At 42.3% G+C, this 57671-nt stretch carries 53 protein-coding genes (2 of these 53 only partly in view); 30 read left to right on the top strand and 23 right to left on the bottom strand.

What is annotated here, in order from left to right:
• Both ACE2AL_RS01275 and abgT read left to right on the top strand, forming a co-directional pair.
• A protein-coding gene (locus ACE2AL_RS01275; protein ID WP_375083865.1) for a M20 family metallopeptidase crosses the window boundary here: on the top strand, window positions 1-838 show its 3' portion. Its footprint begins 611 nt before the window's first position; only the last 838 of its 1449 coding nucleotides appear in the window; its start codon lies beyond the left edge, outside the window; its stop codon occupies window positions 836-838.
• A gap of 78 nt (window positions 839-916) precedes the next feature.
• Window positions 917-2443 carry a p-aminobenzoyl-glutamate transporter gene (abgT, locus tag ACE2AL_RS01270; RefSeq protein WP_375083864.1) on the top strand — a complete coding sequence of 509 codons (1527 nt, stop codon included), beginning with the start codon at window positions 917-919 and terminating at the stop codon, window positions 2441-2443.
• A 48-nt stretch (window positions 2444-2491) separates the two neighbouring features.
• Here the strand turns inward: abgT and typA are convergent, their stop codons facing one another.
• Entirely contained in the window at window positions 2492-4315 is a 1824-nt protein-coding gene (gene typA, locus ACE2AL_RS01265; protein WP_206084923.1) for a ribosome-dependent GTPase TypA, read from the bottom strand.
• Between the two features lie 432 nt (window positions 4316-4747).
• Here typA and ACE2AL_RS01260 point away from each other — a divergent pair, with 432 nt between their 5' ends.
• The 14 genes from ACE2AL_RS01260 to ACE2AL_RS01195 all read left to right on the top strand — a co-directional run bounded on the left by ACE2AL_RS01260 (window position 4748) and on the right by ACE2AL_RS01195 (window position 18887).
• On the top strand, window positions 4748-5446 hold the full coding sequence (locus ACE2AL_RS01260; protein WP_375083863.1) for a PadR family transcriptional regulator: 699 nt from the start codon (window positions 4748-4750) through the stop codon (window positions 5444-5446).
• A 354-nt stretch (window positions 5447-5800) separates the two neighbouring features.
• Window positions 5801-7210, top strand: a complete 1410-nt coding sequence (gene glnA, locus ACE2AL_RS01255) for a glutamate--ammonia ligase (protein WP_206084925.1) — start codon at window positions 5801-5803, stop codon at window positions 7208-7210.
• A gap of 159 nt (window positions 7211-7369) precedes the next feature.
• On the top strand, window positions 7370-8419 hold the full coding sequence (glnL, locus tag ACE2AL_RS01250) for a nitrogen regulation protein NR(II) (RefSeq protein ID WP_206084927.1): 1050 nt from the start codon (window positions 7370-7372) through the stop codon (window positions 8417-8419).
• A gap of 9 nt (window positions 8420-8428) precedes the next feature.
• Window positions 8429-9901, top strand: coding sequence for a nitrogen regulation protein NR(I) (glnG, locus tag ACE2AL_RS01245; protein ID WP_375083861.1), 1473 nt, complete (start codon window positions 8429-8431; stop codon window positions 9899-9901).
• Between the two features lie 990 nt (window positions 9902-10891).
• Window positions 10892-11416: a fimbrial protein gene (locus ACE2AL_RS01240; protein WP_206084931.1), complete on the top strand. Its 525-nt coding sequence runs from the start codon at window positions 10892-10894 to the stop codon at window positions 11414-11416.
• Window positions 11417-11473: 57 nt separating this feature from the next.
• The gene (locus ACE2AL_RS01235) at window positions 11474-12142 is read left to right on the top strand and encodes a molecular chaperone (protein ID WP_375083859.1); all 669 of its coding nucleotides are present in this window, start codon (window positions 11474-11476) and stop codon (window positions 12140-12142) included.
• Window positions 12143-12167: 25 nt separating this feature from the next.
• Window positions 12168-14690, top strand: a complete 2523-nt coding sequence (locus ACE2AL_RS01230; RefSeq protein WP_375083857.1) for a fimbria/pilus outer membrane usher protein — start codon at window positions 12168-12170, stop codon at window positions 14688-14690.
• A gap of 14 nt (window positions 14691-14704) precedes the next feature.
• Complete coding sequence (locus tag ACE2AL_RS01225) at window positions 14705-15688, top strand: fimbrial protein (protein ID WP_375083856.1); 984 nt, start codon at window positions 14705-14707, stop codon at window positions 15686-15688.
• Window positions 15689-15698: 10 nt separating this feature from the next.
• Complete coding sequence (locus ACE2AL_RS01220) at window positions 15699-16217, top strand: fimbrial protein (protein ID WP_206084943.1); 519 nt, start codon at window positions 15699-15701, stop codon at window positions 16215-16217.
• A 16-nt stretch (window positions 16218-16233) separates the two neighbouring features.
• Window positions 16234-16731: a fimbrial protein gene (locus ACE2AL_RS01215; RefSeq protein WP_206084945.1), complete on the top strand. Its 498-nt coding sequence runs from the start codon at window positions 16234-16236 to the stop codon at window positions 16729-16731.
• Window positions 16732-16771: 40 nt separating this feature from the next.
• Window positions 16772-17050, top strand: coding sequence for a helix-turn-helix domain-containing protein (locus ACE2AL_RS01210; protein WP_206084947.1), 279 nt, complete (start codon window positions 16772-16774; stop codon window positions 17048-17050).
• Window positions 17047-18006 carry a fimbrial protein gene (locus ACE2AL_RS01205; RefSeq protein WP_375083855.1) on the top strand — a complete coding sequence of 320 codons (960 nt, stop codon included), beginning with the start codon at window positions 17047-17049 and terminating at the stop codon, window positions 18004-18006. The genes ACE2AL_RS01210 and ACE2AL_RS01205 overlap by 4 nt, the downstream gene beginning before the upstream one ends.
• 297 nt (window positions 18007-18303) lie before the next feature.
• Window positions 18304-18552 carry a helix-turn-helix domain-containing protein gene (locus ACE2AL_RS01200; RefSeq protein WP_272538919.1) on the top strand — a complete coding sequence of 83 codons (249 nt, stop codon included), beginning with the start codon at window positions 18304-18306 and terminating at the stop codon, window positions 18550-18552.
• A 47-nt stretch (window positions 18553-18599) separates the two neighbouring features.
• A complete protein-coding gene (locus ACE2AL_RS01195; RefSeq protein WP_272538918.1) occupies window positions 18600-18887 on the top strand; it encodes a helix-turn-helix domain-containing protein in 288 nt (95 codons plus the stop codon).
• A 63-nt stretch (window positions 18888-18950) separates the two neighbouring features.
• Here ACE2AL_RS01195 and ACE2AL_RS01190 read toward each other — a convergent pair whose 3' ends face one another.
• Window positions 18951-19832, bottom strand: coding sequence for a LysR substrate-binding domain-containing protein (locus tag ACE2AL_RS01190; RefSeq protein WP_375083853.1), 882 nt, complete (start codon window positions 19830-19832; stop codon window positions 18951-18953).
• A gap of 183 nt (window positions 19833-20015) precedes the next feature.
• Here ACE2AL_RS01190 and ampC point away from each other — a divergent pair, with 183 nt between their 5' ends.
• The gene (gene ampC, locus ACE2AL_RS01185; protein WP_206084956.1) at window positions 20016-21158 is read left to right on the top strand and encodes a class C beta-lactamase; all 1143 of its coding nucleotides are present in this window, start codon (window positions 20016-20018) and stop codon (window positions 21156-21158) included.
• Between the two features lie 534 nt (window positions 21159-21692).
• Here the strand turns inward: ampC and hemN are convergent.
• From hemN to greB, 15 genes are all read right to left on the bottom strand, one after another.
• The gene (hemN, locus tag ACE2AL_RS01180) at window positions 21693-23066 is read right to left on the bottom strand and encodes an oxygen-independent coproporphyrinogen III oxidase (RefSeq protein WP_206084958.1); all 1374 of its coding nucleotides are present in this window, start codon (window positions 23064-23066) and stop codon (window positions 21693-21695) included.
• A 333-nt stretch (window positions 23067-23399) separates the two neighbouring features.
• On the bottom strand, window positions 23400-23918 hold the full coding sequence (yihI, locus tag ACE2AL_RS01175) for a Der GTPase-activating protein YihI (RefSeq protein WP_272538917.1): 519 nt from the start codon (window positions 23916-23918) through the stop codon (window positions 23400-23402).
• A 369-nt stretch (window positions 23919-24287) separates the two neighbouring features.
• Complete coding sequence (locus ACE2AL_RS01170) at window positions 24288-25622, bottom strand: NCS2 family permease (protein WP_206084961.1); 1335 nt, start codon at window positions 25620-25622, stop codon at window positions 24288-24290.
• A 181-nt stretch (window positions 25623-25803) separates the two neighbouring features.
• Window positions 25804-26556 (bottom strand): amino acid ABC transporter permease, encoded by a 753-nt coding sequence (locus ACE2AL_RS01165; protein WP_206084963.1) that lies wholly within the window; start codon window positions 26554-26556, stop codon window positions 25804-25806.
• A 1-nt stretch (window position 26557) separates the two neighbouring features.
• Window positions 26558-27310 (bottom strand): amino acid ABC transporter permease, encoded by a 753-nt coding sequence (locus tag ACE2AL_RS01160; RefSeq protein ID WP_206084964.1) that lies wholly within the window; start codon window positions 27308-27310, stop codon window positions 26558-26560.
• Between the two features lie 111 nt (window positions 27311-27421).
• Complete coding sequence (locus ACE2AL_RS01155) at window positions 27422-28261, bottom strand: ABC transporter substrate-binding protein (RefSeq protein WP_206084966.1); 840 nt, start codon at window positions 28259-28261, stop codon at window positions 27422-27424.
• A 736-nt stretch (window positions 28262-28997) separates the two neighbouring features.
• Complete coding sequence (gene phoU / locus ACE2AL_RS01150) at window positions 28998-29708, bottom strand: phosphate signaling complex protein PhoU (protein ID WP_206084968.1); 711 nt, start codon at window positions 29706-29708, stop codon at window positions 28998-29000.
• Between the two features lie 13 nt (window positions 29709-29721).
• The gene (gene pstB / locus ACE2AL_RS01145) at window positions 29722-30498 is read right to left on the bottom strand and encodes a phosphate ABC transporter ATP-binding protein PstB (protein WP_206084970.1); all 777 of its coding nucleotides are present in this window, start codon (window positions 30496-30498) and stop codon (window positions 29722-29724) included.
• Window positions 30499-30535: 37 nt separating this feature from the next.
• Window positions 30536-31417 (bottom strand): phosphate ABC transporter permease PstA, encoded by an 882-nt coding sequence (gene pstA, locus ACE2AL_RS01140; protein ID WP_206084971.1) that lies wholly within the window; start codon window positions 31415-31417, stop codon window positions 30536-30538.
• A 1-nt stretch (window position 31418) separates the two neighbouring features.
• Window positions 31419-32375: a phosphate ABC transporter permease PstC gene (pstC, locus tag ACE2AL_RS01135; protein WP_206084973.1), complete on the bottom strand. Its 957-nt coding sequence runs from the start codon at window positions 32373-32375 to the stop codon at window positions 31419-31421.
• Between the two features lie 109 nt (window positions 32376-32484).
• Entirely contained in the window at window positions 32485-33528 is a 1044-nt protein-coding gene (gene pstS, locus ACE2AL_RS01130) for a phosphate ABC transporter substrate-binding protein PstS (RefSeq protein WP_206084975.1), read from the bottom strand.
• 314 nt (window positions 33529-33842) lie between these two features.
• Complete coding sequence (locus ACE2AL_RS01125) at window positions 33843-34667, bottom strand: hypothetical protein (protein ID WP_375083852.1); 825 nt, start codon at window positions 34665-34667, stop codon at window positions 33843-33845.
• Window positions 34668-34927: 260 nt separating this feature from the next.
• Entirely contained in the window at window positions 34928-36259 is a 1332-nt protein-coding gene (gene envZ / locus ACE2AL_RS01120) for a two-component system sensor histidine kinase EnvZ (protein WP_206084984.1), read from the bottom strand.
• A complete protein-coding gene (gene ompR / locus ACE2AL_RS01115; protein WP_042847751.1) occupies window positions 36256-36975 on the bottom strand; it encodes a two-component system response regulator OmpR in 720 nt (239 codons plus the stop codon). The genes envZ and ompR overlap by 4 nt, the downstream gene beginning before the upstream one ends.
• Before the next feature lie 114 nt (window positions 36976-37089).
• Window positions 37090-37575 carry a transcription elongation factor GreB gene (gene greB, locus ACE2AL_RS01110; RefSeq protein ID WP_206084992.1) on the bottom strand — a complete coding sequence of 162 codons (486 nt, stop codon included), beginning with the start codon at window positions 37573-37575 and terminating at the stop codon, window positions 37090-37092.
• A gap of 169 nt (window positions 37576-37744) precedes the next feature.
• Between greB and ACE2AL_RS01105 the strand changes: the two genes are divergently transcribed.
• The 4 genes from ACE2AL_RS01105 (at window position 37745) to ACE2AL_RS01090 (ending at window position 43262) form a co-directional block, all read left to right on the top strand.
• Window positions 37745-40075 carry a Tex family protein gene (locus ACE2AL_RS01105; RefSeq protein ID WP_272681282.1) on the top strand — a complete coding sequence of 777 codons (2331 nt, stop codon included), beginning with the start codon at window positions 37745-37747 and terminating at the stop codon, window positions 40073-40075.
• A gap of 364 nt (window positions 40076-40439) precedes the next feature.
• Complete coding sequence (feoA, locus tag ACE2AL_RS01100; RefSeq protein WP_047756225.1) at window positions 40440-40670, top strand: ferrous iron transporter A; 231 nt, start codon at window positions 40440-40442, stop codon at window positions 40668-40670.
• Between the two features lie 29 nt (window positions 40671-40699).
• The gene (gene feoB, locus ACE2AL_RS01095; RefSeq protein ID WP_206085001.1) at window positions 40700-43018 is read left to right on the top strand and encodes a Fe(2+) transporter permease subunit FeoB; all 2319 of its coding nucleotides are present in this window, start codon (window positions 40700-40702) and stop codon (window positions 43016-43018) included.
• Between the two features lie 10 nt (window positions 43019-43028).
• Window positions 43029-43262: a FeoC-like transcriptional regulator gene (locus ACE2AL_RS01090; protein ID WP_206085003.1), complete on the top strand. Its 234-nt coding sequence runs from the start codon at window positions 43029-43031 to the stop codon at window positions 43260-43262.
• 26 nt (window positions 43263-43288) lie between these two features.
• Here ACE2AL_RS01090 and bioH read toward each other — a convergent pair whose 3' ends face one another.
• Window positions 43289-44065, bottom strand: a complete 777-nt coding sequence (gene bioH, locus ACE2AL_RS01085; protein WP_375083851.1) for a pimeloyl-ACP methyl ester esterase BioH — start codon at window positions 44063-44065, stop codon at window positions 43289-43291.
• Between the two features lie 47 nt (window positions 44066-44112).
• On the opposite strand from bioH, the gene ACE2AL_RS01080 reads away from it, so the two are divergent.
• From ACE2AL_RS01080 to ACE2AL_RS01050, 7 genes are all read left to right on the top strand, one after another.
• Window positions 44113-44796: a DNA utilization protein GntX gene (locus ACE2AL_RS01080; RefSeq protein WP_206085011.1), complete on the top strand. Its 684-nt coding sequence runs from the start codon at window positions 44113-44115 to the stop codon at window positions 44794-44796.
• Window positions 44797-44859: 63 nt separating this feature from the next.
• Window positions 44860-45438, top strand: a complete 579-nt coding sequence (gene nfuA, locus ACE2AL_RS01075; RefSeq protein ID WP_047756247.1) for a Fe-S biogenesis protein NfuA — start codon at window positions 44860-44862, stop codon at window positions 45436-45438.
• 87 nt (window positions 45439-45525) lie between these two features.
• Window positions 45526-45849, top strand: coding sequence for a thiosulfate sulfurtransferase GlpE (gene glpE / locus ACE2AL_RS01070; RefSeq protein WP_047756248.1), 324 nt, complete (start codon window positions 45526-45528; stop codon window positions 45847-45849).
• A gap of 16 nt (window positions 45850-45865) precedes the next feature.
• The gene (gene glpG, locus ACE2AL_RS01065; protein WP_375083850.1) at window positions 45866-46714 is read left to right on the top strand and encodes a rhomboid family intramembrane serine protease GlpG; all 849 of its coding nucleotides are present in this window, start codon (window positions 45866-45868) and stop codon (window positions 46712-46714) included.
• A 28-nt stretch (window positions 46715-46742) separates the two neighbouring features.
• Entirely contained in the window at window positions 46743-47501 is a 759-nt protein-coding gene (locus tag ACE2AL_RS01060; RefSeq protein WP_225820094.1) for a DeoR/GlpR family transcriptional regulator, read from the top strand.
• A 291-nt stretch (window positions 47502-47792) separates the two neighbouring features.
• Window positions 47793-49283, top strand: a complete 1491-nt coding sequence (gene glpD, locus ACE2AL_RS01055; protein ID WP_272538912.1) for a glycerol-3-phosphate dehydrogenase — start codon at window positions 47793-47795, stop codon at window positions 49281-49283.
• A 291-nt stretch (window positions 49284-49574) separates the two neighbouring features.
• A complete protein-coding gene (locus ACE2AL_RS01050; protein ID WP_375083849.1) occupies window positions 49575-51146 on the top strand; it encodes an ATP-binding cassette domain-containing protein in 1572 nt (523 codons plus the stop codon).
• 35 nt (window positions 51147-51181) lie between these two features.
• On the opposite strand, the gene ACE2AL_RS01045 is transcribed toward ACE2AL_RS01050, so the two are convergent.
• From ACE2AL_RS01045 to ACE2AL_RS01035, 3 genes are read right to left on the bottom strand one after another with little or no spacing between them, the layout of a single operon-like run.
• Window positions 51182-51703, bottom strand: coding sequence for a DUF2569 family protein (locus ACE2AL_RS01045; protein WP_206085023.1), 522 nt, complete (start codon window positions 51701-51703; stop codon window positions 51182-51184).
• Window positions 51704-52066 carry a DUF488 domain-containing protein gene (locus ACE2AL_RS01040; protein ID WP_206085024.1) on the bottom strand — a complete coding sequence of 121 codons (363 nt, stop codon included), beginning with the start codon at window positions 52064-52066 and terminating at the stop codon, window positions 51704-51706. It abuts the gene before it with no gap.
• Window positions 52067-52088: 22 nt separating this feature from the next.
• Window positions 52089-52592 (bottom strand): DUF2569 domain-containing protein, encoded by a 504-nt coding sequence (locus ACE2AL_RS01035; RefSeq protein ID WP_206085026.1) that lies wholly within the window; start codon window positions 52590-52592, stop codon window positions 52089-52091.
• Window positions 52593-52741: 149 nt separating this feature from the next.
• Here ACE2AL_RS01035 and ACE2AL_RS01030 point away from each other — a divergent pair, with 149 nt between their 5' ends.
• Window positions 52742-53641: a DNA-3-methyladenine glycosylase family protein gene (locus ACE2AL_RS01030; protein ID WP_375083848.1), complete on the top strand. Its 900-nt coding sequence runs from the start codon at window positions 52742-52744 to the stop codon at window positions 53639-53641.
• Between the two features lie 65 nt (window positions 53642-53706).
• Here the strand turns inward: ACE2AL_RS01030 and poxB are convergent, their stop codons facing one another.
• Both poxB and ACE2AL_RS01020 read right to left on the bottom strand, forming a co-directional pair.
• Window positions 53707-55431, bottom strand: a complete 1725-nt coding sequence (gene poxB, locus ACE2AL_RS01025; RefSeq protein ID WP_272681288.1) for a ubiquinone-dependent pyruvate dehydrogenase — start codon at window positions 55429-55431, stop codon at window positions 53707-53709.
• Between the two features lie 328 nt (window positions 55432-55759).
• Window positions 55760-56794 (bottom strand): 3-oxoacyl-[acyl-carrier-protein] synthase III C-terminal domain-containing protein, encoded by a 1035-nt coding sequence (locus ACE2AL_RS01020; RefSeq protein WP_272573837.1) that lies wholly within the window; start codon window positions 56792-56794, stop codon window positions 55760-55762.
• 420 nt (window positions 56795-57214) lie between these two features.
• Between ACE2AL_RS01020 and proP the strand changes: the two genes are divergently transcribed.
• A protein-coding gene (gene proP, locus ACE2AL_RS01015) for a glycine betaine/L-proline transporter ProP (RefSeq protein ID WP_206085039.1) crosses the window boundary here: on the top strand, window positions 57215-57671 show its start. Its footprint extends 1046 nt past the window's final position; the window shows 457 of its 1503 coding nt (coding positions 1-457); it begins with the start codon at window positions 57215-57217; the stop codon falls past the right edge of the window.

Raw genomic sequence — 57671 nt, 5'->3', positions numbered from 1 at the left:
CCCACACCTAGGCAGAAGTGCACTTGATGCCGTCACCTTGATGAATGTTGGCGTGCAATTTTTACGCGAGCACATTATTCAAGACGCTCGGATACACTATGCCGTCACCAACACGGGGGGCGCATCCCCAAATGTCGTGCAACCTGATGCAGAAGCCCTCTACCTTGTCCGCGCCCCGCAACTTGATGAAGCACAAGATATTTACCAGCGTGTGATTAATATTGCACAAGGAGCTGCCCTGATGACAGGGACGCAACTAGAAGTCCGTTTTGATAAAGCATGCTCAAACTATGTGCCTAATCGGACGCTAGAACACGCCATGTTTAACCACATTACTGAATTTGGCATCCCTGAATATACCGATAAAGAACGTCAATTCGCTGAGCAAATTCACAATACATTGACGAAAGATGATTTACGCAATGCCAAGCTAAATGCTGCCCGCAGTGGAGGAGAAGAAGGCGAACGTTGGTGTGAAAGGCAGGGCAATAAAGTACTCACGAATGAAGTACTGCCTTACGTTGAGTCCAAAGAGTTGATGTACGGCTCAACCGATGTTGGTGATGTCAGCTGGGTTGCCCCTACCGTTCAATGTTTTAGCCCATGCTTTGCCTTTGGTACCGCACTGCATACTTGGCAATTAGTAGCACAAGGGCGCACCTCTATTGCCCATAAAGGGATGCTGCTCGCAGGGAAAATCATGGCCTCTAGCGCCATTGAGTTGTTCTTGAAGCCCGATTTATTAGCACAAGCAAAAGCTGAATTTACGCAGAAAAGGCAAGTTACCCCTTATCAGTGCCCTATTCCCAAAGATATTAAGCCTTCAAAATTAAAATAAGTAGTTCCTTAATACTGGCGGGGTTTACCCGCCCATAAGTCATAACAATAACAATGAAGATAGACACAAGGAAACCCTATGAGCGACTCAACAACTGTGCACAAAAGCCCCGGGGCAATTTTTCGCTGGATAGAACGAGTGGGAAACAAAATCCCAAACCCATTCATTTTGTTCGTTTATTTAATTGCCGTGCTGATGATTGCGACGGCTGTATTATCTTGGTTTGATTTATCTGTTAAAAACCCCGCCAATGATGAGATGGTCAGCGTTAAAAATTTATTAAGCGTGGAAGGGTTACAGTGGATTTTACCTAATATCGTTAAGAATTTTAGCAGCTTTGCCCCCCTAGGCGCCATTCTCGCGTTAGTCATTGGGGCGGGTTTAGCTGAGAAAGTAGGCTTACTTCAAGCTTTAATGTACAAAATGGCATCGGGTATTAATAAGCGCTATGCCAGTTATATGGTACTGTTTATCGCCTTTTTCAGCCATATTTCTTCAGATGCGGCGTTAGTTGTCATGCCACCACTAGGTGCCTTGATCTTTATCGCGGTAGGTCGCCATCCTGTCGCTGGCCTATTAGCTGCAATTGCTGGGGTCGCTTCGGGTTTTACCGCAAACTTATTGATTGTCACCACCGATGTATTGTTATCGGGAATCAGTACAGAAGCAGCAATGATGATTGACCCAAATCTACATGTCAGCGTTATCGATAACTGGTACTTTATGGCCACATCGGTGATTGTGTTAACCATCGCAGGTGCACTACTGACAGACAAATTTATTGAACCCCGTCTACCCGTGTGGGAAGGTACGTCACATGACCGACTCGAAGAGTTAACGCCAATTCAAAACCGTGGTTTATTGATGAGTGGCTTGTCTGCACTAATCTTTATCGGTTTAGTTGCGCTCATGGTTGCCCCAGAAGGCGCACCACTGCGTGATCCAGTAACTGATACAGTGATCCCTTCGCCGTTTATCAAGGGTATCGTTCCTGTCATTATTATTTTCTTTTTCGTCGTTTCCATTACCTATGGTGTATCAACCAAACAAATCAAAAAGCCGAATGATATCCCAGACTTATTGGTTGACCCAATGAAAAGCATGGCAGGTTTCATTGTGATGGTTTTCCCACTTTCTCAGTTCGTTGCATTCTTTAACTGGAGCAATATGGGGAAATTCATGGCGATTGGTTTAACTGACTTGCTAGAAAACTTAGGGATGACGGGCGTGCCCGCGTTTATTGGGTTAATGTTTTTATCTGCGTTTCTGTGTATGTTTATCGCCAGTGGTTCTGCTATTTGGTCAATACTGGCACCGATATTTGTGCCGATGTTTGTGTTACTTGGCTTTCACCCTGCTTTCGCACAGATTGTGTTTCGTATCGCTGACTCCGCTGTGTTACCCCTTGCGCCGATGTCACCGTTCCTTCCGCTCTTTTTAGGCTTTTTACAACGCTACTATAAAAATGCGCAGCTAGGGACCTACTATACCTTAATATTGCCGTATCCAATTGTATTCTTTATTGTTTGGATGTTATTGCTAGTAGGCTGGTACTTTGCAGACTTACCTATCGGGCCCGGAGTTTACCCACAACTTACCCCATAAAAAAAGGCGCCTAAATGGCGCCTTTTTACTACTTATTTTAACTAAAAATTAGTCTTCTTTAGAACGGTTTGCACGACGGCGATCGTTCTCAGTCAGATGACGTTTACGCAGACGGATAGACTGCGGAGTCACTTCAACTAATTCGTCATCATCAATAAACTCAAGCGCTTGTTCCAAAGTCATTTTAATTGGTGGTGACAGAGTTGTTGCTTCATCGGTACCTGACGCACGCATGTTAGTCAGTTTTTTACCAGTTAAGCAGTTAACTGTTAAGTCATTAGAACGTGAGTGAATACCAATGATTTGGCCTTCATACACTTCAGCACCGTGACCTAAGAATAATTTACCGCGATCTTGCAGGCTGTACAGCGCGTAAGCAACCGCTTTACCTTGACCGTTAGAGATCAGCACGCCGTTTTGACGACCACCGATTTCACCTGGGCGAACATCATCGTAATGGCTGAATGTTGAGTACAGTAAGCCAGTACCTGAAGTCATTGTCATGAACTCGGTACGGAAGCCAATCAGGCCACGGCTTGGGATGATGTAGTCAAGACGCACACGGCCTTTACCATCTGGCATCATGTCACGCAGGTCGCCTTTACGCTCACCTAACGCTTTCATGACATCACCTTGGTTTTGTTCTTCAACGTCTAAAGTGACTTGTTCGAATGGTTCTTGTTTACGACCATCGATTTCGCGAATGATAACTTTTGGACGAGATACCGCTAACTCGAAGCCTTCACGACGCATGTTTTCGATCAGAACAGATAAATGCAGCTCACCACGACCAGATACACGGAATGCATCAGGGTCTTGAGTTTCTTCAACACGCAGTGCAACGTTGTGAACCAGTTCTTTATTCAGGCGGTCAAGGATCTGACGTGAAGTCACGAATTTACCTTCTTTACCGCAGAAAGGTGAGGTGTTAACACAGTAGAACATGCTAACTGTTGGCTCATCAACCGCTAACGCAGGCAGTGCTTCAACGCTACCCACTTGGCAGATAGTGTCAGAGATATTCAGTTCGCCTAAACCTGTCAGCGCAACGATATCGCCCGCTTCAGCTTGTTGTGAATCGATACGCTCTAAACCTAAGTGAGTCAGAACTTTACCAATTTTACCGTTGCGAGTGTTACCTTCGCTGTCGATAACAGTCACTTGTTGGTTAGGTTTAACCACACCACGTTTGATACGACCGATACCGATAACACCTAAGTAGCTGTTGTAATCCAACTGCGAAACTTGCATTTGGAAAGGACCATCGACATCGACTGCAGGTGGCGCAACATGCTCTACGATAGCTTCGTACAGCGGAGTCATGTCTTCAGCCATGTTTTCGTGCTCAAGACCAGCAATACCGTTTAATGCAGATGCGTAAACGATAGGGAAATCGAGTTGCTCATCCGTTGCACCTAAGTTCACGAATAAGTCGAATACTTGGTCAACAACCCAATCAGGACGTGCGCCTGGGCGGTCAACTTTATTGATAACAACAATAGGACGTAAACCGTGGTCGAACGCTTTTTGCGTTACAAAGCGAGTTTGTGGCATTGGGCCATCCATCGCATCAACAACCAGCAGCACACAGTCAACCATAGACATAACGCGCTCAACCTCACCACCGAAATCGGCGTGACCTGGGGTGTCTACGATATTGATATGATAACCATTCCATTGGATAGCGGTATTTTTAGCAAGGATAGTAATACCACGCTCTTTCTCCAAGTCATTGGAGTCCATAACACGCTCATCAACCGTTTCACGTTCACCGAACGTGCCTGATTGTTGCAATAATTTACCCACCAGTGTGGTCTTGCCATGGTCAACGTGAGCGATGATGGCGATGTTTCTTAAGTTTTGAATTGACAAGGATTTTTACCGTTTAATTGACAGGAAAGGAATATGCTTTTTGCGGTATTCTAATTACCCAAACATACTTTCTACGTTAATTTGCTGTTATTTTACACGTTTTTCCGCACAAGTGGAATAAATGTGAAACCCATCACTGTATAAAAAGTTTTTAACGAAAAAACATTCAGTTGCGTAACAGTACCAGATTCCCTCATAAAATAATGAGCATCATCTCTGCGAAACCACGAAGTGGCAGAATAATACGCTAAAAACTTAATATTAGCAGCCCAAAAAAAGAACAAAAAATAGACTTTCTTTCTTAATCGCTATTTTTAATGTCTTTTTGTGTTATTTAGATATATCTAAATTGACTAATTAGATATATCTAAATATAGTAAAGCCATAAAATGAATTCGATATATCTAAAGTTACAAACTAAGGAGTAACTATATGCTAATTAAATCTTGTCGTCATGTATATTATGCGCGCCATGACGAAAATCAGCGCGGCCACCACGATGGCTGTTGCCATGGCGAAGGTCGTCACGGGCACGGTGAAGGCCGTCATGGGCACGGACACGGCGAATGTTGCCACGGTGAAGGCCGTCATGGTCACAGTGATGAGCGCCAAAGAGGCCGCGGAAGAGGCAAAGGCCTGCGCCGTTTATTCGACCACGGTGATCTTCATATCATGGTGCTTTCATTAGTGGCGAAAAAACCGAGCTACGGTTATGAAATTATCAAAGATATTCAAGAAGCTTCGAACGGTCTTTATGTGCCAAGCCCAGGTGTTATTTATCCAACATTAACACTGTTAGAAGAACAAGGCTTTTTAGAGTCTCAAATTGTTGAGCGCAATCGCAAAAGTTTTACTATTACGCCAGAAGGCGCTGCGCACTTAGCACAGAATAAAGAAACAGAAGCGGTTATTGCTCGTAAGCTGGCGAAAGCACGTGATATGCAACAAGGCAGCAATTTAGCAGAAGACATTGAAATGGCAGTCAGCCGCTTTAAAGCCCTACTGCGCCACAAAATGGTTCTGAAACAATTGAATGAAGAACAAACGCGTCAAATTGCTTCCATTATCAATGATGCCGTAAAACAGATTGAAGAAGTGAATACCTTATTAACGAACAGTGATGATGAATAACACCTCCTCACTCATTAAATAATGTTTGCCAATTCAGCTTTGGGCTTATTATTAAGCACAAAGCTGGCTTTTTTCTCTACCCTTTTCTTTTTGCACCGAAACAGTGCAGCTCATCATCAAAAATGCACCAACTAAGTGCAAACTGTGACTATTTTTAACTCAATCGATTGACATTCTCTCGTAACAATCCGTATTTACTCTTCTTTTAAAAGTTGGCACGATTTTCGCTTATAGTATTTATAGTGAGCGAGCAACGTGCATTAATGTGATTAATCACCGCCGCCATGCCAGACAAACCAACAAACGCAAAATATGATGCGGTTTGTTGATTAGACCCGACCAGGAGAGCCGAGAATGTCCGCTGAACATGTTTTATCGTTAATTAAAGAGCACAATGTAAGATTTATTGATCTGCGTTTTACCGACACAAAAGGTAAAGAGCAACATATCACTATCCCTGCTCACCAAGTTGACGAAGACTTCTTTGAAGAAGGCCAGATGTTCGACGGTTCATCAATTGGTGGCTGGAAAGGCATCAACGAATCTGACATGGTACTGATGCCAGATGCATCTACTGCAATGTTAGACCCATTCTTTGCTGATGTGACCTTAATTATCCGTTGCGATATTTTAGAGCCGGGTACCATGCAAGGTTACGACAGAGACCCACGCTCCATTTCTAAACGTGCGGAAGATTTCCTGCGTTCAAGCGGTATCGCTGACATCGTGTTATTTGGTCCAGAACCTGAATTCTTCGTTTTTGACGATATTCGTTTCGGCAACAACATGCACGGCAGCTACTACCATATCGATGATATCGAAGCGGCATGGAACACTGGCACAAAATACGAAGGCGGCAATAAAGGCCACCGTCCAGCCGTTAAAGGTGGTTACTTCCCAGTACCACCTGTAGACTCATCACAAGACCTGCGTTCTGCAATGTGTACCACAATGGAAGAGATGGGCTTAGTTGTTGAAGCTCACCACCATGAAGTGGCAACTGCAGGCCAAAACGAAGTCGCCACCCGCTTTAATACGATGACCAAAAAAGCGGATGAAACTCAGATTTATAAATATGTTGTGCACAATGTTGCCCATGCATACGGCAAAACAGCTACCTTTATGCCTAAGCCATTAGTCGGTGATAACGGTTCAGGTATGCACTGCCACATGTCTTTATCAAAAGACGGCGTGAACCTGTTTGCGGGTGACAAATACGGCGGTTTATCTGAAATGGCGCTGTACTACATCGGCGGTATCATTAAACATGCTCGTGCGCTGAACGCATTTACAAACCCAACAACAAACTCATACAAACGTTTAGTTCCAGGCTTTGAAGCCCCTGTAATGCTAGCTTACTCTGCACGTAACCGTTCTGCATCTATCCGTATTCCTGTGGTTGCAAGTACCAAAGCACGTCGTATTGAAGTGCGTTTCCCAGACCCAGCAGCTAACCCATACTTAGCGTTTGCAGCGCAGTTAATGGCGGGTCTTGATGGCATTATCAATAAGATCCACCCAGGTGATGCAATGGATAAAAATCTGTATGACTTACCACCAGAAGAAGCAAAAGAAATCCCAACTGTTTCAGGTTCTTTAGATGAAGCACTAGCGGAACTGGATAAAGATCGCGAGTTCTTAACTCGTGGTGGTGTATTCACAAATGACGCTATCGATGCATATATTGAATTAACCCGTGCTGACATTCAACGTGTCCGTATGGCACCACACCCGCTCGAATTTGAAATGTACTACAGTGTGTAACACGCCGTTCCACTGATAGTCTTTGTTGCCGTGAAGCACTTGCCCCATCTTTTGATGGGGCCTTTTCTCTCTAAAACTGCACCAAAGAAACAAAAATCAAATATCGGTTGTTTGGTCTATCAGGTATAATGCACCAAAATAGTGCAGGAGTGACATGACATGAAAACCGAACATTTGCCAGCACCCGAACAAATCCTCGACTCCCTTATTAATAGCGTGCTTATTTTGGATTACGATTTGGTTATCCATTACGCCAATCATGCCGCATTGCAAATCCTAACCCAAAGTCAGCGCAAACTCTATGGGACTCCCCTTCCACTCTTATTTAGCTATTGCTCACTCAATGATGAATTAATGCTCAATAGTTTAAAAGAAGGCCACAGTTTTACTGAAAATGAGGTCACTTTGGTGTTTAATAACCATTCCCACGTAATGTCATTCAGCGCACAACCTTTTTCAGAACAATTTATTTTAGTTGAGCTGTCACAACTCGATAGCCAGCGACGCCTTAGCCAAGAATTGGCGCAAAATGCACAGCAACTTGCCGCGCGTGAACTGATCCGCGGTCTGGCTCACGAAATAAAAAACCCACTGGGTGGGTTGCGGGGGGCTGCGCAGTTGTTATCTAAGGCGCTGCCCTCCCCACAATTAAATGAATATACTCAAGTCATTATCGAACAAGCCGACCGCTTAAGAGCCTTGGTCGATAGATTGCTTGGGCCACAGTATCCAGGACCAAAAACTCAGCAAAGTATTCACCATATTATGGAAAACGTGGTGCGCTTAGTTTCCCTCGAAAAACCTGCTAATGTCACATTAACTCGCGACTATGATCCAAGTTTGCCCGATTTAGACTATTACCCCGATCAAATCGAACAAGTTTTACTGAACGTCACCCGCAACGCTCTACAAGCCGTCGCTGATACGGGCGGTCATATCACACTACGCACGCGCACTGCATTTCAAGTCATGCTACAAGGTGAGCGTTATCGGTTAGCTGCGAGGATTGATATCGAAGACAACGGCCCTGGCATTCCATTGGCCATCCAAGATACGCTTTTCTACCCAATGGTGAGTGGCCGACCTGATGGGACAGGGCTTGGGCTGTCAATTGCGCGAAGTTTAGTGGATCAACATGCAGGGAAAATCGAGTTTACCAGTTGGCCAGGGCACACTGAGTTTTCTATTTATCTACCCATCAAAAAATAGGGGATAACCATGTCGCAGGGAAAAATTTGGGTCGTGGATGACGACAGTTCCATTCGCTGGGTTTTAGAGCGAGCACTCAACAGTGCAGAATTTGTCTGCACCTGCTTTGACAGTGCTGATGCGGTACTTGCTGCATTGGAAAACGCACTCCCTGATGTTTTGTTATCCGATATTCGCATGCCTGGAACCAATGGTATTGAGCTACTCAATACCATTAAACAATCACACCCCCTTTTGCCGATCATCATTATGACAGCTCACTCAGACCTCGATGCTGCCGTTAATGCCTATCAATCTGGTGCCTTTGATTATCTGCCTAAACCGTTTGATATCGATGAAACTGTGGCATTGGTTGAACGTGCGTTAAATCATAGCCGTGAACAGAACCACACGGGGCGTGAAACAAAACAAAAAGCGCCGATTGTTTCATCCACCATGATCGGTGAAGCGCCTGCAATGCAGGAGGTGTACCGCATTATCGGCCGCTTATCGCGCTCATCAATTAGCGTACTGATTAACGGTGAGTCAGGGACAGGGAAAGAGCTTGTTGCCCACGCGTTGCACCAACATAGTCCACGAGTCAGTGAGCCATTTATTGCCCTGAATATGGCCGCTATTCCAAAAGATCTCATCGAGTCGGAGCTTTTTGGTCATGAAAAAGGCGCATTCACAGGAGCAACCCAAGTTCGTCAAGGGCGTTTTGAACAAGCCAACCGCGGTTCATTATTTTTAGATGAAATTGGGGATATGCCCCTTGATGTACAAACACGGTTATTACGTGTTCTTGCTGAAGGGCAATTTTACCGTATTGGTGGCTATACTCCTGTGAAAGTGGATGTGCGAATTATTGCCGCCACCCACCAAGATCTTGAAAAACGGGTTAAGGAAGGTTTATTCCGTGAAGATTTATTTCACCGATTAAATGTGATTCGAGTACAACTTCCTCCTTTGCGAGAACGAACGGAAGATATTCCACGCCTTGCACACTATTTTTTACAAAATACCGCAAAGGAGTTAGGTGTAGAAAGTAAAGTACTGCACCCTAACAGTGAAAAAATTCTGCAGCGCTATTATTGGTCAGGAAATGTTCGCCAATTGGAAAATGTCTGTCGCTGGCTGACCGTTATGGCGGCAAGCCAAGAAATTTTACCGCAAGATTTGCCAGATGATTTACTGGAAGAGCACTCAATACAAAACGCTGAAACCAATAAACCAAAGGCCAATGAACCTGCAAAGGCTCCTTTACCTGTGCATCAATTCACCTCAGATGCACAATGGTTTGAATTATTGGAAAAGTGGGCTGACCATGCGTTATCCGCTGGAAAAGATGATTTATTAGCACAAACAGTGCCACTATTAGAACGCACTCTACTTAACTGCGCACTGAAACACACCGATGGACATAAACAGGAAGCTGCTCGCTTATTAGGCTGGGGGCGCAATACCCTAACCCGTAAATTAAAAGAATTAGGCATTGAATAAACCACAATAAAATTAAATAACTTCATTTAATTTTGGCAATTATTCAAAAAGGAGTAGAGGAAAACTCTACTCCTTTATATTAATTATAAAATAGTTTTATTAACGTTTCATATTAAAACAAATAAGCACTCTCTATTTTAGACAAACTAACCCCTAGCCCACCCCTTATAATGACCATTAAAATACGACATTCTATTTAATGCAGTACATTAATGATTCTTTTTTAAGAAAATCACATATCTTATTTAGCCCAGTGAAATTATTAAACACCCTATGAACACATTATACGTGAAATATAAAATACAAATATTAATTTAAAGTTAGTTTAAATTAATATTATTTTATTACGACCTAAAAAATCAAAAAAACGACAGGAAACATGCCAATTGTGAAAGACAATATTTAAACCCACTCAGTAACATAAAATTTTCACTTTATGATTAAAACCTAAAAAATAACGACTAAAATAAACATCTTCTATATCGTAAATTTTTTATTCTATAACTGTAAGCATTTTTAGTAATAACGAAGATGTTTTTTATAAAAACAATGAAATTCGAGTATACTATTTTGAGCAACCTTTTCAGATATTACGATATCAATCATTGTTTTTCGTTATTTCGCTCTCTTTTCAAACAAAAATAAAATTTGACTTAAGATTAAAAACCCAAAAATCACATTATGCGAGAGGAATAAAATTTAAAAATCACGCTAAAATTATTACTAGGTTTTTATTTTTATTTAACTTTAGTGATTCATGAATAAAAAATGAAAATTCTTTTATTTTAAAACATAAGCCCATTCTCTAACACATAATGTGTTTTCTATTTTAAAACAACCAAAAATAAAATTAAATTATTATTTAATGCTATTTTTTAGTTGACTTGTTTATTTGAAAAAATAACCACAAAATACTCTCCAATTGAGTAAGCGAATATTTAGCTCGCTCTCAATACCATCAAATAAAATATCTTCCTTGGAGAGTCATAAATGAAAAAGAATATCATCGCAACGTTAATTGCGACGTCGTCTATTTTTGCTATTAATAATGCATTCGCTGCTGACGGGACTATCGATTTCACGGGTGAAATTACCGACCAAGCCTGTGAATTAGCGGCAGGCTCTGATGCATTAAAAGTGAACTTAGGGAAAGTTTCTAAAACCGCATTACCTAGCGCTGGAAGCACTGCCGCTGCCACTAAATTCACCATCAAATTAATTAACTGCCCTGCCACCGTCACCACGGCATCCGTAAAATTCGATGCTGACTCGTATTTAGGAGATGACACGGTTATCAAGCTAAAAGAAGAAGCGGGTGTGGCTACAGGTGTAGGGATCCAAATTACTGATGATATAAATACCGTTGTTCCGCTGTTTACGGCATCTAAAAACTACCCATTACAGCAAAATGTGGAAAATAACTTAGATTTTAGAGCGCGTTATATTGCGAAGTCTGACACGGTAACAACTGGTCCAGCTAACGGCACCGCAACGTTCACAATCAATTATAACTAATTGGACTTTAAGGTTTAAACGGACTTAAACCTTATTCCTGTATTACTAGGTGATAATATGAAACGCTTAATTTGTTTTTTTATATCTTTATTCTTATTTATGCAAACCGCCAATGCTGGCGTCATTATTGGCGGCACCCGCGTGATTTATAATGAAGTGAATAAAGATGTCAGTATCAGTGTCGAAAACCCCGATAAAATCCCTTACTTAATTCAATCGTGGATTGATGGCATCGACGAAAAAAAACAATCGGATTTTACTATTACACCACCATTATTCCGATTAAATGCCGATAAAACCAATGCACTGCGTATCTTTTTAACGGCGAACACCTTACCCAAAGATAAAGAATCGTTATTTTGGCTCAATATTAAAACCATTCCTGCCACCGAGCGCACGGAAAATTCGTTGCAAATTGCCTTTAAAACACAAATGAAATTGATTTACCGCCCTTCAGCGATTAAAGACGTGAACTTTGAAGAACAACAAAAAAAACTGACATGGTCGAAATCGGGTAATCAATTAACCGTAAAAAACCCGACACCCTATTTTATGAATTTCCAAAGCATTACCTTTAATGGCAAAAAAGTGAGTGATGTCTCCTATGCAGCACCCTTTTCTAGCGCCACCTTTGACGTCAATGACAACGCAGCCCACGGCACCGTGAAATGGGAAGTGATTAATGATTATGGCTCTGCCGCTGAGGCGTCTGAAGCAAAAATATAGCCCAATATCTTTGTAGGTTGTGAACATGAAAATAAATAAAATATGCCTTAGCCTATTCATTTATTTAGGCTATACGGCACCTTTATACGCCGAAAACCCGACCAACAATAATACGGCTGAGGGAAAAACGTATTTTGACCCTGACTTTTTAGAATTGCCAAATAAAGAAGCGGTGGACTTAAGCCAATTTGAAAATAACCAACAATTAGCTGGCAGCTATTATGTCGATATTTATGTGAATACCAATTTAATTGGCGCGAAAAGTTTAAAGTTTGATAAAAATAGTGATAATAAATTAGCACCATGTTTAACACTCGATGATTTAAAAAGCTTTGATATTAAAATTGCGGATTACCCTGAATTAAATAATAGCCAAAATAACTGTGTCAATTTGTCCGCTATTCCTGATGCCAAAAGTGACTTTGATTTTGATTCTCAACGTTTATATTTGAGCATTCCACAAATCGCACTGGCGAAAAACCCGCGGGGTTACGTGGACTTAGCGGATATCGATAATGGCATCACCGCCCTGCTGCTCAATTACAGCTACAGTGGGTCGAAAAATACTGACCGTAAAGGCGGCGAAGATACCACGTCAAACTACGTGAACCTGCGCCCAGGGATTAATATCGGGGCATGGCGCCTGCGTAACTACACCACATGGTCAAATAGCAGCGGGCAATCCAATAAATGGGATACCATTTACACCTATGCATCCCGTGGTATCAACAGCCTAAAAAGCCAGTTAATACTGGGAGATAGCACATCGCCATCTCAAGTGTTTGACAGCGTGCCGTTTCGTGGGGCGCAACTCGCTACCGATGACGATATGTACCCCGAAAGCTTACGCGGTTATGCCCCTGTGGTACGTGGAATAGCACGCAGCAATGCACAAATCACCATTCGCCAAAATGGCTATACCATTTACCAAACGGACGTGGCCGCAGGCCCGTTTGAGATCAGCGATCTTTACCCGACAGGGAGCAGCGGTGACTTACATGTGACGATAAAAGAGTCGAATGGCAGCGAACAAGTACAAATTGTGCCGTTTGCGTCACTCCCTGTATTACAACGCGAAGGGTATTTAGCCTATAGCGCCACTGCGGGTGAATATCGCTCTTACGATAGCAACGTAGATAAAACCAAATTTGGCCAGTTTACCTTGATTTATGGCTTACCCCATGGCGTGACCGCCTACGGTGGTAGCCAGTTAAGTGAAGATTATCAATCTTATTCAGTGGGTGCGGGGCAAAACTTAGGTCGATTTGGGGCGGTATCTATTGACGTCACCCAGTCCTACGCTAAGTTGCGTAGCGACATCAAAGAGCGCGGGCAATCCTACCGTTTTCGCTATAACAAAAACCTGAATGATATCGGCACCAATATCGCCTTAGCGGGTTATCGTTATTCCACAGAAGGATTTTACAGCTTATCGGAAGTGTTCGATACCTTCCGTGATACCAACTATGTGCCTGAAATTGAACGCCGCCGTAATCGCGGGGAAATTACCTTGAGTCAAAATCTGGGGGATACTTACGGTTCGATTTCAGCGGGTTACGTCAACGAAGATTATTGGAACAGCGACCGCAAAACACAGTCTGCTACGCTGGGTTATAACAATAGCTGGCAAGGGATCAGCTATGGGCTGAATTATACCTATAACAAGAACACCAGCAGCTATTCATACACTACGGGAACGAAAAACCAGAGTGATGAAGACCACTTATTCACGTTCTCGGTCAATATTCCGTTTAGCTTGTTTGATGACACGGCGTACATCAACTTTGTTAGCAACCATAGCAGCCGTGACTCCAGCACAGGTAGCATGGGGGTGTCTGCATCCCAGCTTAATAACCGTTTAAATTGGAGCATGCAACAAGGCTTTACCAATCAAGAAACGGGAACAACAGGTAACTTAAATGCCTCCTATAAAGGGCAATATGGTGAAGTGTCTGGTGGTTCGGGTTACAGCAAAGACAACTATAACCTCTATTACGGGGTGAACGGCAGCTTAGTCGCACACTCAAACGGGCTAGTGTTAGGGCAACAGTTGGGTGAGACCGCCGCCCTTGTGGAAATCCCGAATGCAGGGGATGTACCGATTATGAATCAAGCTGGCGTGGTAACCAATAACCAAGGTTATGCGTTAGTGCCGTACATGACGGCTTACCGTAAAAATACCGTGGATATCGATACTTCCGCGTTACCCGACAATACCGAAATGGAGTTAACCAGCCAAACCGTCGCACCAAGCCGTGGCGCCTTAGTGAAAGCCAGCTTTGCGGCAAACGTTGGTTACCGTGCGATTATGGCGCTGACCTTTGTTGACGGTAAACCAGTACCATTTGGGGCACAGGCCATCTTTAACGATAACAACCAATTAAATAGCCTTGTCGGTAATGACGGTGAAGTGTATTTATCCGGCTTAGCAGAAAGTGGGCAGTTTATTATTCAATATAACGAGAAACAACAATGCCAAGTAAATTATAACTTAGCAGGTATTTCGGATTATATGGGCTTATATAAAACCACTGCGGTTTGCCGATAATAAGGAAATAGAAAATGAGAAAATTAATTTTTCAATCAATATTAGCGGCTAGTTGTGTATATTTATATTCAGGATATGCGACTGCGGCTTGTACGCAAAATCCTAATCTCAATAATATAAGAGCGAATGTAGCCACACAAACTCCTATCAATGTCATGTTTGATAATTTGAGTACAAATGAAACCTTACGCACTATTACGATCCCCTTTTCTACTCCAGGAGTAAACACTTTTGCACCTAATGCTACTGGTTGTGGTACATCATACCTGAGAGGAACCTACCTTGCAGGCTGGTCTCCTAATGCTAATAAAATAGCGCCAACAAATATTGATGGTATTGGAATTAGAGTCGCAACCGTTGCCATTGGGGATTTAAATACTGTATTTGGCCCAACTACGACTGGTGGCTGGGCCCTTATGACAAACAATTGGTATATAAGCGTTGTGAAAACAAAGCAAGTTACCCAGTCGGGTTATATTAAATCAGGTAATGTTGCAAATCTAACTCAGACAAATACAGCACCAAGCAATAGTACATGGTATTTATCAACATTAGTTATACCTGCTAATTCCATTTATATAAACGTATTAAGCTGCTCATTAAAAAGCCCCGTACCAACGATTAATTTAGGTGATTGGTATGATACTCAATTCCCTTCAGTTGGTAGTACCAGTACAGAAGTCGATATCCCCATTACATTAACCTGTATGGCTGGCACCAATATTAAAGCAACCGTCACAGCAACCAGTGGCACTGTTAATGCAGCACAAGGCCAATTAGCCTTGTCAGGGGGAGCCGATAAAGCTACTGGGGTTGCGATACAAATTATTGATGCTAATAAAAACCATATCCCTTTAAACAGTAAACGAACCATAAAAGATAATGTCGCCGCAGGCGATTATATTTTCGGTTGGAAAGCGCGCTATATTAAAACTGCCGATAAAATTACCCCAGGCCCTGCAAATGGCACTGCCACTATTAATATTCGCTATGAGTAGGAATAATTGTATGAAAAAAATATTACTCGCTATTTTGTCGATAAATTTATTCGCTGTGCATTTATCCTCTTTTGCAGGTACAAATATTACTGTTAATTTCACCGGTAATATTAAAGCCGCCACCTGTAATATTTCTGGCGGTAATAATATCGATATTGATTTGAAACGTTTGCCAATTGATATTTTTAATGGCGCACAAACAGGTTCTACTTGGAATACGTTTAATATTAACTTAAATAACTGCTCGTCATTTGTGAACCAAATCAAATTGACCTTTACAGGTACCGCTGAAACAGGGGATACCACCAATAGCTTATATAAAAACTTAGGCACCGCAAAAAATGTCGCCGTGCAATTACAAAGTGATGACGGAGCTACTCCCCTAGGTAATTTAAAAGTCTTACAGGTGCCATTGAATGGACAGTCAGATATTGCCATTCCATTACGTACCCGTGCTTACAGTGCCGTGGGTAATGTGGTACCAGGGTCTATTTCTGCCAATATTACCGCCACCATTACCTATTTATAAGAAAAGGAATGAAATAATGAAAAAATTTGCACTTTCATTATTGCTGGTATCTGGCTCACTGTTTGCCGCCGACCAGCAAATTAATATCAATGTTCATGGCTATGTTACGGCTATGCCGTGTGAATTAGATACCACAAACTATGTGATTGACCTGAAAAAAATCAATATTTGGAATATTAAAGATACTCAAAAATCCCCTTGGGTGGATTTTTCAGTAAAATTGAAAAATTGCCCAGTGGCGACTCAAGAAGCCATTATGACCTTATCTGGTACACCTGATACCATCACTCCCGACTATTTTATTAATAACGGTACGGCAAAAAATGTCGCCTTAAATTTAGCGGATGGCACCAGCAAAACTACCCTTAAAAATGGTGCAAAAATCACTATTCCCGTGAACAGCCAAACACGCAGTGTGGAGTTTCCATTTTCTGCTCGCGTAGCCGGTTATGGCAGTGGTATGGAGCCAGGTTCATTTCGTAGCCATCTAGAATTCAATTTTGTTTATCATTAATAAATAGTGTCTTGTTCTATTTCTAATTAGAGGTGGTTAAATGCCTGAGTATTATCCAGTATCTAGAATTATTGGAAATAAAATAACTTATTATCGAAAAATGAAGGGCATGTCCCTTCATGAACTTGCAATTATCGTTGGTGTTAGCGAACAACAACAATCTCGATATGAGCGGGGGATCAATAGAATTAATTTAGACAGGTTAAATGAGTATGCTAATATATTTGGCGTTGAGCTAGCACATTTTTTTATTTTAAATGAAAAAGAGAATCAAGAAATTTTAAATAAGTTAAAATTAATCATAAAGGAAAATGAGTGAAGGTTTATCATTTATTTATTATTGGATTTTTATCATCCATTTCTGCTTATACAAATGCAGCTTGCTATCAAAACCCAAATTTTAATAATTTACAACGTACATTACAAAATCAAACTATCACACTACAATATGATGATATGCGAACCAATGTTGTGCTTGCAACAATCAATACCTCAATGTTTAGTGGGTGGCGTAGTTCGCACTCGGGGACAAATAGTGATTGTGGTGCATGGCAAGTTGGGCGTTTTTTAAACGGCTGGAGTTCAACCAATAATATTGCCCCAACTAATATCCCTGGGATTGGTGTTCGCGTGGGAATTAACAGCAGCAATATCTGGTTTCCCTTCCGAATTGCCTATACGGATCAGTCATGGGGATTTGAAAACCTAGGATGGAAAACTGAAATCGTGAAAACAGGTCGAATTACTACAAGTAATTATATCCGAGGGGGTCAGCTCGCCCAATTTTCACAAGAAAATACCAAGACAAATTCAACGTTTATTTTATCCACGCTCTATATGCCCACAAATGGTATCAGAATAAATGTTGTAAAGTGTACAGCAACTTCAGCTAACTATTCCGTACAGCTTGGAGATTGGTTTGATACTCAGTTTAAGAATATCGGTGATACCAGTGAGATGGTTAATATCCCCGTGATATTAACCTGTGATAAGGGCACCAATATTAAAGCTACTGTCACCAGCAGTGCTGGGTATGTTGATGAGACAACAGGAAAAATAAAACTAACGGGGGCAAATTCTGCGACAGGTATCGCAATCCAGTTACTGGACAAAAACAATACACCCATTAAGCTAAAGGTCAAAACCAGCCTACAAAATAATATCCAAACCAATGAATACCTGTTTAATTGGAAAGCTCGTTACGTTAAAACAGCCAATAACATCACAGCTGGCGCAGCAAATAGCACTGTCATAATAAATATTTCATATGAATAACAACAAATAATATTAACAATTTATATATTGTACATCAGTTTAGATATAATAGATTAGAAACAGTTCATTTAAATATCTTCATAATAAGAAGCTCATGTTTCAATATGAAATAAATTCAGTATTTATAATTTAACTTTCTTTAAAATTTTTTATTTTAATGATCAATATCTATTTTTATATTAATTACACTCTGCTAGAGTAGTCATTCAATATAAAAAACTAATTTTAATTTAAAATTCTTTTTTATGTCAAAGTAGTCATTTTTAAATAGTTGTTCCGATATAAAAGGAGTTTACTATGCAGAAAAATTATCCTGCATCAAAATTAGTCGGTCGTAAAATAACTTATTATCGAAAAATGAAAGGTATTCCATTATCTAAAATGGCTAATGATTTTGGAATTAGTGAGCAACAGCAATCAAGGTACGAACGAGGGATAAACCGTATTAATTTAGACCGTTTAGCCCAATATGTTAATTACTTTGAAGTTAACTTTTATGATTTATTATCGGATAAAGATATAAAAGAGTTAGCTAAATTAAAATAAATAACAACATCCGAAGTAATATTAATAAACATTCATTAAGGAATATTATGAACAAAAAAGTATCCATATCTGTTGGTGTGAAAATTAGGTCATTAAGAGAAAGCTACGGAATGAGTGGCAAGGAACTCAGTGCCTTGTTAGGAATTAGCCAACAACATCAATCTCGCTATGAAAATGGAGAGGTAAATATCCATGTTGATACGTTATTCCAACTTTGCCAAATATTCGATATCGACCCCGCCTATTTTTTCACCGACTATAATCCATTAAATCATGCAAATAACTTTATTCATGACAAAAAAAGTTTATATGAGGCCGAAACGCTTGTGTTTTAAAGCATGGCCCTCAGATAAACTGCAAATTAACGTTACCTAAGCCAGTCACATTGTTGTGCTGGCTTAACTTAATTGTGCCTCTTCTAATATCCACTGCTGAAAAATCATCATTGCCGATGTCATCGGCTTCGACTTTAAACGACTTAGCCAGTATCCCCCTAATGTCACACCAATATCGAAAGGCTGAACGAGTGCTCCAGCGCTAATTTCGTGCTCAAACATACAGCTTGGCACTAATGCAACACTATCCGTTAATATTGCGGCCTCAACCATTAAGCGAGAGGAGTCAAACACAGGCCCTTTCACTCGCCATGGCTCGACTTGTGCAGCAAAAAACCACTTTTCCCACTCATCTTTACGATAAGAGCGCAGTAAATTGTGATCTTTTAAATCCACTGGTGATATTAAATTAGCAGCGACTTTTTCTGTGCATAGCACTGTATGGGAAGTCGAAAATAAAGGTGTATTTTCCACTAATGGCCATAAGCCCTCCCCAAAGCGAATAGCAAAATCAACCCCTTCCGCCGCTAAATTGACCACGTTATTGTGGGTCATAATACGTAAATCAATATAGGGGTATAAATCAGAAAATTTGCTTAAACGCGGTAATAGCCAACCTACTGCAAAGGTTCCCACGACTGAGATACTTAACACTTCATGATAATGACCATCTTCAAATTGCAACAATAACGATTCGATTTGATCAAAAGAACGACTCAACACAGGTAACAGAGCCAAGCCTTCATCTGTTAATGCTAACCCTCTTGATAACCGAATGAATAATTCCAAGCCTAGCTGTTCTTCCAGCAACCGAACTTGCTGGCTTACTGCAGCCTGAGTGACATTCAATTCAAGCCCCGCTCGCGTAAAACTTAAATGCCGGGCAGATGCCTCAAATGCACGAAGTGCATTAAGTGGGAGGCGATGACGGTAATTTCCTGACATAAGATTTTCTTTTGGCTCATCGAATTTTATATCGTTTTAAAAAATAGCTTAAAACACGCATACTCTTGCTCAACGGCTACTTTAACCGAATAAATGCTATATTACGGCACTTATTTGTCGTACTGAAGTACTTTTCAAAATCAGCTATCAATAACTTAAACTTTTATTTAATTGGACAACTCTATGAGAAATCTTTTTCGTCAGGGGCGGATTTTTGTCGCTCTTAGTTTGGCTTTTACGACCCTTTCAGCCAACGCGTTAAGCCAACAGGATGTTGATAACATCATTAAACCGTTGATGAAAAAGCAAGGTATTCCAGGGATGTCTGTCGCCATTTCCATGGAAGGTAAACGCTATATTTACCACTATGGCGTGCAATCCAAACAAACCCAAGAGCCTGTCAATAACAATACGCTGTTTGAAATTGGATCGCTGTCTAAAACTTTCACAGCAACTTTGGCTGCCTATGCACAAGTGCAGGGAAAATTAGATTTTTCACAAACAGTGAGTCATTATCTGCCTGAATTAAAAGGTTCTGCCTTTGACCACATTAGCGTTATGAATCTTGCAACCCATACATCGGGCTTACCTTTGTTTGTACCTGAAACAATAACAAATTCAATGGAATTAACGCGTTATTACCAAAACTGGATCCCTGAAAAAGCGATTGGTCAGTTTCGTTCATACTCTAATTTAGGGGTGGGATTATTAGGTATTGTGGCAGCAAAACAGTTAAAAATGCCTTTTGAACAAGCCATGGAAAAATTGATGCTGCCTTCCCTTGGCCTCAAGCATACTTATATTCATGTGCCTAAGAATCAACAAAAAAATTATGCACAGGGCTACAATAAAAAAGACCAACCTGTACGAGTCACTCCGCAAATTCTAGATGCTGAGGCTTATGGTTTAAAATCGAACGCGAAAGATTTAATTCGTTTTCTTGAAATTAATATGCAAACGGTAAAAGTCGCAAAATCGTGGCAAGAAGCCGTTGAAGATACCCACACGGGGTTATATCTAACCGATTCATTTGTGCAAGATATGATGTGGGAAAGTTACCCGTGGCCAGTTTCTTTATCACAATTACAACAAGGTAACCGTGATGAAATGGCATTACAGCCACAAAAAGTCGAAGCAATTAAACCCGCAATGCCACCAGAAACCCGTGCATTTTATAATAAAACAGGGTCAACCAATGGCTTTGCCACTTATGCCGTGTTTCTTCCAGAAGAACAAGTCGCCGTGGTGATCCTTGCCAATAAATGGTATCCGATCCCCGACCGCATTAATGCCGCTTATCAGCTAATTGAAAAAATTGATAACTAGAATTGATATCACAATGTAATACTCAAAATAGTTCGTGCTAGAGCAAGGCGGCAAAATTCGGATATCACGGGGAGCATACAAAAGTATGTGACCCGAGTAGCCGAATAAAGCCAACGCCGCTATTGCGCGAAATATGACGAATATTCAATACTCAAAATAGTTCGTTCTGCCGCTAGGCAGCAAGGGAAGCTAAGCCCTAGGAGCATACATAAAGTATGTGACTAGGGTTAGCGAACGCAGCCAACAACGTGACAGGGCGAAATATGACAAATATTCAATACTCAAAATAGTTCGTTCTGCCGCTAGGCGGCAAGAGAAGCTAAGCCCTAGGAGCATACATAAAGTATGTGACTAGGGTTAGCGAACGCAGCCAACAACGCGACAGGGCGAAATATGACGAATATTCAATACTCAAAATAGTTCGTTCTGCCGCTAGGCGGCAAGAGAAGCTAAGCCCTAGGAGCATACATAAAGTATGTGACTAGGGTTAGCGAACGCAGCCAACAACGCGACAGGGCGAAATATGAAGAGTATTTAGATGACACGGGAAAACTGCCGTTGCCTCATCTGCCCCCGCAAATACACATCAAAACACATGCAAACATTGCGGATCAGCAAGCGCCCTTGCGGTGTCACCTTAATACCTGTTTCGGTTATTTCCACCAGCCCATCTTCTGCCATTGGCTTTAGCAATTCCAAATCTTCTTTAAAATAAGATTTAAAATCAATCGGGTACAGAGCTTCTATTTGTGCAAAATCTAGTTGGAAGTTACAAATTAACGTTTTAATCACATCACGGCGCAAGCAATCATCATCAGTTAGGACTAAACCTCGCCACAGGGCATGTCCCTGCTCTTCAACTTGTGCATAATAAGTTTTTAAGTCTTTCTGATTCTGCGCGTAGTTATCCCCTAACATACTGATCGCCGAAACGCCTAACCCTAAGAGATCGCAATCACCTTGGGTAGTATAGCCTTGGAAGTTACGGTGCAATATCCCCTCACGCTGCGCTACAGCAAGTTCATCTTCAGGGCGGGCAAAGTGATCCATCCCAATAAACTGATAGCCGCCTTTGGTTAACGTCGCAATCGTGTCTTGTAGAATATCGAGTTTTTGTTCTGCACTTGGTAAATCCGCATCCTTAATTTTGCGCTGCGCGGCAAATAAATTTGGCAAGTGAGCATAATTAAACACGCTTAAACGGTCGGGTGATAACTCAGCGACTTTTTTCAGTGTAAAAGCAAAGCTTTCTGGCGTCTGTTTTGGTAAACCATAAATTAGGTCAATACTGGTTGATGTAAAGCCTGTCTCTTTAGCGCGTTTAATCAAGGCAAAGATGAAGTCTTCGTCTTGTTCTCGATTTACCAACACCTGAACTTCTTTATTGAAGTCTTGTACCCCCATGCTTAGGCGATTAAATCCTTCATGGCGTAGGTGATCAATCATATCAAGCTCGATTTCACGCGGGTCAACTTCAATGGACATTTCCACATCATCTGCAAAATGAAAATGTTTTTTCAATAAACCGACCAAATGACTAACTTGGGCTTTATCAAGATAAGTTGGTGTACCTCCGCCCCAATGCATTTGTGTGACAGTGCGATTTTTTAGTAAAGATGCACGTTGAATAATTTCTTTTTCAATAACTTTTAAATATTCATCCGCCTTATGCTTTTGGCGTGTCACTAATTTATTGCAACCACAGAAGTAACACAGCTTATGGCAAAAAGGAATATGGACATAGAGTGATAACGGACGGTCTGGAAAACGCGTTGTCGCACTAATAAACGCTTTTTCATCATAGTCTTGATTAAATTCCAAAGCGGTGGGATACGACGTATAACGTGGCCCTGAATAATTGTATTTTTGAATGAGAGAAAGATCCCAAACAATATTTTGCTCTGACATAACATTCCTCAATTGACCAAAAGCTCAAACCATGACAACGGGTTGCACCTTATTTAATTTGTTATTCGGTGGTATAAAAATTTTATAGCATACATAACGTTATAGACTCTGAATATTTCAAGTTGCAGCTAGGCGGCAAGTGAATGAGTCGCTAGGAGTATACATAAGTATGAGACTCGTGCGAATGAACGTAGCCAACAACGCTGCAGCTTTAAATATGACGAGTATTATAAAGATGTTAGAAAAAAGAGACTTGATGCAACATCAAAGAAAAGTGTGTTTGTAGAAAAAACAGACGCATCCCCCGCTAGCGCGAGGGATGATTAAACGAAGTTATTTGCTTTTTAAGATGCGCATGATGTCATCGAGTTTATCTTCGTCTTCTTCCTCTTCTTCTTCGTCAGCATATTCAATGCCTAAAATACTCATTAGTTCATCAATACGGTCTAAACAAGTATTGATGTATTTTTGCTCTTCAGCGTTAACCGTTTCGCCATCTTCTAGGCGCGCAAGTAAGCTATCTAAGCGATCATCGCTTTCTAACAGTTCTAACTCTTTTTCAGGCGTCAGTTTTTCTTTAACGACTGGCTGTTTTTTCTCAACAACAGGTTTGGTAATGTGTTTTTCATCCACAATTAAAGGGACTGGTTTTTTGCTGCCTAAACGCGGGTCAGCAGAGGCGTTTTGCCCACCATTTTGCTTGTTGGATGCTTGTTCTTCATAACGGCTGCCAGCTTTATGACCACGATGTTTTTTCTCGCGTTTACGTTCACGGCCTTCCGCGTTCAATTCTTCTTTGGTTTTACGGTATTTTTTCTTTGGCTTAGCTGTCGGTTTTTTTGGTGCATTCATGGTCTGATACCTTGATAAAGTCAGTTTCTGCTGCGAAATCTAGCAGGATCCCATTAAGGGGGAAAGCACTAGTTTGCAATTTCAGCGGATTTTTTATTCCACCCTGCCTTCGCAATAGTACTTTATTGATTATACCTTAAATAATTTGTGTTGCATGTAGAGGGATTCGAATAGAAGAAAGAGAAATGATGAGCTCATTAAATAATGTTAAAAAATTTGTGCCACTAAACAAATTAGACTGAATAATATTCTAAACAATTCAAGTTGTGGCTAGGCGTCAATCGAGGTTATCTCGGGGAGCATACATAAGTATGTGACCCGAGTAACCGAGAAAAGACAACAACACCACAGCTTGAAGTATGACGAGTATTAGGCGTCGACTAAAACCATTTTAAGCAGAAACATAACCGCGACTAAAATCACACACAGACCCAAGTCACGCCAGCGCCCTGTCCCAATTTTCATCGCACAGTATGCGATAAACCCTAGCGCGATCCCTTCTGTGATCGAGAAGCTAAACGGCATCATAACTGCGGTAATAAACGCAGGTACTGATTCAGTTAAGTCATCCCATTTCACGCGAGTCAGACTTGAAGTCATCAACACACCCACGTAAATCAATGCACCTGCAGTTGCATAAGCAGGAACCATACCCGCAAGTGGAGAGATAAACATGGTTAATAGGAATAAGATACCCACAACAACTGCCGTTAACCCCGTACGCCCACCAACTGATACCCCTGAAGAACTTTCAATATACGCGGTGACTGATGAGGTTCCCATCGCCGAACCCGCTACAGAGCTTAAGCTATCAACATATAGGGCTTGCTTCATACGAGGGAAAGTCCCACGTTCATTGGTGATCCCCGCTTTGTCAGTCACACCAATCATGGTGCCCGATGAGTCAAACAAGTTGACTAACATGAAAGCAAAAATCACGCCAGATAACGCTAAATCTAATGAGCCAGCGAAGTCCACTTGCCCAACGACGCTGGTAACACTTGGTGGAATAGAGAAAATGCCCGTGTATTTTACATCGCCCAGCGCCAGACCAATTAAGGTGGTCACCGCAATCGACACTAACACCGCCGCATGAATATTACGCGCCGCTAAGATGGCGATAATAAAGAAGCCCAACGCCCCTAACCATACGTTATGATGTGTTAAGTTACCAATAGATACCAAAGTGTCTGGGTTTGCCACGATAATACCCGAGTTTTTCAGCCCCATCATCGCAATAAACAGACCGATACCGCTGGTGATCCCCACACGTAGACTCAGGGGAATATTGGCAATAATCCAATAACGAATGCGGAATAATGTCAGGATAAACAAGCCAACTGCGCCCCAGAAAACAGCACCCATTGCGACTTGCCATGAATATCCCATCGCGCCAACTACCACAAACGCAAAAAAGGCATTCAGCCCCATCGCTGGTGCGACCGCAATCGGTAAATTAGCCAATAAGCCCATCAAAATACTGCCTATAGCGGCAATCAAGCAGGTGGTAACAAACACGGCTTTAATATCCATGCCTGCAATTGATAAAATTTGTGGGTTAACAAAGACGATATACACCATCGTCAGGAAGGTCGTGAAGCCAGCAACAACTTCAGTTCGTGCAGTTGTGCCGTGTTCTTGTAATTTAAAAACACGCTGAAACAAGCTCTGCGATTGTGCCGAGCTAGAAGATTGATTACTCATTAGATATCGCGCCCAAAAAAAGTTTTTTTCGCCCTATACTACAATTAAAAATCGAAAAAGAAAACGATTGCGTAAAAATCAACAGGCAAAATGTCCTAACTAACTGATACAACGCGATGAATCAAGAAAAAGAATAAAAATAGAATTTGGAGAATGGCGGTATAAAAACCGCCATTAAAATTTAGGATAGCGCCAGTAATTTTTGTCTACGCCAAAACAATAAACTGCGTTTTACCACAGACTTGTGCGGGCCGTTTTGTGCACTGAGTTTTTTCGCCACCACATTGGCAACAATTTCTACCGTAAAACACATCACAAAATAGATAAATGCCACGAATAAGAAAACTTCCAACGGGTAAACCATTTCGCGGTTATTCACTTGAGTTGCTAAGAAAGATAGCTCAGCCACACCAACGACATAGGCTAATGAGGTATCTTTAATCAGCGCCACCCATTGGTTGATAAATGACGGCACCATCATTCGCAATGCTTGAGGTAAAACGATATTCCACAATACCTGCCAACGGTTAAAACCAAGGGACAACCCTGCCTGCCATTGCCCTGCACCTATCGCTAAGATCCCTGCTTTCACAGCATGTGCTAAATAAGCAGAAGTGATTAAGGCGAGTGCACAAACTACCGTGGTAATCCCAGGAATTTCCGTACCTAACAAAATGGGCAACAAGAAGTAAGTCCAAAATATTAACATGATGACTGGAATTGCACGGAAAAAGCCTAAAACTGCCGCGAATAAATTAACCCAAAAACCACGTAACATTGCCAAAGCAATACCACCTAGTGTCCCTAAGACAATCGATGCCGCCCCTGCTAGCAGGCTAATCACGAGTGTCAACGCTGCCCCTTCTAACGGGCCATCAGGGAAAGTACCAAACAGTAAATATTGCCAATTTTGCTCGATCACTGAAAAGTCCATATTATACCCCCTGAGCCAAGTTTCGTTGCAAGCGCCATTGTCCCCAACCTTCCATCAGGGCAATAATGGCGATATACAACACGGTGGCCACACCAAATGCGGTGAAGGTTTGTAACGTTTGGCTATCGACTTGACGAGACACATAAGAGAGCTCCGCGACGCCAATTGCCATGGTTAATGAGGAATTTTTCACGACATTCATATATTGCCCCAACAACGGCGGCATTGCGATTTTGACTGCTTGAGGCAAGACCACTAATTTCATTGCTTGCCATGAAGTGAGCCCCAGTGCGAACGCGGCATATTTTTGCCCTTGGCGTACCCCACGGATCCCTGCACGAATTTCTTCCGCAATAAAAGGGACGGTATATAACGTTAACCCAATAAAACCTGCTAAAAACTCAAAGGACGGCCAACCCACGGTAAGCCCAAATATGTTGATTTCATGGGGAGTATTTAGCCATTCCATTGCGGCTGAAGGCAGTATTTCCCCCGAGGCAAAATACCAAAAAAATAACTGCACCAACAAAGGCGTGTTTCTAAAAATAGAAATATAGATACTGACTGCCCAACGCAAAAGAGCAATCTGGCTATCCTTTGCTGATGCAACTAAAAAGCCTAAAAAGGTGGCGGCAATAATGGTGCAAATCGAAATCCAGACTGTTAAAACAAAGCCATAACCGAACCATTCAAGGTACTGAGGCGCTAGAAGATGTGCAGACCAAAAATCACCACTGACAAATTTCTCAAACATAGTTCACGACCTATTTCTTTCACACCCTGTGACGAAAAACCTCACCCCGTATAACCAAGAACCCCGCACACAGTGCAGGGTTTCAAATCACTCAGTACTTGCTATTGTCGATTACGACTGTGGTTGTTGCTCACTCAATGGGGCAAATTTGAAGTCACCGCGTGGTTGTGCCGCTTTCGTGTCTGGACCAAACCAACGGTTATAAATGACTTCAGCTTTACCGTCTTTTTCCAATTTCAGCAGCGTTTCATTCACGTTTTCCACTAAGCGCGTTTCGCCTTTGCTAGCTGCCAGAGCTTGATACTCTTTGGTTAAGCTAAAGGGGGAAATTTCAAAGTCCGCTTTGACTTTCTCAGGTAAGTTACCTAGTAATCCCACTAGTTTTGCATCATCCTGCGTGATAGCTTGCACGTTACCATTACGCAGCGCTGCGAATGCTTGCGGAGTATCATCATAAGAAATCACTTTAGTGTCAGGGAAACGTTCACGCAGCGTCACTTCCTGCACAGTTCCTTTATCTGCACCAATACGCAGTGGTTTGATATCATCAGGGGTTTTTAATACACCTTTACGGGCAATAAATTTTTGGCCCGTGGCGAAATCAGGGATTGAGAAATCAACCTGTTTTGCACGCTCATCGGTAATCGTAAAGTTCGCACCAATCAAGTCTACTTTACCCGATGTCAGCAGTGGAATGCGGTTTGCAGGGTTCGTTGGACGCAGTTCAAGTTTTACACCTAAACCATCTGCAATTTCTTGTGCGATATCAACGTCATAACCTGCTAATTTTTTTGTTTGTGGGTCAATAAAACCAAACGGTGGGTTGCTATCAAATACGGAAATACGGATCACACCCGCTTGTTTAATATCATCTAATTTATCTGCGCTAGCGACATTCGCTGTCAGCGCCAAACCTGTAAGTAAAACAGTCGTCAGAATACGAGCTTTCATTGAATACCCCTAGTGGTAAATTTATGTAAATCGACCATCACAAGCTATCAACTATCTCTTAGCACCTGAAATAATATTAAATAATATATTTATAACCAAATGGAATATAAAGCAGTACAAAAAAAAGGGCAAACTTTGTAACAAAGGCCCCCGAATATGGCTTACACCATCAATAGACTCTTATTGAGCAAGAAGAAAGTCTGTATAAAAACGTTTTAGTGTATTCATCGAAATAGATAGGCTATCGAATGCATTAACCTCATGCCTGCAATCGCCCATAACCAGCATCAATGCTCTAAATAGTTCGTGCTGTAGCAAGGCGGCAAACACAGTTCCCCCTAAAGTATGTGACCCGGGTAGCCGAGTACAGCCAACACCGCCACTACACAAAACATATCGAGTATTTAATTTTCTAAATCATTCGCGTTGTGGCTAGGCGGCAAGCGAGGATATCTCGGGGAGCATACACAAGTATGTGACCCAAGTAGCCGAATGAAGCCAACACCGCCACAGCACGAAGGGTGACGAAAATTAGGAGCATACACAAGTATGTGACCCGGGTAGCCGAGTACAGTCAACACCGCCACTACACAAAACATATCGAGTATTTAATTTTCTAAATCATTCGCGTTGTGGCTAGGCGGCAAGCGAGGATATCTCGGGGAGCATACACAAGTATGTGACCCGAGTAGCCGAGTACAGCCAACACCGCCACAGCACGAAGGATGACGAAAATTTATTTGGTGAGCATTTTTTCTAAATTATCACCACCTACATGCCGGAAATCTTGCCCCTTCACATAGTAGAAAATAAACTCACAGATATTTTGGCAGCGGTCACCGATACGCTCGATTGAGCGTGCGCAGAACAACGCCGTCAATACGCTTGGAATTGTTCTCGGGTCTTCCATCATATAGGTCATAAGCTGACGGACAATGCCTTCGTACTCTTGGTCAACTTTTTCATCTTCGCGGTAAATACGAATCGCCTCTTCGAGATCCATTCGCGCAAACGCATCTAGCACATCATGCAACATTTGCACTGTGTGGCGGCCTAGCGATTCTAAACTCACGAGAAGCGGCTGATGTTGCTGCGAAAATTTCTCCAATGCGGTTTGGCAGATTTTATCGGCAACGTCGCCGATCCTTTCCAACTCCGCAATCGTTTTTGAAATTGACATAATCAGTCGCAAGTCACTCGCCGTTGGCTGGCGCTTGGCAATAATTTTGACGCACTCTTCATCAATGGCCACTTCCATCATATTGACTTTGTGGTCATTTTCGATAACTTCGCGCGCTAGGGCTTCATCCTGGTTATGCATTGCCGTAATGGCTTTGGTGAGCTGTTCTTCGACCAGCCCTCCCATTGTCATTAATTCAGTATGGATATGTTCCAGTTCCGCATTGAACTGCCCAGATATATGTTTATTGTGATTCAGCGTATCCATCGTCGGCTCCATATCAACCGTAGCGGCCAGTAATATAATCTTCAGTTTGTTTCATTTCTGGGGTGGTGAACATCTTATCGGTATGATTAAACTCAATCAGTTCACCTAAATACATAAATGCTGTGTAATCAGAACAACGTGCCGCTTGTTGCATGTTGTGGGTAACAATCACGACCGTATACTCTGATTTTAACTCACTGATTAACTCTTCAATACGCCCTGTGGAAATAGGATCCAATGCTGAACAAGGCTCATCCAGCAATAACACTTCTGGGCGAATTGCAATACCTCGCGCAATACACAGACGTTGTTGCTGCCCACCCGACAAGCTGTAACCACTTTGGTGCAATTTGTCTTTGGTTTCATTCCACAGCGCTGCTTTGGTAAGTGCCCACTGCACGCGCTCATCCATTTCCACGCGAGATAGCTTTTCAAATAAACGCACACCAAATGCAATGTTGTCATAGATGGACATTGGGAATGGCGTTGGTTTCTGGAACACCATCCCCACTTTTGCACGTAATAATGCGATATCTTGTTTGTCCGTCAGGATATTTTGACCATCCAGTAAAATTTCACCTTCAGCGCGTTGTTCACCGTACAGTTCATACATTTTATTAAACGTACGCAATAACGTCGATTTACCACAACCTGATGGGCCGATAAACGCTGTTACTTTATTTTTTTCAATGTCTAAAGAGATATTTTTCAGTGCGTGAAACTTGCCATAAAAGAAGTTGAGGTCACGGACTTTAATTTTACTGTTTGCAATTTCATTTGCATTAATCATGGTTACTTTCTCTCTAAATCTTTATTTATCTGGGCGCTTAGTGTTTTTTCTGTGCAAACACAACGCGGGCAATGATGTTAATCAGCAGGACACACAGGGTAATTAACAGCACCCCAGCCCATGCGAGCTCTTGCCATTCGGAGAATGGGCTCATTGCGAATTTGAAAATCGTTACAGGTAAGTTAGCAATGGGTTCGCTCATATCTGTACTCCAGAACTGGTTCGACAGTGAAGTAAACAGGAGCGGTGCGGTTTCTCCCGCAATACGCGCAATTGCCAGTAAGATCCCTGTAATAATCCCAGATACAGATGCCTTTAATGTAATGGATAAAATCATTTTCCATTTCGGCGTTCCAAGAGCATAAGCCGCTTCACGCAAGCTATCTGGTACCAGTTTCAGCATGTTTTCAGTGGTACGAATAACAATAGGGATTTGCAGCAATGCCAGCGCAATCACCCCTGCCCATCCAGAGAAGTGCTGCATTTGCGCAACCACGATGGTATACACAAACAGACCAACAACAATAGATGGTGCTGATAACAGAATGTCATTAATAAAGCGGGTCACAGATGCTAGCCATGATTTACGACCGTATTCTGCCAAGTAAATCCCCGCTAAAATCCCTAAAGGTGTTCCAATCACGGTAGCCCACAGGATTAATAAACCACTTCCGACGATCGCATTCGCTAAACCACCACCTTCTGTATTTGGTGGTGGCGTCATCTCGGTAAACAGGTTAAGGGACATACCGTCAATCCCTTTGGTCACCGTCGAAAATAAAATCCACACTAACCAGAACAGCCCGAATGCCATGGTCAACATTGAGACAAGCAGTGCCATTCTGTTAACTTGGCGGCGCCATGCTTGACGGCGTGCGCGTTCTTTCTCATTGACGATAAAAGGTTGATATTCCGACATATTAACGCCCCTCATTCTTCGCAAGACGCATTACCATCAACTTGGAAATCGCCAACACAATAAACGTGATAACAAACAGGATAAGCCCAAGTTCCATCAGCGCTGAGGTATGTAAGCCACTTTCTGCTTCCGCAAATTCATTCGCTAGTGCGGAAGTAATACTGTTTCCTGGCATGAAGAGGGATGCACTATCGAGCTGGTAGGTATTACCAATCACGAAGGTTACCGCCATGGTTTCACCCAATGCACGGCCTAACCCTAACATCACCCCGCCTATTACCCCGTTACGGGTATACGGCAATACGATGTTCCAAATCACTTCCCAAGTGGTACAGCCAATCCCGTAGGCTGACTCTTTCATCATCACAGGGGTTTGTTCAAACACATCACGCATAACAGACGCAATGTATGGAATAATCATAATCGCGAGGATAATCCCCGCCGCTAAAATACCTATCCCGAATGCAGGGCCTGAAAATAATTCACCGACAATTGGAATACTCGACATCACGTTGCCAACTGGCTCTTGGAAATATTCTGCAAATAGTGGTGCGAAAACGAATAAGCCCCACATCCCGTAAACGATACTGGGAATGGCGGCAAGCAATTCAATAGCAATCCCTAATGGACGTTTTAGCCAGTTTGGCGCAAGCTCCGTTAAGAACAACGCGATACCGAAACTGACGGGGACGGCGATAATCAGGGCGATTAACGAGGTTACAATGGTGCCATAGATTGGCACAAGGGCACCGAACTGTTCTGCAGGCGCATCCCACTCTTTGGTCCATAAAAACGAAAACCCAAACTTCTGCATACTTGGCCAAGACGCAAAAATAAGGGAAATAATGATGCCACCTAGCATTAACAAAGTGATTAGCGCGGCAATCTTTACCAGTGCACCAAAAATTACATCACCTGATTTGCTGGGAGCTCTAAATGCCGTTGTTTTTTCGGCCATGCGCTTTGTTCTCTTTCCATTCCTACTTGTACTGTAGGATTGTGTTACAACAATGAGCGGGTAAGCCCTGTTCCTCAGTACTTACCCGCCATTTCCAACCCGAGGTGCATTAGAACAATGCTTTACCTTGGCTATCTTTAATTTCTGTTTTCCATGCTGCACGAACAGCTGTTACAACCTCTTGAGGTAAAACGGCGTAATCCAGCGCTTCTGCTTGTTTACCGCCTTTATCGTACGCCCAGTTGTAGAAGTCGAGAACGGCTTTGCCTTTTTCAGCATTGGCTTGTTCTTTGTGTACTAAGATGAACGTTGTTGACGTGATTGGCCATGCGTTTGCACCATCACGATTAGTCAGGTCTTGAGCAAACGACTTCGACCAGTCAACTTTTTTCGCTGCTGCGCTGAAACTTTCGCCTGTTGGTGATACCGCTTCGCCATCCGCAGAAACTAACTTAGTATACGCAAGATTATTTTGTTTTGCGTAAGCATATTCCACATAGCCGATAGAGCCTGGCAGACGTTGTACGAATGCGGCAACACCATCGTTACCTTTACCGCCTACGCTGTTTTTCGGCCAGTTAACGGTTGAGCCCGCACCAATTTCATCTTTCCAATTCGCACTTACTTTTGCTAAGTAGCTGGTGAAAACAAATGTAGTACCTGAACCATCAGAACGTCTAACCACCGCAATAGCTTGGTCTGGTAAGCTCACTTTCGGATTTAATTTTGCAATAGCTGGGTCATTCCATTTGGTGATTTTACCTAAATAGATATCACCTAATGTGTTGCCATCTAAAGTCAGTTGACCTGATTCGATGCCTTTTACGTTAACCGCCAACACCACACCACCAATAACGGTAGGGAATTGGAACAAACCATCTTCTTTTAGTTTTTCATCAGTCAATGGCGCATCAGACGCACCGAAATCAACTGTTTTTGCATTAATCTGTTTTACACCACCAGAAGAGCCAATCCCCTGATAGTTCACTTTATTACCTGTTTCTTTCTGATAAGAGTCTGCCCACTTCGCATAAACAGGAGCAGGGAAGGTCGCGCCAGCTCCGGTCAGGCTGGTAGCAGCAAAAGAAGACATTGCAGTCAGAGACAAAGTTGCTGCCATTACGCTTGCTAAGGTGGTACGCGTCATTTTCATAATCCCTCCGGGGATGTATAGAAACAATCAAGTATAAAATTGTTGGGTGTATGTCACGGTAGGAAAAATAGGACAATTTAGTTACGACAACATGTCGTTTTTATGACAGTTTTATGACAATTGACTGTATTCACACCTAGCTTAGGAAAAAAACAAAAAGGAATATATTTAATCTCAAATAAAATCAATAAGTAAGAAAAAAAGCATCCATAATAACGAAATGATGTATTGTCATAAAAAAGTCTTAAATTATTTTATCTATAAAAAAATAAACCCGCATTCGCGAGTTTATCGAAAGAAAAAACAAAATAACATTACGATAGCTTAATCCCTGTTTTACGTAGCATTGGATTAGCGACTCTAGCAATCAGCTCAGCTTTCATACTTTCTTTTTTTGCTTCTAGATCTTTTTTCGACTGTCTTTCATGTTCAATATATTTGTTAATAGCAGGAGAACAAGTTGATTCTAAAGAAGGTTTTTTAGGACTAATATCGTCTTCCATTTTCGCTTTTGCCTGTAATTTCCTAAATAGTGAACTTTCTTCAAGACTAGCAGCAGAAAAAACTCCTACTTTTTGATTCTTTTTAATAACTGAATTTTTCAATTTTAGCACTGCTGCTTCACTTTCAGTCAGTTCCTTTGCGGCATATTCTGGCTTATTGCATTCCTTTCCCGCATCCTTAAACCTTTGCAATTTTGCCATTTCTTCAAATAAACCTGAGGCGACTTTATCTGTCAACTGTCGATTTAATACCGTATGCTTTGCCTCTGTCCTAACTGACACTTCATGTTTAGGTAATTCAGTTGTTGGTAATCGTTGTACTGGAAGAGTATCAGGCATTGGTGGTGGTGGTGGTACTGGCTGAGATATCGACATTGGTAAAGCGGTGGATAGCTTTGGTTCAGCTTGTTTTTCTGATGGTTGTACAGCAACTTTTGTAATCGAGTTGCCAACTACCGGTTCCTTCAGTGTTATTTTCTTTTCCTTTTGTAAAACATTTGTAATATTCGTATTCATTACATTTTTCATCTGCCCCGAAACACTCCCTTTATTTTTATTAAACAAAAAATTTGAGCATGTTTTTAAGCTTTTGGATAAAGTATGAATGATTTTAGTTGCACTAATATGAACTGACATAATATTTACCATAATGATTTTATTTGCACTGATTATCCAAGCAAGGTACCTATTGCGTCTTTTATATAACGATTCTAGCATTGATAAATGAACAGATAAGAAGGAAATTTATTAAGCGGGTGGTATTAAGAATCCAGCACCGAGCAGCTGGACGCAACCGTGCAGATATGAAAATTCAGGGAAAGGCCCAAAACAATTTGAGCCCAATTAATGGCATTATTTTAGAAAGATAGATCTAAATAGTGCAAGTTGTAGGCATATCAGTCTTCTTTCTCTTTAAGAGGAAGTAAAGCCCGTATTGCAAACCCGCCGCGCTCACTTTTGTGGATCTCAATGCTCCCTTCATGGGCGTCCACTATACGGCGTATAATCGCTAGCCCCAAGCCTGTCCCTGTATTACTTCGTGCTTTTTCGCCTTGCACGAACGGTTGGAATAAGCGGTGGATATCTTCGTCTTTGATACCCGCGCCGTCATCTTCCACTTGGAACCAGACAAAATCTTCGTTTTTTCCACTGCTGACTTTGATCCAGCCATTTCCATAGCGGTACGCATTTACAATCATATTAGTGATTGCACGTTTGATGGCCAACGGGTTACCGTTCACAATCATGGATCCAGGTTCTAACGCTGTTTCGATTTCGCCAACCACACTGCTTTCTGAATTGACTGCTTCCATCAGAATCGCGTTGAGATCGCAGAATTCCATATCCATCTCTTGACCTGTTTTCAGGTAAGACATGAATTGACCAATAATCGCATCACACTCTTCAATATCTTTGTTGATAGACTCTGCCAGATAGCTGTCTTCTGGGCTCATCATTTCTGTCGCTAAGCGGATACGAGTTAATGGTGTTCTTAAGTCATGGCTAACCCCTGCCATCAAGACAGTTCGGTCATTTTCAAGGGTTTTAATCCCAGCAGCCATGTGGTTAAAAGACCGAATTGCTGCCCTAACTTCCGTTGCCCCCTTTTCTTGCATCGGGGGCAATACAAAGCCCTTTCCGACCTCCCCTGCATGGTACTCCAATTCAAGTAATGGCTTGTTTTGGTAGCGAATATACAGCCATACCCCTGCAAAGATCGTGAGGAAAATGGTTAAGGTATACCTGAAAACAAGGGAAAACTGGTTTTGACCAATTTCAGTCAGAGGTACTCGCACCCAAATATCTGGGGCGAGATAAGACGTTAACCACAAAATCGGATACTCACGGCCAAGCTCAAGATGAACATTTGCCTTACCGCCTAAGTATTGCGACATGTGTTCGCTCAGAAAATCATACTCTTTAGCCCAATTCAGCCCTTCCTCCATGGCAGCAGAATGGGCATAGAACGTAATACCTAATTCATTGTAGATTTTCTTACGCAAAGCGGGGGAAACCCGCACTGAGGTCCCATCTTGTAGAACCATTTTCTCGGTCATCAATGTTCTAACTTCGTACGCAAGGACTTTATTGAATTGTTGTAAGCTAGGCATCACAACAAAATTCAATACCACCATATAGCTGGTCACTAAGCTCGCGAACAGCAGCGCAACAAATAAAAACAACGAACGAGAAAATGTACTACGTCGTGAGAACCTCAGTCGCTTCATGCTTTACTTCCATCCGGAACAAACACATAGCCCAAGCCCCAAACCGTTTGAATATAGCGTGGGTGCGCCGGGTCTTCTTCAACCATGCGGCGCAGACGCGAAATTTGAACGTCAATTGAACGTTCCATCGCACTGTACTCGCGGCCTCTTGCTAGGCTCATGAGCTTGTCACGAGATAGCGGCTCCCTTGGATAAGAAACCAACACTTTTAATACCGCAAACTCGCCACTGGTCAGTGGCATATTTTCATCACCTTGGAACATTTCACGCGTTCCAAGATTTAGCTTAAATTTACCAAAGGTAATGACTGCGTCATCCTGAGATGGCGCACCTGGCAATTCATTTGCTTGGCGGCGTAATACGGCGCGAATACGAGCCAGCAGCTCACGTGGGTTGAACGGTTTAGGAATATAGTCATCCGCCCCGATTTCTAAACCAACAATACGGTCAACTTCTTCACCCTTTGCCGTAACCATAATGATCGGGATTGGGTTATTTTGGCTACGTAAACGACGGCAGATTGATAGGCCATCTTCACCTGGAAGCATTAAATCTAACACGATCAGATGAATAGATTCCCTCGTCAGGATCCTGTCCATTTGTTCGGCGTTTGCAGCACTCCTGACCTGAAAGCCTTGTTCAGTGAGGTAACGCTCCAGCAGTGCACGTAAACGCATATCATCATCGACGACAAGAACTTTATAACTTTCCTGCATTTTGTAGCCCTCAAGATGTGCATCTTTCAAATTATTGTTCTAAAAGTAAACAAAAACACGTTTAATGTTCACTAATTTACCATTAACCATAGATTTAATGAATCATTTTACACTTCAGGCGGTTAGTGGTTTATAGCTTATTTCTAAAACAAAATAGGTGACATCCCCACCAGGCGTGTTCACCGTAATTTCATCATCAACCTGCTTACCAATCAGAGCGCGTGCAACAGGAGAGTCAATTGAAATCCATTGTTTTGCAGGATTAAACTCATCCGCGCCAACTATGCGGAATATTCTGATATTTTCATTATCATCTTCAAGTTTAACCCATGCACCAAAAAAGACACGGCCTTCTTGGCGAGGATCTGGCTCGATAATCCTGAGTTGATCCAATCTTTTAGATAAAAAACGAATGCGTCGGTCTATCTCACGCAGCCTTTTTTTACCATAAATATATTCAGCGTTTTCTGAGCGATCGCCTTGTGCCGCAGCCTCTGAGACCGATTGGGTCACTCTAGGCCGTTCCTCTTTCCACAGATACTTAAGCTCTTTGTCGAGCGTATCCCAACCTTCACGCGTTATTAATAGACTTTTCGCCATAACCTTAGAATATTAGTCAATAAGTACAAAAATGATAATATTTTATAGAACATAATCTGAGACTTTCCTACCAATAGACCGAAATTCAGTCTGGAAATTCTCGCTACCACCAAGTATAACAGTGCAGTAAATTTTTTAACTGTTCTTTCAGTAGGTATTTAAACACGACATGAATGAAACTCTAAGCCAAATTATTGCAGCAGAACTGCAAGCCCAACCGAAACAGGTTTTTTCTGCCATCACATTGTTGGATGAAGGCAATACTGTCCCGTTTATCGCGCGTTACCGTAAAGAGGTTACCGGAGGGTTGGACGATACTCAGCTTCGCCAGCTAGAAAGCCGCTTAGGGTACTTACGCGAACTCAACGATCGTAAGCAAACCATTCTCAAGTCGATTGAAGAACAAGGGAAGTTATCCCCTGAACTCGCCGCTGCTATCAACAGCACGCTCAATAAAACCGAACTTGAAGACCTTTACTTACCCTACAAACCAAAACGTCGCACTCGTGGGCAAATCGCCATTGAAGCGGGACTTGAGCCATTAGCGGATACGCTGTGGACAGACCCAAGCCAATCCCCTGAAGCCCTTGCTCAAACTTATATCGACGCAGATAAAGGTGTGGCGGATGTGAAAGCAGCTTTAGATGGTGCTCGTTACATCCTGATGGAGCGTTTCGCCGAAGATGCAACTTTATTGGCGAAAGTTCGTGACTATATTTGGAAAAATGCGCACCTCGTTTCCGTCGTTGCAGAAGGCAAACAAGCAGAAGGCGTCAAATTTAGCGATTACTTCGAACACCAAGAACCCGTTTCCCAAGTGCCTTCACACCGCGCACTGGCAATGTTCCGAGGTCGCAACGAAGGCATTTTACAGCTTTCGTTAAATTGTGACCCTCAATTCGAGGAGCCACCCAAAGAAAGTTATTGCGAAGAGATTATTACTCGCCACTTAGATGTGCGTTTGAATAACGCCCCTGCCGACCAATGGCGTAAAGCGGTCATTAGCTGGACATGGCGTGTCAAAGTGCTTCTGCACTTAGAAACAGAAGTGATGAGCGCTTTACGTGAAAAAGCCGAAGAAGAAGCGATTAATGTTTTTGCCCGTAACCTCAGCGACTTACTGATGGCTGCGCCCGCAGGTATGCGTGCAACGATGGGCCTCGATCCTGGTCTACGTACTGGAGTGAAAGTTGCGGTTGTGGATGCGACAGGAAAACTGATCGCGACCGATACTATCTACCCGCACACTGGGCAAGCAGCGAAAGCAGCAACCATCGTGGCGGCATTGTGCCAGAAACATAACGTTGAATTAGTGGCGATTGGTAACGGTACCGCGTCTCGCGAAACTGAACGTTTCTTTGCGGAGGTGCAAAAACAATACCCTGAAGTCACTGCGCAAAAAGTGATTGTCAGTGAAGCGGGTGCATCAGTGTACTCCGCCTCTGAGCTAGCCGCGCTAGAATTCCCAACCTTGGATGTGTCTTTGCGTGGTGCCGTATCGATTGCTCGCCGTCTACAAGACCCGCTGGCTGAACTGGTTAAAATCGACCCGAAATCTATTGGCGTGGGTCAATATCAACATGATGTTAGCCAAACCCAACTCGCCCGTAAACTGGATGCCGTTGTCGAAGACTGCGTAAACTCCGTAGGTGTAGACTTAAATACCGCGTCAGTCGCTTTGCTTACCCGTGTTGCAGGCTTGAGCAAAATGATCGCGCAGAACGTGGTTGATTGGCGCGATGAAAATGGCCAATTCAATGACCGAAAACAGTTGTTGAAAGTAGCTCGCCTTGGGCCTAAAGCCTTTGAACAATGTGCAGGGTTCCTGCGTATCACCAATGGTGAGAACCCGCTGGATGCGTCAACAGTTCACCCTGAAGCTTACCCTATTGTTGAAAAAATTCTGCAAACCGTCCGCCAGCCATTGAAAGACATTATGGGTAATTCACAAGTGCTCAACACACTGAGTCCGCGTGATTTCACCACAGAACAATTTGGTGTACCCACCGTTACAGATATCATCAAAGAGTTAGAAAAACCAGGTCGTGACCCACGCCCTGAATTTAAAACCGCTACCTTTGCAGAAGGTGTGGAAACAATGAATGACCTCGTTTCTGGCATGATTTTAGAAGGTGCGGTGACCAACGTGACCAACTTTGGTGCGTTTGTGGATATCGGCGTACACCAAGACGGCTTAGTGCATATCTCTTCACTTTCCAATAGTTACGTCGAAGACCCACACAAAGTGGTGAAAGCGGGCGATATTGTGAAAGTGAAAGTGTTAGATGTGGATATTGCCCGCAAGCGTATTGCCCTCACCATGCGTTTGGACGAACAAGCAGGGGATTCTCATAGCGCACCTCGCAAAGCGGCACCAGCACAAGATAAAAACGCACGTAAAGCCCCTGCACCTCGTGGCAACTCACGCCAAAACGTGAATTCATCAGGTAACAGTGCTATGAGCGATGCACTTGCCGCTGCGTTTGGCAAAAAAAAGTAGTCTGATTAAGCTAAATACCCCAATAAATTCATTGGGGTATTTAGTATTTTCTAGAAATATCTTCACTACTAAATTAATAAACAAATCCAATATATTGTTCGAAAATCAACCCAGCCAATTCTTTTCGCCTTATTCCATCGCTATCTAAAAAACACCGCTAACTCCATGCTTCGTTGATCCACATCAAGTCAAATTGACGAAAAAAGAGGCTAAATATAACAAAAGGTGGATGATTATGATTCTCATTGTTAATTAGATTTATTTTTGTTTTACTCTGCGTTTTGCTTGTGGACACAAACTTTTCTAACAATAATTATCCGTATCATTATGAATTGAATCGTTAGGAAGATAATAGGAAGACACTATGGCTATACTTCCTCAATGCAGTTACAAAATTCTGGGCTTCTCCCCCGAAATAAGCCCTGCATACCGACAAAAATTATTGTCTCTCGGTTTATTACCGGGCTCCGTTTTTAAAGTGGTGCGTTTAGCGCCTTTTGGCGATCCTGTACAAATCGAAACTCACCGCGTTAGCTTAGTGCTACGCAAAAAGGACCTCGCCCTACTAAACCTTGATGAAGCGCCTACCGCTTAAGTCTTCTTTTTTGATTATTGGCAAACACTATGAAACGATTGACTATCGGCTTAATTGGTAACCCCAATGCAGGTAAAACAACCCTTTTTAACCAGCTAACAGGGTCAAGACAGCGCGTCGGTAACTGGGCTGGTGTCACCGTTGAGCGCAAGGTTGGCCGCTTTCACACGGATGACCACAAAATTGAGCTTGTCGACCTCCCTGGCACCTACTCGCTCACGACCATTTCGGAACAAACCTCCCTCGACGAACAAATCGCCTGCTACTTTATTTTAAGTGGCGAAGCTGACATGTTGATTAACGTCGTCGATGCGTCGAACCTAGAACGCAATCTCTATCTCACATTACAACTCGTTGAGTTAGGCGTCCCCTGTATTGTCGCCTTGAATATGTTGGACATCGCCCAAAGCCAACATATTGATATCGATATTGCTAAACTGGAAAAACAGCTGGGATGCCCTGTGATCCCAATGGTTTCAACCCGTGCAACAGGTATCGATAAACTGAAAAAAACCATTGATACTCATCCAAAAAATAACCAAAAAGCCCTTGTTGAATATCCACCACAGCTATTACAAGCTGTTGATTCATTGTCTGAACAAATTTCAGCTCAACAATTTAGCCACCAACAACGCCGCTGGTTAGCCCTGCAAATTCTAGAAGGGGATATTTATAGTCGCCAACGTGCTGAAATTTCAGAAACGCAATTACAAGCCACTCGCCAGCAACTCACTGAAACATTAAATGAAGAACCTGAACTTCTGATTGCTGATGCGCGTTATCAATCTATTGCGACCATTTGCCAAGCGGCGATCAACAATAGTGCCGCTGAACCTAACCGACTGACGCAATCACTGGATAAATTTATCCTCAACCGTTGGCTAGGCGTCCCCATTTTCTTGTTTGTGATGTACCTGATGTTCGTCCTTGCCATCAATATTGGTGGGGCACTTCAGCCGTTCTTTGAAGGGGCCTCTGAGGCGATATTTATCCATGGTATTCAGTGGGTTGGTGCCTACTTTAGTTTCCCTGATTGGCTCACTATCTTCTTGGCTCAAGGTGTTGGTGGCGGTATTAATACCGTTCTGCCATTGGTACCGCAAATCGGGATGATGTACCTGTTCCTTTCCATCCTTGAAGACTCAGGCTATATGGCACGAGCCGCTTTCGTGATGGACAGATTGATGCAGGCGCTGGGCCTACCGGGCAAATCGTTTGTTCCATTAATCGTCGGCTTTGGTTGCAACGTCCCATCGATTATGGGCGCTCGTACCCTTGATGCCCCACGTGAAAGGCTGATTACCGTTCTGATGGCGCCGTTTATGTCTTGCGGCGCAAGGCTGGCAATCTTCGCGGTATTTGCCGCAGCTTTCTTTGGTAAAAATGGCGCGAGTGTCGTGTTCTCCCTGTATATTTTAGGGATTGTGGTCGCTATCCTCACGGGGCTTTTACTCAAACATACCCTCATGCGTGGTGAAGCATCGCCATTCGTGATGGAACTACCCGTGTACCACGTGCCGCACGTCAAAACGTTGTTAATTCAAACGTGGCAGCGCTTAAAAGGCTTCGTGGTGCGTGCAGGTAAAGTCATTGTTGTGGCGAGTATCTTTATCGGCGCACTCAATAGTTTCTCGTTCTCAGGTAAACCTGTTGATAACATTAATGACTCAGCTCTAGCTTCAGTCAGTAAAGTGATCACCCCTGCATTGCAGCCAATCGGTGTTCACGCCGACAACTGGCAAGCAACCGTGGGCTTGATTACGGGAGCGATGGCAAAAGAAGTGGTCGTTGGGACGTTGAATACCCTCTACACCGCCGAAGCGATTACCTCGGAACCGTTCGATGCAGAGTCCTTCAACTTATGGAATGAGCTGGAAGATGCAGTATCTGAAACATGGGATAGCTTAAAAGAAACCTTTACCCTAAGCGCGTTATCGAACCCAATCGAAGCTAGCAAAGGGGATGGCGAAATGGAATCAGGCTCAATGGGCACTATGGCCGCGAAATTTGGCTCAGGTATCGCCGCCTATAGCTACCTGATTTTTGTCTTACTGTATGTGCCTTGTGTGTCGGTCATGGGGGCAATTGCTCGCGAAACGAACAAAAGCTGGATGAGCTTCTCCATCTTCTGGGGACTGAATGTGGCCTATAGCCTGTCAGCACTGTTTTACCAAACCGCAACTTTCAGTGAGCACCCACAAAGTAGCTTAATGACTATTGTGGCTGTTGTGGTGTTTAATATTGCCCTGTTCATGTTCCTACGTCGCATGCGTAGCCGCGTGACGTTGAATATTAAAAGCAAAACCGCACAGCAGTGCTCTGGCTGCTCTAGCAATACCTGCCACTAAGGACTAAACGATGATCAGCTTGCTACAAGTGAGAGATTTGATTGCTTTATACGGGCAAGCTGACATCGCGTTACTTAGCGAGCAACTCAACACCCCAACGCCAATGATAAAAGCGATGGTGGAAAAGTTGGAAAGCTTAGGAAAAATTGAGCAGGTGGATATAAGCGCCTGCTTAACGGGCTCCAGCTGCAAAGGCTGCCCAGAAAGCACCGACTGCGCCCATTTTGTTTATAAGATGAAATAAGCCACAACCTCAGCGGCTTACTCGCTTTACTCTTCCAATCGGCTTTGAAAATCCAGTAAATATTCACAAAACTCATCGGGGTGCGAAATAAACGGTGCATGGGCACTATTGCGCATAATCACGGATGGAGAGTTTGGATAAAGCGCATCCAACATAGGCACTATTTTTCGCGGCACTAAACCATCAAGGTAACCATAAATCCGTAAGAACGGCACAGGTAAACTCTTCAATTCTTCACGTAAATCTTCTGTTCGCAATGATTCAAGCCCCGCATTTAACGTTTCCACCGTTGGAATAGGTTGTTCAAGCACCACTGATTTTAAAGTGCGCGCATCGGTGCGGGCGCTTTCGGTACCTAAAGTTTGCAACGCTAAAAAGCGCTCAACGGTTCGATGAAAATCCGCGGCAAGTTGTTGTTCAAAGCCCAATAATACTTCAGGCCGAATACCCGCCCAATCCTCATTGGCTCTAAAGCAAGGGGAGGATGCAACGGTAATCAGCCCTTGAACTTCATGAGGGTGATCCAGTGCAATTCGACTGGCAACTAGTCCACCCAGCGACCACCCTAACCAAATGGCGTTTTTCGGGGCGTATTCCCACAAAATATCTGCCATGGATTGAATGTTCATTGGTGCAAAATCTTGGCTCCGCCCATAACCTGGCAAGTCAACGAGATGAACACGAAAATGCGGCGCGATTCGCACAATAATTGTTTGCCAAACTTGCGCATTCAACCCCCACCCGTGCAGCAACACAAGATCTTGTTTTCCTTCGCCGACGGTCTGCCAATATAGCTTTGCCATGGTTACACTCTCTTTATTCAATCAACATTTTTTAACGGAATATCATCATGCTATCAATGGAAGGGGCATGTTGGCTATGCCATCAATCACTCAATTTAAGCTGCCAAGGTATTTGCAGTTTTTGCCTGAAAAGCTTACCGACTATGCCGAAGTGCTGCCCACGCTGTGCACTGCCCAGTGAACTCGAAACACTGCAATGCGGTCGTTGCTTAAAACAGCCCCCTGCTTGGCAACGTTTAATTACCGCCGCACCCTATCAAGCTCCATTACGTAAGCTTATTCATCACTTTAAGTTTAATCAACAATCGCAGCTCGCTTTTGCTTTAGCGCGCATTTTTGTTTTATTTTGGCTACAGGGTTACCGCGAAAATACATGGCAAAAACCCGACCTCATTATGACCATTCCCTTGCATCGTCATCGATTATGGTGGCGAGGATTTGACCACATGGCATTAATAGGCGAAAATTTATCCAGATGGTTAAATATCCCCTATTCGCAAAATTCATTACTCCGTAGTCGTGATACACTGGCGCAGATTACATTAAAACGTGAACATCGCCGAAAAAACCTAAAGGGAGCATTTACCTTAGAAACTACGGTTTCTGGCCTACATGTCGCCATTCTCGATGATGTTATTACGACAGGTTCGACAATGAATACAGCCGCACAATTGTTGATTTGTGCGGGAGCGCGCACTGTTGATGCGTGGTCACTCTGTCGCACCTTGTAGGAAAGGGGTAAATGGGCGTATTATAACCAACTAAAGCAGTCAACTATTATTGAGCAAATGATTATGATTAATATTACTGAAGCAGCACAGGCTCATTTTGCCAAGTTGTTGGAAAATCAAGAGCCAGGAACCCAAATCCGTGTATTTGTCATCAACCCAGGTACACCAACAGCTGAGTGTGGCGTTTCATACTGCCCGCCAGGTGCCGTTGAAGCAACAGATAAGGAACTGAAGTTCGAAAAATTATCTGCTTATGTTGATGAAATTAGCGCGCCTTTCTTAGAAGAAGCCGAAATTGATTTCGTTACCGACCAACTGGGTTCACAACTGACGCTTAAAGCACCAAACGCAAAAATGCGCAAAGTCTCTGATGATGCACCATTAATCGAGCGCGTTGAGTACGTTTTACAGTCACAAATTAACCCACAATTAGCCAGCCACGGCGGCCGTGTTTCCCTAATGGAAATTACCGATGAAGGCTTTGCTATCCTGCAATTTGGTGGTGGTTGTAACGGTTGTTCTATGGTCGATGTCACCTTAAAAGAAGGTATCGAAAAAGAATTACTGAAAATGTTTGATGGTGAGTTAAAAGGCGTTAAAGACCTGACTGAACACCAACGTGGCGAGCACTCTTTCTACTAATTGCCACTGATATCTGGCACCTGTTTTTCTGCTTACAGGTGCCGTATTCGTTTTTTATGGGGTTTTCCCCGCTATATTCGGTATTTTATGGACCATTTTGAGACACTAACACCAGAGCAAGCTTATCAACATTGGTTGGAAAGCTCTGCCGTACTTGTTGATGTACGTGATCCACAAAGCTTCCGCGCAGGTCATGCTAGCGGTGCTTATCACCTCACCAATGAGTCGCTGAGTCAATTTTTAGAACAAACAGATTATGAACAACCCGTTATGGTAATGTGCTACCACGGGCACAGCAGCCAAGGTGCAGCACAATACCTGATAAACATCGGCTATGAATCTGTTTACAGCATTAATGGCGGGTTTGAAGCCTGGTTAAGGGAATATCCACAAGCCGTCACGGCGCTCTAGACGAGAAAACGCATTCATGATCCACATCACTTCCTTTGCTAACCCAAGAATGGCGCAAGCATTTGTTGACTATATGGCAGGGCAAAATATCCATTTAAGCCTTAAACCCTCCCAAGAACAAGCGCTGTATGAACTTTGGTTGGAAGATGACCAATTTCTTAATCAAGTCCGTCAAGAGCTTGATACTTTCCTGCAAAACCCAAATGACCCGCGCTACCTTGCTGCTAGCTGGCAAACAGGTAATACCGATGCGCAATTTCAATACCGCAATTTTCTCACTTGGGATTACCTGAAAGAACAATCAGGGCCACTCACAATTGCTGTTATTCTGCTATCGATTATTGTATATCTTTGGGTAGAAATGACCGATGCTCGTGAAGTATTACGTTACTTAGCGTGGCCAATTGGAGACCAACAATCAGAACTTTGGCGTTGGATAAGCCCCGCCTTTGTGCATTTTTCACTGTCACATATTGGGTTTAACCTTGCGCTATGGTGGTTTTTAGCTGGCCAAGTTGAACGCAAGCTGGGAACAGGAAAGCTCTTTACTATTTTATTAGTCTCCGCCCTGTTTAGTAACTGGGGACAATCGCTGTTTAGCGAAAACAACTTTGGGGGCTTATCGGGTGTCGTTTATGCCCTAGTTAGCTACGTTTGGCTAACAGGTGAGCGCAACCCAGAAAGCGGCGTGAATGTTCCCCGAGGGTTAATGATTTTCTCAATTATCTGGCTCTTTTTTGGTTACTTCGATATTTTAGGGATGCATATTGCGAATGCCGCACACACTTCAGGGTTAATTATCGGCTTATTGATGGGAGTGTGGGATAATAGGCACAGCTTTATTAAACACCAGAGTTCCAGATAATACATTTTAATAATTAGAGGCTAACGCTGTGAAACAAACCCAGAGACATGATGCAATCGTTGAACTTGTGCGTCTTCAGGGATATGTCAGTACTGAAGAACTTGTCGAGCATTTTGAGGTTAGCCCTCAAACCATCCGACGAGACCTCAATGACCTCGCTGAACAAAATAAAATTCAGCGGCACCACGGTGGCGCAGCACTGCCTTCAAGCTCCGTAAACGCGGCATATCATGACCGCAAAATCATGTGGTCAGATGAAAAAGCCCGTATTGCGCAGCATGTCGCGAGCCAAATTCCTGATGGTGCGACGCTATTTATTGATATCGGAACCACGCCTGAAGCTGTGGCCCATGCGTTGGTTAACCATAAAAACCTGCGTGTTGTTACCAATAACCTAAACGTCGCCACGTTACTCATGCCAAAAGAAGACTTCCGCTTAATTTTAGCGGGGGGTGAAGTACGCTCGCGTGATGGTGGTATTGTGGGTGAAGCGACCCTCGATTTTATCTCTCAATTCAGGTTAGATTACGGCATTTTGGGCATTAGCGGCATTGATATGGACGGCTCGCTACTGGAGTTCGATTATCATGAAGTGCGTACAAAACGCGCCATTATTGAAAATTCACGTTGCGTGATGTTAGTCACCGATCACTCTAAGTTCGGCCGTAATGCAATGGTCAATCTCGGTAATATGAACTTAATCGACTATTTATTTACCGACAAACAGCCGCCAGACAGCATTCTCAAAGTGATTGAGCAACATAACGTTCAATTAGAGCTTTGTTAATCAATACGTTATTCTCATGGTGGTAGTGCTAACTACCACCACTCTTAATGATATCCCTTTTCTACTTTAACTTTCTAACTGTTATTTCCTTTTTCTTTTTCGCTCAAAAATGTTTTTTCCTGCCTATATACCATTATTTTATTTGTGGTTATTGAAAAAAAATTGTTACCAATATCACGCAGTTGTTATTTTTCTTATTAATAATAGTTGGCATCACTATTCATTTTGACTACAATCAAATGAGCGAAAACGAACATTATTGAAAGTGTTTCGAACATCTCAGGGGGATGCATGGAAACTAAAGACTTGATTGTCATCGGCGGCGGGATCAACGGCGCTGGTATTGCAGCTGACGCTGCAGGTCGTGGATTATCGGTATTGCTGCTCGAAGCTCAAGACTTAGCGAGTGCAACCTCATCAGCGAGTTCAAAGCTGATCCATGGTGGCTTACGCTACCTAGAACATTATGAATTCAGATTAGTCAGTGAAGCACTGGCTGAGCGCGAAGTCTTATTACGACTGGCACCGCACATTGCGTTTCCAATGCGCTTTCGTTTACCTCACCAACCTCATTTACGCCCAGCGTGGATGATCCGTATCGGTCTGTTCCTTTATGACCATTTAGGTAAACGTGTGAGCCTACCAAGCAGTAAAAGCTTAAAATTCGGCCAAAACTCTGTGCTGAAACCTGAATTAACCAAAGGGTTTGAGTACTCAGATTGTTGGGTTGATGATGCGCGTTTGGTTGTTCTAAACGCTCAAGAAGTGGTACGTAAGCATGGTGAAGTTCGCACTCGCACAAAAGTGACTCGTGCTTATCGTGAAAATGGCTTATGGGTTGTTGAAGCACAAGACTTACGTACAGGCGAAACTCTCACTTGGAAAGCGAAAGGACTGGTGAATGCAACGGGTCCATGGGTGAAAGAATTCTTCGACGATGGCTTGAAATTAAAATCGCCATACGGCATTCGCTTAATTAAAGGTAGCCATATCGTTGTTCCACGCGCTCACGATGAACCACAAGCTTACATCCTGCAAAACGAGGATAACCGTATTGTCTTTGTTATTCCGTGGATGGATGAGTTCTCAATCATCGGTACAACAGATGTGGAATACAAAGGCGATCCAAAAGACGTCAAAATTGATGACAAAGAAGTCAGCTATTTACTCAAAGTGTACAACGATCACTTCAAAAAACAGTTAACCGTTGAAGACGTGGTATGGGATTACTCAGGCGTTCGCCCACTGTGTGATGATGAGTCTGACTCACCGCAAGCAATTACCCGTGACTACACATTAGATATTCACGATGAGCAAGGCCAAGCACCGTTACTGTCTGTATTCGGCGGTAAATTAACCACTTATCGTAAACTAGCTGAAGCTGCTGTGAATAAGCTCGCCACTTATTACCCGAACGCAGGTAGCCCGTGGACGAAAAATGGTCAATTACCAGGTGGTGATATCGAAGGTTGCGACCGTGATGGCTATGCTCGCGTATTACGCCAACATTATCAATGGCTTCCTGAAGGGATCGCGCTGCGTTATGCAAGAACTTACGGCAGTAACAGCAAGCTGATTTTGGATGGCGCAAACTCGCTCAGTGATCTCGGCGAATCATTCGGTGCCAACGTCTATGAAGCCGAACTACGTTACTTAGTGGAAAATGAGTGGGTAACAGAATTGGATGATGCTATCTGGCGTCGTACTAAATTGGGCATGTGGCTGAATGATTCAGAAAAACAGCGCATTGCACAATGGTTGTCAGAGCACACCTCTGCATAATCGTAAAAATCTCGTTGTTAGTACAAAGCCAGTCAACTTGAATTGACTGGCTTTTTTATATTTTAAGTCTATATGTTGCTTAAATTGATTTTCTTTGTCTATAATATGCACGGCTTTTATCCCATCACTTAACTTAGCAGGTACTCCCTACGATGAATTAAGCACTGCCAGAAAATATTTTCCAATACCACCTTGGTATTCATTTTTCTGTTCCTGGCAGGCAACGCTATTCATCGACGCTTCTTGATAAGTCAACGACGTTGTCTGCACTCTTTATTTTTGGAGGTGCCTATGACAATTGCGTGTCACTTTTCACAACTGAATATCGAATTTAACCAAACGGCCCTGTTCCCCCCTCTAAGCGGGACATTATCTTGTCAAAAAAATGCCTTAATTGGCCATAATGGTCGAGGTAAATCCGTACTCATGCAGTTACTGGCTCAAGTATTCGTGCCAACACAAGGTGATGTACATTGGAATATGCCTTTTATCCATGTTAATCAACTCACCCGCTTAACAGGAGAAACTCTCGTCGATGCCTTAGGTATTACCTCGCTCTATCATGCCTTTTCTCGTATTGAAGCGGGTAATGGAACTCAACCCGATTTTGAGTTAGTCGACGACAAATGGCATTTACCGTCTCAATGGCAAAATTTGCTAGATTCCGCACGGTTGCCCGTTTCGATGGAAACCCCTATCGCCCATCTCAGTGGTGGCGAGCGCACGCGCCTTGCTCTATGTCGAGCCTTTTTACAGCAAGATAGCTTTCTACTGCTTGATGAACCAGATAACCACTTAGACACCAGAAGCCGTCAATGGCTAAGCCAAAAACTGACTGAGCACAGAGCAGGTAGCCTTGTTATCTCTCATAACAGAGCATTGCTGGGTGAAATGGCAACGATTTTTGAACTCACCGAGAAAGGTTTACAAGAATATGGGGGAAATTATGCGTTATATGACACGCAGAAGAATTTCGAAATCGCGGCGATTGATGCCCAAGCTGCGCGTTTAGAAAAACGTATTAACCAAGAAAAAAAGCAACTACAAACCACGTTACAAAAAGCCGCTCAACGGAAAAAACAAGGAGAAAAAATCCGTTATGGTGGCTCTCAGTCCTTACTGCTACTCGATATGCAGAAAAACCGTGCGGAAAAAAGGCAGTCTAATGTTGCCGACCGCCATCAACGGGTGATGGATAATTTGCAAGGACAACAACAAGAAAACCAAGAGAAAATACACCATATCAAGCAGCAAAAAATGGTCATTGCCTACCAGTGTGAGGGGAAAAAAGTGACGGTTTTCGCTTCCGATCTTTGCTTGCCCTATGGCCATTTATCACCTCTATCATTCACCGTATACAGTGGGGAGCATTGGCATATTCAAGGTGATAATGGTTGTGGTAAATCCACCTTACTTAAAGTACTTGCAGGGCACCTGAAAGCCCAATCGGGCGAATCCCGCCTAAGTGGATGTTTTTGCTATTTAGACCAACACCTAAACTTACTCGATAAAACGCTACCCGTTGGCGAGGCACTCCACCAACACCAGCCCATATTTACGGTTGAACAATGGCGGACACAACTAGGCATGTTACGGATTCGAGGCGATAAATCCTTGCTACCACTACAACAACTGAGTGGGGGCGAACAGCTCAAAGCCACATTATTAGCGCTGACCCATAGCCCGAATCCACCTGCGATTTTGTTACTCGACGAGCCAGATAACCATCTGGATTTAGAATCGAAGCAATTACTGGAGGATGTATTAAACAATTACCAAGGTACATTGCTATTGGTTTCCCATGATAACGCCTTTATTGAGCGCTGCAATATTACCCATACATTGAATCTTTCTAACGAATAGAATAATTAACCACCTTCGAAAGAGGTGGTTAATTATTAGCGAATAAACGTGTTTTTAACGCGGTTAGAAACTAAAAAATACGGAATCCATAACACACAATAGAAGCTGCCATTAATCGCAGTGATAATGTTTGAGTAATTAATTTCCATACCGAATGTATAAGGGAATACAAAGCGAGCAACAAACACCATCAAGGTATATAGCAACATGGTTATGATAAACAACCACTTCGCACTTTTTTTCCATTTAACTGCTGCAATAAAAGTCCACAATAGTAATGCAATGATAACCCCATAACCCGTTTGCAATAGGTAATAACCCATTGAAAAACCTGGCACATAAAAGTCAGAGCCCACTTGTGTAGCAAGCGGCCAAACCGTTTTTACTTGAGAGACTTCTTGCATTAACATCATGACCATTTTATACAACATATAAAACAGCCCAATAACTGGCCAAATCAACCAACCACCGAGTCCTTCAAGCATTTTTTTCGGGGCCTGCGGGACGACTTGAGCGACAACCTGCTCTAATTGAACCGTGGATTGAGAATTCTCCATTTAACAAACCTTTGTATTCTGTATTTTTTCTTCAATGTATTTTTTGAGTACAGTCGCTTGATTATGTTCTGTATTTTTTGCGCTATACAATAATGTCACATGACCTTGCTCCGCCTGCTCAACTAACCTTTGCCAAGCCTCGGTGTTATTCAATTCTTCGCAATAGCGCTGCACAAATTGCTCGAATTGATCGGTATGTTGATGGAACCATTTTCGTAACTCATTAGAGGGAGCCACTTCTTTATTCCACTCATCACACTGTAAATCGATTTTTTTAATCCCTCGAGGCCATAGCCTATCGACTAAGACACGATAGCCATCATTCTTAGTCACAGGGTCATACACTCTTTTGCAATAAATCATCACTTCACCTCAATGACGGTATTTAATTCACAAAAGTATTTTTTACCCGCTTAGAAACCAAAAAATACGGTATCCAAATTGCGCAGCCAATCAGGGCACGAAAAATGTCGCGAATATCCGATGCTTCAACCTCTAAATCTAATAATGTTCCTGCCAATATAATATCTGAAATAGTCAGCACTAAAGCAAATAGCTGGAAGAAAATGTAAATTTTGATCGTGAGCTTTTTCTTCGTAAAAAAGACGTAACACAAGAAAAGCAATAAAGTATATAAAATCGCATTCCCTAAAAGCTCAAAATAGATAAGTTCTTTAAATAAGGGTATAAATGTATCGGATTGGGAGTTCGTTAACTCATCCCAATACTCAATAACCTGGATATTTTGCCCGTAAATTGCAAATGGAAGAATAATAACGGATAGCACGATCCCTAACATGGGTAAAATCAGCCAACCACCTATCCCTGTTAGTTCAGGCTTAGGAGAGGCTGGAGGGTTATGAGATGAACTGCGATCTTCAGTTTTCATTTCACTTCCTTATTCGCTGTAAACACCATGTCAGTGACGAAATAATCCATCTTACTAAGATAACATATTTGTTCACTAAAATATGAGTTACCTAATGCACCAATACACAATATATTTGGATTAAAGAAAAATCTTATCAGGTCATCATAATGCAAACATTCACTGTTAATTTACCTCTTCCACAACCTTATCGCTCTGCGGATTTTTTTGCCTTCCATTTAAGAGACCAACAAAATGTGGCAGAGATTGTTGTCGACAATTGTTTGCAAAAAGGCCTAATTTGGCAAAATCATCCCGCCAACATTCAGCTAGCCATTGAAAGCCAGCATGCAACAATTTCTTTAGATATTGATTCTTCGAATATTTCCCCAACTGAAACAGAACTCAGCACCCTTGGGAAACACTTATTGGGTTTACATCAACCCGTTAATGAATTTGAAATGCACTACCTAACAGACCCAGTGCTTGGTCAACTCATTGAAAAACAAAAGGGATTAAGAATTTATCAATCCTCTAATGCTTTCGAGGCTTTAGTATGGGCGATTATTGGGCAACAAATTAGTGTCCATGCCGCTATCGCTATCCGTCGGCGCTTTATACAAGCCGTGGGCACACAGCACTCATCAGGAATTTGGTGTTTTCCTGATATCCAACAAGTGGGTTTAGTCAGTGATGATACACTCAGACAAACAGGGTTTTCATTAGGGAAAATTGTTGCTCTTAGAGCGTTATGTGAAGCAATTAAAACCCAACAGATTGATTTATCTGTACAAGTGACCCATGACAATGCCGATGTGGTAACAGAACAACTGCTCAAAATTAAAGGAATTGGCCCTTGGACGGTCAGTTATGCACTCTTGCGGGGCTTTAATTATCTCAATGGCTCTTTGCATGGCGATGTCGCGGTAAGGCGTAATTTACAAACCTTATTAAACAGCCAAGAACAACCGACCGCGAAAGAGACAGAGAAATGGTTAGCGCAATATTCCCCATGGCGGGCACTTGTCGCTGCTCATTTGTGGCGTAGTCAATCTGCAGCAGGCTATTAATTTATGGTCGATAAAAAGAAAGCCCAATCAATTGATTAGGCTTCTTTATGAACGAACAACAGGTATTAACGTAGCCAGTTAGTTTTCACCAATTGCACCACTTCATCACCGCGCCCGCTCATAATGGCTTTTAGCATATATAAGCTAAAACCTTTGGCTTCCTGAGCAGCAATTTCTGGTGGCATTGAAAGCTCTTGTTTTGCAGTTAAGACATCCACCACCACAGGGCCATCATGGGCAAAAGCCTCTTTAAGTGCGCTATCGAGATCTTCACTTTTTTCCACACGAATACCTTTGATACCTGCAGCGTTCGCAATTGCAGCAAAATTCGGATTATGCAAATCTGTTCCTGCTGTTAAGAAACCCGCGACTTTCATTTCCATTGCTACAAAGCCCAATACCCCATTATTATGAATAATGATTTTTACTGGCAATTGCATTTGTGAAAGAGAAATAAAATCCCCCATTAACATGCTAAATCCACCATCACCACACATGGCAACCACTTGGCGTGTTTTATCAACAGCCTGCGCACCAATTGCTTGTGGCATCGCATTCGCCATAGAACCATGATTAAACGAGCCAATTAAACGGCGCTTACCATTCATTTTCAAATAGCGTGCTGCCCAGACCGTTGGCGTACCCACATCACAAGTAAAGATTGCATCATCATCGGCCAGTTCACTAATTTTAGTTGCCAAGTACTGTGGATGGATGAGCCCTTCATGCCCTGGTTTTGCGAGATCATCTAACCCTTTACGCGCTTCCTCATAATGCTTCAATGCGCTCTCAAGGTGTTTTTTATCTTGTTTAGTTTGTAGATGCGGCTGCAAGGCATCCAGAGTTGCTTTAATATCACCAATCAGCCCCATATCGATATGGCAATGAGAGCCTAAGCTCCCTGCATTAATATCAACTTGAATAATTTTTGCATCATTTGGGTAGAAAGGACGATATGGGAATTGCGTTCCGAGTAAAACAACCGTATCGGCGTTCATCATTGCATGGTAACCCGATGAAAAACCGATTAAACCTGTCATTCCCACGCTGTACGGGTTATCCCACTCAATATGTTCTTTACCGCGCAGTGCATGAACTACAGGTGCTTTTAGCGTTTCTGCCAGTTTGACCACTTCATCATGTGCCCCTGCACAACCATTACCACAAAATAATGTAACATTTTTGGCTTCATTTAAAGCTTGCGCTAATTGTTCGATTTCAGAGCGCTGTGGCATGATCAATGGGGCTTGAGGCTGATACCATGTTTCTTTGGCGGTCTCTGGTGCATCTTTTAATGCAATATCCCCTGGAATGACAACAACGGATACCCCTTTGTTCAGAATTGCTTTACGCATTGCAATGCCAAGCACTTGTGGGATTTGTTCTGGGTTAGAGACCATCTCACAATAGTGGCTACATTCACGAAATAGTTCTGTTGGGTGGGTTTCTTGGAAATAATTGCTGCCAATTTCACTTGATGGAATATGTGCTGCAATCGCCAATACAGGTACTCTGTTACGATGACAATCATATAGTCCATTGATAAGATGCATATTTCCAGGCCCACAAGAGCCTGCACAAACGGCTAGTTGCCCAGTAAGCTGGGCCTCTGAGCCCGCAGCAAATGCCGCCACTTCCTCGTGACGAGTGCCTAACCATTCAATTGCCCCTTGTCGGCGCAAACTGTCGGTTAAGCCATTCAATGAATCTCCAGTAACGCCCCAAATACGTTTAACACCTGCGTTATCAAGTACTTTTGCAATATAGGATGCAACACTCTGTTTTTTCATAATGGCACTCTTCTCAGTCGGAGGTCATACACGCTTGATAAAATACAGCGCGTATTCTTTTAGAGTTTGGTAAAATTCATTTTAAATCTTACTGTACTCTCTGATTATCAAACTTATTTAAAATCATTTATTTGATTGTAACCAAGTCAATTATTCATTCCTACTTATCAAATCCATTATAAAACAGAACGACACAATCCTCCGTTATTATCAAAAGAAGATGATGATAACGGAATAAATTAAGAGACTATTGTTAATATTAATCACTGCCATATAGATATCGTAAAATGATTAGCATAATTACCTAATCAATTTGAGAATGATTAAGTTATACTTTCCACAGTAAAACACCTGTTTGATACCCAGCACCAAATGACCAAAATACAATAATATCACCTTCATGAAGTAACCCTTTTTTCAAACGATGTGCATAGGCAACTAATGGGCTATTTCCGCCTGTATAACCATACTCATCACCAATATATTCAATCTGCTCCCAGGAAAGATTTAATGCATTTTTAATCATTCCAATATAATTTTTTGATAATTGAGAAAAGAAAAAACAAGAAACATCATTCAATTTTAAATGATGTTTTTCCAACTGGAATTGAATGGCTTCTATCGCAAAGGGCACACAGAGCTCTCCTGTAAAATTATCCCAGTGAAATTTCTCTTCTTGCATATTTTGGCTATGCGACAATCCATAGTGTGGAAATACAATCGTATCGGCATACTGACTATCAGTGTAATATTGACTATCGATGAGCCCAGCGCCTGAGTTGTCCTTTACTTTATCGAGTATCATTGCAACCGCCGCATCCCCAAATAAAGCCTCAGGGAAAAACTCATGTGGTTTTGCATATCGAGAAACTTGATCTGTAGAGATAATCAATGCTCTGCAATAGGACGCTTTTAATTTCAGCATCATGGCCGCTTGTTCAAGAACTGCCAGCATACTTAAACAATTTATATTCATATCGATACAAATACAATTGTGTTTAATATTGAACTTTCGATGAATAAATAATGCGTGAGTTGGCGATAAATACTCTACCGTCGTTGATGCGAAAATAATAATATCAATATTACTATCATCCACTATCGGCTCTGCTGATTTAAATGCCATCGTTAATACATTTTCACTTTCAAGGTCAGAAACATAACGCTGTCGCTTACCTAATGATTCAAATAGATTATTAATATTTTTAATATCGCCATGCTTTTTGATAAAATATTCATTCCCCCTAATTTTTGCAGGATGATAAACATTAATCGCTGATATTTTCACGGAATTGTTCATATTACCCCCTATATTCATGGAGTATTTAGCATAGTTCAAATCAGCAAAAATAAAATACAACATATTGATTGTTATAGTTTTTATTATATATAATCAACATTGTTAGCCTAATGCATTATTGATATAAGTAACATGTTGTTATAAACCTAACCCGCTAAAATAAAACGCTAAAAATTCTTCTTTTTCGGCATTAAAAGCCAAGTATTTTACATTCTAGCGATATTAATGTATTATTGGTAACTAGTTTGATTATTCTCAGGTGGTTATTTTGCTCTATTTACAAAAAAAAGTGCTCTCTATTTCTCTCTCTAACTCTACTGTATTACTCCATTATCTAGCTCAATTTTAAATTTTAAAAACTGAACAAAAATTCATACAGCGACTATTATAAATGATAGGACTTTACACGTTGTTTAAGTATGAAAACCCACACCTTAAATGTGATTTATCTCGTTGTTGAAATTCAAATAAGAGGATGGTTTCATGAAATTCAAGAAGAAAAAAGAAAAACCATTAAATATTAATGACATTACAATCATTGATGATGGTAAATTAAAAAAAGCAATTACCGCTGCTTCACTGGGTAATGCGATGGAATGGTTTGACTTTGGTGTATATGGCTTCTTAGCTTACGTATTAGGTCAAGTTTTCTTTCCAGACGCATCACCGAGCGTCCAGATGATTGCTGCACTAGCGACATTCTCCGTGCCCTTCTTAGTTAGGCCATTAGGGGGAGTGGTATTTGGTATCTTAGGTGATAAGTATGGTCGACAAAAAGTGTTGTCGATGACCATTATCATTATGGCGATAAGTACGTTCTGTATTGGTTTGATCCCATCATATGAAAGCATCGGTATTTGGGCACCAATCTTGTTATTAATTGCTAAATTAGCACAGGGCTTCTCTGTCGGTGGGGAATATTCAGGGGCTGCAATTTTTG

Origin of the sequence: Providencia xihuensis (genome assembly GCF_041953405.1) — a bacterium.
GTDB lineage: Bacteria > Pseudomonadota > Gammaproteobacteria > Enterobacterales > Enterobacteriaceae > Providencia > Providencia vermicola.
The sequence above is the reverse complement of the archived record's forward strand: the minus strand, read 5'-3'. Positions and strand labels throughout refer to the sequence as shown.

Excerpts from the sequence above, each read along its gene's own strand:
- abgT (WP_375083864.1), top strand. The coding sequence starts at position 917 with ATGAGCGACTCAACAACTGTGCACAAAAGCCCCGGGGCAATTTTTCGC.
- ACE2AL_RS01260 (WP_375083863.1), top strand. The coding sequence starts at position 4,748 with ATGCTAATTAAATCTTGTCGTCATGTATATTATGCGCGCCATGACGAA.
- glnA (WP_206084925.1), top strand. The coding sequence starts at position 5,801 with ATGTCCGCTGAACATGTTTTATCGTTAATTAAAGAGCACAATGTAAGA.
- glnL (WP_206084927.1), top strand. The coding sequence starts at position 7,370 with ATGAAAACCGAACATTTGCCAGCACCCGAACAAATCCTCGACTCCCTT.
- glnG (WP_375083861.1), top strand. The coding sequence starts at position 8,429 with ATGTCGCAGGGAAAAATTTGGGTCGTGGATGACGACAGTTCCATTCGC.
- ACE2AL_RS01240 (WP_206084931.1), top strand. The coding sequence starts at position 10,892 with ATGAAAAAGAATATCATCGCAACGTTAATTGCGACGTCGTCTATTTTT.
- ACE2AL_RS01235 (WP_375083859.1), top strand. The coding sequence starts at position 11,474 with ATGAAACGCTTAATTTGTTTTTTTATATCTTTATTCTTATTTATGCAA.
- ACE2AL_RS01230 (WP_375083857.1), top strand. The coding sequence starts at position 12,168 with ATGAAAATAAATAAAATATGCCTTAGCCTATTCATTTATTTAGGCTAT.
- ACE2AL_RS01225 (WP_375083856.1), top strand. The coding sequence starts at position 14,705 with ATGAGAAAATTAATTTTTCAATCAATATTAGCGGCTAGTTGTGTATAT.
- ACE2AL_RS01220 (WP_206084943.1), top strand. The coding sequence starts at position 15,699 with ATGAAAAAAATATTACTCGCTATTTTGTCGATAAATTTATTCGCTGTG.
- ACE2AL_RS01215 (WP_206084945.1), top strand. The coding sequence starts at position 16,234 with ATGAAAAAATTTGCACTTTCATTATTGCTGGTATCTGGCTCACTGTTT.
- ACE2AL_RS01210 (WP_206084947.1), top strand. The coding sequence starts at position 16,772 with ATGCCTGAGTATTATCCAGTATCTAGAATTATTGGAAATAAAATAACT.
- ACE2AL_RS01200 (WP_272538919.1), top strand. The coding sequence starts at position 18,304 with ATGCAGAAAAATTATCCTGCATCAAAATTAGTCGGTCGTAAAATAACT.
- ACE2AL_RS01195 (WP_272538918.1), top strand. The coding sequence starts at position 18,600 with ATGAACAAAAAAGTATCCATATCTGTTGGTGTGAAAATTAGGTCATTA.
- ACE2AL_RS01190 (WP_375083853.1), bottom strand. The coding sequence starts at position 19,832 with ATGTCAGGAAATTACCGTCATCGCCTCCCACTTAATGCACTTCGTGCA.
- ampC (WP_206084956.1), top strand. The coding sequence starts at position 20,016 with ATGAGAAATCTTTTTCGTCAGGGGCGGATTTTTGTCGCTCTTAGTTTG.
- hemN (WP_206084958.1), bottom strand. The coding sequence starts at position 23,066 with ATGTCAGAGCAAAATATTGTTTGGGATCTTTCTCTCATTCAAAAATAC.
- yihI (WP_272538917.1), bottom strand. The coding sequence starts at position 23,918 with ATGAATGCACCAAAAAAACCGACAGCTAAGCCAAAGAAAAAATACCGT.
- ACE2AL_RS01170 (WP_206084961.1), bottom strand. The coding sequence starts at position 25,622 with ATGAGTAATCAATCTTCTAGCTCGGCACAATCGCAGAGCTTGTTTCAG.
- ACE2AL_RS01165 (WP_206084963.1), bottom strand. The coding sequence starts at position 26,556 with ATGGACTTTTCAGTGATCGAGCAAAATTGGCAATATTTACTGTTTGGT.
- ACE2AL_RS01160 (WP_206084964.1), bottom strand. The coding sequence starts at position 27,310 with ATGTTTGAGAAATTTGTCAGTGGTGATTTTTGGTCTGCACATCTTCTA.
- ACE2AL_RS01155 (WP_206084966.1), bottom strand. The coding sequence starts at position 28,261 with ATGAAAGCTCGTATTCTGACGACTGTTTTACTTACAGGTTTGGCGCTG.
- phoU (WP_206084968.1), bottom strand. The coding sequence starts at position 29,708 with ATGGATACGCTGAATCACAATAAACATATATCTGGGCAGTTCAATGCG.
- pstB (WP_206084970.1), bottom strand. The coding sequence starts at position 30,498 with ATGATTAATGCAAATGAAATTGCAAACAGTAAAATTAAAGTCCGTGAC.
- pstA (WP_206084971.1), bottom strand. The coding sequence starts at position 31,417 with ATGTCGGAATATCAACCTTTTATCGTCAATGAGAAAGAACGCGCACGC.
- pstC (WP_206084973.1), bottom strand. The coding sequence starts at position 32,375 with ATGGCCGAAAAAACAACGGCATTTAGAGCTCCCAGCAAATCAGGTGAT.
- pstS (WP_206084975.1), bottom strand. The coding sequence starts at position 33,528 with ATGAAAATGACGCGTACCACCTTAGCAAGCGTAATGGCAGCAACTTTG.
- ACE2AL_RS01125 (WP_375083852.1), bottom strand. The coding sequence starts at position 34,667 with ATGTCAGTTCATATTAGTGCAACTAAAATCATTCATACTTTATCCAAA.
- envZ (WP_206084984.1), bottom strand. The coding sequence starts at position 36,259 with ATGAAGCGACTGAGGTTCTCACGACGTAGTACATTTTCTCGTTCGTTG.
- ompR (WP_042847751.1), bottom strand. The coding sequence starts at position 36,975 with ATGCAGGAAAGTTATAAAGTTCTTGTCGTCGATGATGATATGCGTTTA.
- greB (WP_206084992.1), bottom strand. The coding sequence starts at position 37,575 with ATGGCGAAAAGTCTATTAATAACGCGTGAAGGTTGGGATACGCTCGAC.
- ACE2AL_RS01105 (WP_272681282.1), top strand. The coding sequence starts at position 37,745 with ATGAATGAAACTCTAAGCCAAATTATTGCAGCAGAACTGCAAGCCCAA.
- feoA (WP_047756225.1), top strand. The coding sequence starts at position 40,440 with ATGGCTATACTTCCTCAATGCAGTTACAAAATTCTGGGCTTCTCCCCC.
- feoB (WP_206085001.1), top strand. The coding sequence starts at position 40,700 with ATGAAACGATTGACTATCGGCTTAATTGGTAACCCCAATGCAGGTAAA.
- ACE2AL_RS01090 (WP_206085003.1), top strand. The coding sequence starts at position 43,029 with ATGATCAGCTTGCTACAAGTGAGAGATTTGATTGCTTTATACGGGCAA.
- bioH (WP_375083851.1), bottom strand. The coding sequence starts at position 44,065 with ATGGCAAAGCTATATTGGCAGACCGTCGGCGAAGGAAAACAAGATCTT.
- ACE2AL_RS01080 (WP_206085011.1), top strand. The coding sequence starts at position 44,113 with ATGCTATCAATGGAAGGGGCATGTTGGCTATGCCATCAATCACTCAAT.
- nfuA (WP_047756247.1), top strand. The coding sequence starts at position 44,860 with ATGATTAATATTACTGAAGCAGCACAGGCTCATTTTGCCAAGTTGTTG.
- glpE (WP_047756248.1), top strand. The coding sequence starts at position 45,526 with ATGGACCATTTTGAGACACTAACACCAGAGCAAGCTTATCAACATTGG.
- glpG (WP_375083850.1), top strand. The coding sequence starts at position 45,866 with ATGATCCACATCACTTCCTTTGCTAACCCAAGAATGGCGCAAGCATTT.
- glpD (WP_272538912.1), top strand. The coding sequence starts at position 47,793 with ATGGAAACTAAAGACTTGATTGTCATCGGCGGCGGGATCAACGGCGCT.
- ACE2AL_RS01050 (WP_375083849.1), top strand. The coding sequence starts at position 49,575 with ATGACAATTGCGTGTCACTTTTCACAACTGAATATCGAATTTAACCAA.
- ACE2AL_RS01045 (WP_206085023.1), bottom strand. The coding sequence starts at position 51,703 with ATGGAGAATTCTCAATCCACGGTTCAATTAGAGCAGGTTGTCGCTCAA.
- ACE2AL_RS01040 (WP_206085024.1), bottom strand. The coding sequence starts at position 52,066 with ATGATTTATTGCAAAAGAGTGTATGACCCTGTGACTAAGAATGATGGC.
- ACE2AL_RS01035 (WP_206085026.1), bottom strand. The coding sequence starts at position 52,592 with ATGAAAACTGAAGATCGCAGTTCATCTCATAACCCTCCAGCCTCTCCT.
- ACE2AL_RS01030 (WP_375083848.1), top strand. The coding sequence starts at position 52,742 with ATGCAAACATTCACTGTTAATTTACCTCTTCCACAACCTTATCGCTCT.
- poxB (WP_272681288.1), bottom strand. The coding sequence starts at position 55,431 with ATGAAAAAACAGAGTGTTGCATCCTATATTGCAAAAGTACTTGATAAC.
- ACE2AL_RS01020 (WP_272573837.1), bottom strand. The coding sequence starts at position 56,794 with ATGTTGTATTTTATTTTTGCTGATTTGAACTATGCTAAATACTCCATG.